The organism is Ruegeria sp. CDSA077, from assembly GCF_059612265.1.
This window is the reverse complement of sequence record NZ_JBXWQG010000010.1, coordinates 1-54,305: the sequence shown is the minus strand read 5'-3', so window position 1 is coordinate 54,305 and position 54,305 is coordinate 1. Positions and strand designations below refer to the sequence as shown.

63 protein-coding genes (1 of these 63 running past the window's edge) are annotated in these 54,305 nt (G+C 57.5%); 37 read left to right on the top strand and 26 right to left on the bottom strand.

The features are described 5' to 3' along the window. Positions 1 to 436 carry the 5' portion of a metal-dependent hydrolase gene (locus AC2FLE_RS16815; protein WP_496698464.1) on the bottom strand. Its footprint begins 59 nt before the window's first position, so the window shows 436 of its 495 coding nt (coding positions 1–436); it begins with the start codon at positions 434 to 436; its stop codon lies beyond the left edge, outside the window. Next, positions 436 to 1,206 (bottom strand): FCD domain-containing protein, encoded by a 771-nt coding sequence (locus tag AC2FLE_RS16810; protein WP_496698462.1) that lies wholly within the window; start codon positions 1,204 to 1,206, stop codon positions 436 to 438. The genes AC2FLE_RS16815 and AC2FLE_RS16810 overlap by 1 nt, the downstream gene beginning before the upstream one ends. A gap of 150 nt (positions 1,207 to 1,356) precedes the next feature. Here AC2FLE_RS16810 and AC2FLE_RS16805 point away from each other — a divergent pair, with 150 nt between their 5' ends. The 5 genes from AC2FLE_RS16805 to AC2FLE_RS16785 all read left to right on the top strand — a co-directional run bounded on the left by AC2FLE_RS16805 (position 1,357) and on the right by AC2FLE_RS16785 (position 7,960). After that, entirely contained in the window at positions 1,357 to 2,547 is a 1,191-nt protein-coding gene (locus AC2FLE_RS16805) for an aminotransferase-like domain-containing protein (protein WP_496698461.1), read from the top strand. A 44-nt stretch (positions 2,548 to 2,591) separates the two neighbouring features. Continuing rightward, positions 2,592 to 2,999: a hypothetical protein gene (locus AC2FLE_RS16800; protein WP_496698459.1), complete on the top strand. Its 408-nt coding sequence runs from the start codon at positions 2,592 to 2,594 to the stop codon at positions 2,997 to 2,999. 140 nt (positions 3,000 to 3,139) lie between these two features. After that, positions 3,140 to 6,595 carry a chromosome segregation SMC family protein gene (locus tag AC2FLE_RS16795; protein ID WP_496698457.1) on the top strand — a complete coding sequence of 1,152 codons (3,456 nt, stop codon included), beginning with the start codon at positions 3,140 to 3,142 and terminating at the stop codon, positions 6,593 to 6,595. 54 nt (positions 6,596 to 6,649) lie between these two features. Continuing rightward, a complete protein-coding gene (locus AC2FLE_RS16790) occupies positions 6,650 to 7,000 on the top strand; it encodes a hypothetical protein (protein ID WP_496698455.1) in 351 nt (116 codons plus the stop codon). A gap of 162 nt (positions 7,001 to 7,162) precedes the next feature. Beyond that, positions 7,163 to 7,960 carry a class II glutamine amidotransferase gene (locus tag AC2FLE_RS16785; protein ID WP_271951405.1) on the top strand — a complete coding sequence of 266 codons (798 nt, stop codon included), beginning with the start codon at positions 7,163 to 7,165 and terminating at the stop codon, positions 7,958 to 7,960. A gap of 20 nt (positions 7,961 to 7,980) precedes the next feature. Here AC2FLE_RS16785 and AC2FLE_RS16780 read toward each other — a convergent pair whose 3' ends face one another. From AC2FLE_RS16780 to AC2FLE_RS16770, 3 genes are read right to left on the bottom strand one after another with little or no spacing between them, the layout of a single operon-like run. Then, positions 7,981 to 9,144 (bottom strand): lytic murein transglycosylase, encoded by a 1,164-nt coding sequence (locus AC2FLE_RS16780; RefSeq protein WP_496698454.1) that lies wholly within the window; start codon positions 9,142 to 9,144, stop codon positions 7,981 to 7,983. Positions 9,145 to 9,155: 11 nt separating this feature from the next. Then, positions 9,156 to 10,076: an adenosylcobinamide-phosphate synthase CbiB gene (gene cbiB, locus AC2FLE_RS16775; RefSeq protein ID WP_496698452.1), complete on the bottom strand. Its 921-nt coding sequence runs from the start codon at positions 10,074 to 10,076 to the stop codon at positions 9,156 to 9,158. Then, positions 10,073 to 11,038, bottom strand: a complete 966-nt coding sequence (locus tag AC2FLE_RS16770; RefSeq protein WP_496698451.1) for a threonine-phosphate decarboxylase — start codon at positions 11,036 to 11,038, stop codon at positions 10,073 to 10,075. The genes cbiB and AC2FLE_RS16770 overlap by 4 nt, the downstream gene beginning before the upstream one ends. A gap of 183 nt (positions 11,039 to 11,221) precedes the next feature. Here AC2FLE_RS16770 and AC2FLE_RS16765 point away from each other — a divergent pair, with 183 nt between their 5' ends. Beyond that, positions 11,222 to 11,584, top strand: coding sequence for a response regulator transcription factor (locus tag AC2FLE_RS16765; protein ID WP_142639202.1), 363 nt, complete (start codon positions 11,222 to 11,224; stop codon positions 11,582 to 11,584). Here the strand turns inward: AC2FLE_RS16765 and AC2FLE_RS16760 are convergent. Further along, positions 11,566 to 12,555, bottom strand: a complete 990-nt coding sequence (locus AC2FLE_RS16760) for a glutathione S-transferase family protein (protein ID WP_496698449.1) — start codon at positions 12,553 to 12,555, stop codon at positions 11,566 to 11,568. The two genes, AC2FLE_RS16765 and AC2FLE_RS16760, sit on opposite strands and share 19 nt — an antisense overlap. A 212-nt stretch (positions 12,556 to 12,767) precedes the next feature. Between AC2FLE_RS16760 and AC2FLE_RS16755 the strand changes: the two genes are divergently transcribed. Beyond that, positions 12,768 to 13,121 carry a hypothetical protein gene (locus AC2FLE_RS16755; protein WP_142639206.1) on the top strand — a complete coding sequence of 118 codons (354 nt, stop codon included), beginning with the start codon at positions 12,768 to 12,770 and terminating at the stop codon, positions 13,119 to 13,121. A gap of 35 nt (positions 13,122 to 13,156) precedes the next feature. On the opposite strand, the gene AC2FLE_RS16750 is transcribed toward AC2FLE_RS16755, so the two are convergent. Then, a complete protein-coding gene (locus tag AC2FLE_RS16750; protein ID WP_496692190.1) occupies positions 13,157 to 14,329 on the bottom strand; it encodes a MalY/PatB family protein in 1,173 nt (390 codons plus the stop codon). 94 nt (positions 14,330 to 14,423) lie between these two features. Here AC2FLE_RS16750 and def (AC2FLE_RS16745) point away from each other — a divergent pair, with 94 nt between their 5' ends. From def (AC2FLE_RS16745) to AC2FLE_RS16725, 5 genes are read left to right on the top strand one after another with little or no spacing between them, the layout of a single operon-like run. Continuing rightward, positions 14,424 to 14,942 carry a peptide deformylase gene (def, locus tag AC2FLE_RS16745; protein ID WP_496698446.1) on the top strand — a complete coding sequence of 173 codons (519 nt, stop codon included), beginning with the start codon at positions 14,424 to 14,426 and terminating at the stop codon, positions 14,940 to 14,942. Beyond that, positions 14,939 to 15,433: a peptide deformylase gene (def, locus tag AC2FLE_RS16740; RefSeq protein ID WP_496698445.1), complete on the top strand. Its 495-nt coding sequence runs from the start codon at positions 14,939 to 14,941 to the stop codon at positions 15,431 to 15,433. The genes def (AC2FLE_RS16745) and def (AC2FLE_RS16740) overlap by 4 nt, the downstream gene beginning before the upstream one ends. 2 nt (positions 15,434 to 15,435) lie before the next feature. Then, on the top strand, positions 15,436 to 16,350 hold the full coding sequence (fmt, locus tag AC2FLE_RS16735; RefSeq protein ID WP_496698444.1) for a methionyl-tRNA formyltransferase: 915 nt from the start codon (positions 15,436 to 15,438) through the stop codon (positions 16,348 to 16,350). Positions 16,351 to 16,356: 6 nt separating this feature from the next. Further along, positions 16,357 to 16,593, top strand: a complete 237-nt coding sequence (locus AC2FLE_RS16730; protein ID WP_142639214.1) for a hypothetical protein — start codon at positions 16,357 to 16,359, stop codon at positions 16,591 to 16,593. 1 nt (position 16,594) lies between these two features. Continuing rightward, complete coding sequence (locus AC2FLE_RS16725) at positions 16,595 to 16,831, top strand: GlsB/YeaQ/YmgE family stress response membrane protein (RefSeq protein ID WP_496698443.1); 237 nt, start codon at positions 16,595 to 16,597, stop codon at positions 16,829 to 16,831. A 7-nt stretch (positions 16,832 to 16,838) separates the two neighbouring features. Here the strand turns inward: AC2FLE_RS16725 and AC2FLE_RS16720 are convergent, their stop codons facing one another. The 6 genes from AC2FLE_RS16720 to AC2FLE_RS16695 form a co-directional block, all read right to left on the bottom strand. After that, positions 16,839 to 17,468, bottom strand: coding sequence for a trimeric intracellular cation channel family protein (locus AC2FLE_RS16720; RefSeq protein ID WP_496692194.1), 630 nt, complete (start codon positions 17,466 to 17,468; stop codon positions 16,839 to 16,841). Further along, entirely contained in the window at positions 17,465 to 17,932 is a 468-nt protein-coding gene (gene rnhA, locus AC2FLE_RS16715; protein WP_496698441.1) for a ribonuclease HI, read from the bottom strand. Before rnhA ends, AC2FLE_RS16720 begins: the two co-directional genes overlap by 4 nt. After that, complete coding sequence (locus AC2FLE_RS16710; protein WP_496698439.1) at positions 17,925 to 18,509, bottom strand: class I SAM-dependent DNA methyltransferase; 585 nt, start codon at positions 18,507 to 18,509, stop codon at positions 17,925 to 17,927. The genes rnhA and AC2FLE_RS16710 overlap by 8 nt, the downstream gene beginning before the upstream one ends. Continuing rightward, positions 18,506 to 18,958 carry a DUF3429 domain-containing protein gene (locus tag AC2FLE_RS16705; RefSeq protein ID WP_282022242.1) on the bottom strand — a complete coding sequence of 151 codons (453 nt, stop codon included), beginning with the start codon at positions 18,956 to 18,958 and terminating at the stop codon, positions 18,506 to 18,508. Before AC2FLE_RS16705 ends, AC2FLE_RS16710 begins: the two co-directional genes overlap by 4 nt. Next, positions 18,955 to 19,905, bottom strand: a complete 951-nt coding sequence (gene ispH, locus AC2FLE_RS16700; RefSeq protein ID WP_496698438.1) for a 4-hydroxy-3-methylbut-2-enyl diphosphate reductase — start codon at positions 19,903 to 19,905, stop codon at positions 18,955 to 18,957. Before ispH ends, AC2FLE_RS16705 begins: the two co-directional genes overlap by 4 nt. A 190-nt stretch (positions 19,906 to 20,095) precedes the next feature. Further along, complete coding sequence (locus tag AC2FLE_RS16695) at positions 20,096 to 20,665, bottom strand: LabA-like NYN domain-containing protein (protein ID WP_142639223.1); 570 nt, start codon at positions 20,663 to 20,665, stop codon at positions 20,096 to 20,098. Between the two features lie 140 nt (positions 20,666 to 20,805). Here AC2FLE_RS16695 and folK point away from each other — a divergent pair, with 140 nt between their 5' ends. From folK to recO, 13 genes are all read left to right on the top strand, one after another. Beyond that, on the top strand, positions 20,806 to 21,375 hold the full coding sequence (gene folK, locus AC2FLE_RS16690; RefSeq protein WP_496698436.1) for a 2-amino-4-hydroxy-6-hydroxymethyldihydropteridine diphosphokinase: 570 nt from the start codon (positions 20,806 to 20,808) through the stop codon (positions 21,373 to 21,375). 94 nt (positions 21,376 to 21,469) lie between these two features. Beyond that, positions 21,470 to 21,823, top strand: a complete 354-nt coding sequence (gene rpoZ / locus AC2FLE_RS16685) for a DNA-directed RNA polymerase subunit omega (protein WP_142639234.1) — start codon at positions 21,470 to 21,472, stop codon at positions 21,821 to 21,823. Between the two features lie 26 nt (positions 21,824 to 21,849). Further along, on the top strand, positions 21,850 to 23,982 hold the full coding sequence (locus tag AC2FLE_RS16680; RefSeq protein WP_142639236.1) for a RelA/SpoT family protein: 2,133 nt from the start codon (positions 21,850 to 21,852) through the stop codon (positions 23,980 to 23,982). Positions 23,983 to 23,998: 16 nt separating this feature from the next. Then, positions 23,999 to 24,697 carry a DUF2062 domain-containing protein gene (locus AC2FLE_RS16675; RefSeq protein ID WP_142639238.1) on the top strand — a complete coding sequence of 233 codons (699 nt, stop codon included), beginning with the start codon at positions 23,999 to 24,001 and terminating at the stop codon, positions 24,695 to 24,697. Then, on the top strand, positions 24,690 to 25,436 hold the full coding sequence (locus tag AC2FLE_RS16670; protein WP_142639241.1) for a pyridoxine 5'-phosphate synthase: 747 nt from the start codon (positions 24,690 to 24,692) through the stop codon (positions 25,434 to 25,436). The genes AC2FLE_RS16675 and AC2FLE_RS16670 overlap by 8 nt, the downstream gene beginning before the upstream one ends. Beyond that, a complete protein-coding gene (locus AC2FLE_RS16665; RefSeq protein ID WP_271951355.1) occupies positions 25,433 to 26,056 on the top strand; it encodes a LysE family translocator in 624 nt (207 codons plus the stop codon). The genes AC2FLE_RS16670 and AC2FLE_RS16665 overlap by 4 nt, the downstream gene beginning before the upstream one ends. Then, on the top strand, positions 26,053 to 26,472 hold the full coding sequence (gene acpS, locus AC2FLE_RS16660) for a holo-ACP synthase (protein WP_142639245.1): 420 nt from the start codon (positions 26,053 to 26,055) through the stop codon (positions 26,470 to 26,472). Before AC2FLE_RS16665 ends, acpS begins: the two co-directional genes overlap by 4 nt. 57 nt (positions 26,473 to 26,529) lie before the next feature. Continuing rightward, positions 26,530 to 27,369: a signal peptidase I gene (gene lepB, locus AC2FLE_RS16655; protein WP_496698432.1), complete on the top strand. Its 840-nt coding sequence runs from the start codon at positions 26,530 to 26,532 to the stop codon at positions 27,367 to 27,369. Further along, on the top strand, positions 27,366 to 28,046 hold the full coding sequence (gene rnc, locus AC2FLE_RS16650) for a ribonuclease III (RefSeq protein WP_142639249.1): 681 nt from the start codon (positions 27,366 to 27,368) through the stop codon (positions 28,044 to 28,046). The genes lepB and rnc overlap by 4 nt, the downstream gene beginning before the upstream one ends. 202 nt (positions 28,047 to 28,248) lie before the next feature. Beyond that, positions 28,249 to 29,157: a GTPase Era gene (gene era, locus AC2FLE_RS16645; RefSeq protein WP_496690318.1), complete on the top strand. Its 909-nt coding sequence runs from the start codon at positions 28,249 to 28,251 to the stop codon at positions 29,155 to 29,157. After that, the gene (locus AC2FLE_RS16640) at positions 29,154 to 29,483 is read left to right on the top strand and encodes a DUF1491 family protein (protein ID WP_142639253.1); all 330 of its coding nucleotides are present in this window, start codon (positions 29,154 to 29,156) and stop codon (positions 29,481 to 29,483) included. Before era ends, AC2FLE_RS16640 begins: the two co-directional genes overlap by 4 nt. Before the next feature lie 97 nt (positions 29,484 to 29,580). Next, positions 29,581 to 29,955: a SemiSWEET transporter gene (locus tag AC2FLE_RS16635; RefSeq protein ID WP_496698429.1), complete on the top strand. Its 375-nt coding sequence runs from the start codon at positions 29,581 to 29,583 to the stop codon at positions 29,953 to 29,955. 96 nt (positions 29,956 to 30,051) lie between these two features. Beyond that, the gene (gene recO / locus AC2FLE_RS16630; RefSeq protein ID WP_496698427.1) at positions 30,052 to 30,777 is read left to right on the top strand and encodes a DNA repair protein RecO; all 726 of its coding nucleotides are present in this window, start codon (positions 30,052 to 30,054) and stop codon (positions 30,775 to 30,777) included. Here recO and AC2FLE_RS16625 read toward each other — a convergent pair. Then, positions 30,761 to 31,153, bottom strand: coding sequence for an META domain-containing protein (locus tag AC2FLE_RS16625; protein WP_496698425.1), 393 nt, complete (start codon positions 31,151 to 31,153; stop codon positions 30,761 to 30,763). The two genes, recO and AC2FLE_RS16625, sit on opposite strands and share 17 nt — an antisense overlap. Before the next feature lie 232 nt (positions 31,154 to 31,385). Here AC2FLE_RS16625 and AC2FLE_RS16620 point away from each other — a divergent pair, with 232 nt between their 5' ends. Continuing rightward, positions 31,386 to 32,615 (top strand): SGNH/GDSL hydrolase family protein, encoded by a 1,230-nt coding sequence (locus tag AC2FLE_RS16620; RefSeq protein WP_496698423.1) that lies wholly within the window; start codon positions 31,386 to 31,388, stop codon positions 32,613 to 32,615. 2 nt (positions 32,616 to 32,617) lie between these two features. Here AC2FLE_RS16620 and AC2FLE_RS16615 read toward each other — a convergent pair whose 3' ends face one another. Together AC2FLE_RS16615 and AC2FLE_RS16610 are read right to left on the bottom strand one after the other, a co-directional pair. Further along, on the bottom strand, positions 32,618 to 33,172 hold the full coding sequence (locus tag AC2FLE_RS16615; RefSeq protein WP_496692201.1) for a hypothetical protein: 555 nt from the start codon (positions 33,170 to 33,172) through the stop codon (positions 32,618 to 32,620). Positions 33,173 to 33,385: 213 nt separating this feature from the next. Then, positions 33,386 to 35,077 carry an acyl-CoA dehydrogenase family protein gene (locus AC2FLE_RS16610; RefSeq protein WP_496698421.1) on the bottom strand — a complete coding sequence of 564 codons (1,692 nt, stop codon included), beginning with the start codon at positions 35,075 to 35,077 and terminating at the stop codon, positions 33,386 to 33,388. Positions 35,078 to 35,221: 144 nt separating this feature from the next. Between AC2FLE_RS16610 and AC2FLE_RS16605 the strand changes: the two genes are divergently transcribed. Beyond that, positions 35,222 to 35,986, top strand: a complete 765-nt coding sequence (locus AC2FLE_RS16605; protein ID WP_496692203.1) for a sulfite exporter TauE/SafE family protein — start codon at positions 35,222 to 35,224, stop codon at positions 35,984 to 35,986. Here the strand turns inward: AC2FLE_RS16605 and AC2FLE_RS16600 are convergent. The 3 genes from AC2FLE_RS16600 to AC2FLE_RS16590 all read right to left on the bottom strand — a co-directional run bounded on the left by AC2FLE_RS16600 (position 35,983) and on the right by AC2FLE_RS16590 (position 38,812). Further along, complete coding sequence (locus AC2FLE_RS16600) at positions 35,983 to 36,525, bottom strand: hypothetical protein (protein WP_496698419.1); 543 nt, start codon at positions 36,523 to 36,525, stop codon at positions 35,983 to 35,985. The two genes, AC2FLE_RS16605 and AC2FLE_RS16600, sit on opposite strands and share 4 nt — an antisense overlap. A gap of 36 nt (positions 36,526 to 36,561) precedes the next feature. Next, a complete protein-coding gene (locus AC2FLE_RS16595; protein WP_246097302.1) occupies positions 36,562 to 36,939 on the bottom strand; it encodes a hypothetical protein in 378 nt (125 codons plus the stop codon). A 274-nt stretch (positions 36,940 to 37,213) separates the two neighbouring features. Then, positions 37,214 to 38,812, bottom strand: a complete 1,599-nt coding sequence (locus AC2FLE_RS16590; RefSeq protein ID WP_496698418.1) for a phosphoenolpyruvate carboxykinase — start codon at positions 38,810 to 38,812, stop codon at positions 37,214 to 37,216. Positions 38,813 to 39,159: 347 nt separating this feature from the next. On the opposite strand from AC2FLE_RS16590, the gene AC2FLE_RS16585 reads away from it, so the two are divergent. From AC2FLE_RS16585 to AC2FLE_RS16555, 7 genes are read left to right on the top strand one after another with little or no spacing between them, the layout of a single operon-like run. Next, entirely contained in the window at positions 39,160 to 39,864 is a 705-nt protein-coding gene (locus AC2FLE_RS16585) for a response regulator transcription factor (RefSeq protein ID WP_142639269.1), read from the top strand. Positions 39,865 to 39,896: 32 nt separating this feature from the next. After that, a complete protein-coding gene (locus tag AC2FLE_RS16580; RefSeq protein WP_496698416.1) occupies positions 39,897 to 41,615 on the top strand; it encodes a sensor histidine kinase in 1,719 nt (572 codons plus the stop codon). 4 nt (positions 41,616 to 41,619) lie between these two features. Further along, on the top strand, positions 41,620 to 42,090 hold the full coding sequence (locus tag AC2FLE_RS16575; protein ID WP_496698413.1) for an HPr kinase/phosphorylase: 471 nt from the start codon (positions 41,620 to 41,622) through the stop codon (positions 42,088 to 42,090). Then, positions 42,087 to 42,968 (top strand): RNase adapter RapZ, encoded by an 882-nt coding sequence (gene rapZ / locus AC2FLE_RS16570; RefSeq protein ID WP_496698411.1) that lies wholly within the window; start codon positions 42,087 to 42,089, stop codon positions 42,966 to 42,968. Before AC2FLE_RS16575 ends, rapZ begins: the two co-directional genes overlap by 4 nt. After that, a complete protein-coding gene (locus tag AC2FLE_RS16565) occupies positions 42,965 to 43,378 on the top strand; it encodes a PTS sugar transporter subunit IIA (protein ID WP_142639275.1) in 414 nt (137 codons plus the stop codon). The genes rapZ and AC2FLE_RS16565 overlap by 4 nt, the downstream gene beginning before the upstream one ends. After that, positions 43,375 to 43,644 (top strand): HPr family phosphocarrier protein, encoded by a 270-nt coding sequence (locus tag AC2FLE_RS16560; protein ID WP_142639277.1) that lies wholly within the window; start codon positions 43,375 to 43,377, stop codon positions 43,642 to 43,644. The genes AC2FLE_RS16565 and AC2FLE_RS16560 overlap by 4 nt, the downstream gene beginning before the upstream one ends. Positions 43,645 to 43,683: 39 nt before the next feature. Further along, positions 43,684 to 44,583 (top strand): lysophospholipid acyltransferase family protein, encoded by a 900-nt coding sequence (locus AC2FLE_RS16555; RefSeq protein WP_271951305.1) that lies wholly within the window; start codon positions 43,684 to 43,686, stop codon positions 44,581 to 44,583. A gap of 65 nt (positions 44,584 to 44,648) precedes the next feature. Here the strand turns inward: AC2FLE_RS16555 and AC2FLE_RS16550 are convergent, their stop codons facing one another. Continuing rightward, entirely contained in the window at positions 44,649 to 45,524 is an 876-nt protein-coding gene (locus AC2FLE_RS16550; protein WP_496698409.1) for a 3-hydroxybutyryl-CoA dehydrogenase, read from the bottom strand. A gap of 162 nt (positions 45,525 to 45,686) precedes the next feature. Here AC2FLE_RS16550 and AC2FLE_RS16545 point away from each other — a divergent pair, with 162 nt between their 5' ends. Next, the gene (locus AC2FLE_RS16545; RefSeq protein WP_496698407.1) at positions 45,687 to 46,508 is read left to right on the top strand and encodes a DUF6473 family protein; all 822 of its coding nucleotides are present in this window, start codon (positions 45,687 to 45,689) and stop codon (positions 46,506 to 46,508) included. Between the two features lie 61 nt (positions 46,509 to 46,569). On the opposite strand, the gene AC2FLE_RS16540 is transcribed toward AC2FLE_RS16545, so the two are convergent. The 6 genes from AC2FLE_RS16540 to AC2FLE_RS16515 all read right to left on the bottom strand — a co-directional run bounded on the left by AC2FLE_RS16540 (position 46,570) and on the right by AC2FLE_RS16515 (position 50,876). Beyond that, on the bottom strand, positions 46,570 to 47,499 hold the full coding sequence (locus AC2FLE_RS16540; protein ID WP_142639283.1) for an electron transfer flavoprotein subunit alpha/FixB family protein: 930 nt from the start codon (positions 47,497 to 47,499) through the stop codon (positions 46,570 to 46,572). Further along, positions 47,499 to 48,257, bottom strand: coding sequence for an electron transfer flavoprotein subunit beta/FixA family protein (locus AC2FLE_RS16535; protein ID WP_271951297.1), 759 nt, complete (start codon positions 48,255 to 48,257; stop codon positions 47,499 to 47,501). The genes AC2FLE_RS16540 and AC2FLE_RS16535 overlap by 1 nt, the downstream gene beginning before the upstream one ends. A gap of 264 nt (positions 48,258 to 48,521) precedes the next feature. Next, positions 48,522 to 49,094 (bottom strand): cob(I)yrinic acid a,c-diamide adenosyltransferase, encoded by a 573-nt coding sequence (locus tag AC2FLE_RS16530; RefSeq protein WP_281973486.1) that lies wholly within the window; start codon positions 49,092 to 49,094, stop codon positions 48,522 to 48,524. Then, positions 49,095 to 49,298, bottom strand: coding sequence for a twin transmembrane helix small protein (locus tag AC2FLE_RS16525; RefSeq protein ID WP_142639289.1), 204 nt, complete (start codon positions 49,296 to 49,298; stop codon positions 49,095 to 49,097). It abuts the gene before it with no gap. 80 nt (positions 49,299 to 49,378) lie between these two features. After that, the gene (locus tag AC2FLE_RS16520; RefSeq protein ID WP_271951289.1) at positions 49,379 to 50,206 is read right to left on the bottom strand and encodes an SDR family NAD(P)-dependent oxidoreductase; all 828 of its coding nucleotides are present in this window, start codon (positions 50,204 to 50,206) and stop codon (positions 49,379 to 49,381) included. A 67-nt stretch (positions 50,207 to 50,273) separates the two neighbouring features. Beyond that, complete coding sequence (locus tag AC2FLE_RS16515; RefSeq protein WP_246097307.1) at positions 50,274 to 50,876, bottom strand: SH3 domain-containing protein; 603 nt, start codon at positions 50,874 to 50,876, stop codon at positions 50,274 to 50,276. A 201-nt stretch (positions 50,877 to 51,077) separates the two neighbouring features. On the opposite strand from AC2FLE_RS16515, the gene AC2FLE_RS16510 reads away from it, so the two are divergent. Together AC2FLE_RS16510 and AC2FLE_RS16505 are read left to right on the top strand one after the other, a co-directional pair. Then, positions 51,078 to 53,426, top strand: a complete 2,349-nt coding sequence (locus AC2FLE_RS16510) for a DNA topoisomerase IV subunit A (RefSeq protein WP_496698403.1) — start codon at positions 51,078 to 51,080, stop codon at positions 53,424 to 53,426. Between the two features lie 95 nt (positions 53,427 to 53,521). Further along, positions 53,522 to 54,112, top strand: a complete 591-nt coding sequence (locus tag AC2FLE_RS16505; RefSeq protein ID WP_281973483.1) for a hypothetical protein — start codon at positions 53,522 to 53,524, stop codon at positions 54,110 to 54,112. Positions 54,113 to 54,305: the final 193 nt, after the last annotated feature.

The window sequence follows — 54,305 nt, the reverse complement described above, 5'->3', positions numbered from 1 at the left end:
GGAGAGTGATTGCGATTTCGATCTTGAAGGTCCAATGGCTTAGAAAAGATAAAATCCAATGAGAATGCGTGGCCTGAACAACCACCAGCGGGTGGGTGAATTCGAAAATTGGCCAAGCCCATGCCACTTCGCCAACAATCGAATCCAAGGTCATATGCACCAGACCCCCGGCGCCGAAGGCTGCAGTAATGAGTCCTGCGCGCGGGAATCTTAGCCGCAGCAGCAGGCCGAGCGTCAGGATGCCGAGCCAAAGCAGAGGGCGGTGTGTGAGGTATTCGTGATGGTGGTGGCTGCGATTGTCTACGAAATAGAACCACAGCAAATCGATATCTGGGGCGATGGAACCAATCATCGCAGCGGCAAACGCAGCTTTATCCAATCCGGGCGTCGCAGTGCGAAAGACCAGATACGCACCAGGTAGGTGCCCAATGAACATCAGTGCTGTCCTGTCTCATGGTCCAGGCGCTGCTGCGCAATGGCTTCGTTCCGCAGGGCTTTCTGGTGGTCTTCCATGCAGATGCGAACAAAGCCCAGATGCTCCTGGACTGCAACGCGCGCCGCCTCAGGGTCGCGAGCCTGCAGCGCTGAATTGATTTCCCGGTGCTGATCCAGAATGGCGTCTCGCGTCGTACGCTGCCGGAACATCATCTGCCGATTGTAGAAGACACCCTGTCGTAGCAGGTCAAACATCGACCGCATCATATGCAGCATGACCACGTTGTGACTGGCCTCAATGATGGCCATGTGGAACTGCGCATCCAGATGGGCCTCTTCCTCGGCCGCATTGCGGGCATGGGCGGCTTCCATCTTGTCAAAGATCGCCTGTATGACCTTCAGATCGCTTTCGGACCCCAGTCTTGCCGCGCGTTCTGCTGCAAGCCCTTCCATGTCCCGGCGGAAGGACAGATAGTCGAAAACCGCCTCGTCATGGCTGCTGAACAACCGGATCAGAGCCGGTGAAAAAGCCGAGCCTAAGACTTCGGCAACATAGATTCCTGACCCTGCCTTGGCTGTCAGCAAACCCTGATGCTGAAGATCAGAGATCGCTTCGCGCAGTGAGGGGCGTGAAACGCCCAGACGGTCGGCCAATTCCCGTTCTGCAGGCAAACGTTCTCCGGGGCGCAGAATCCCGCGCAGAATCAGCAACTCGATTTGTTTGACCACCGCAATGGACAGCTTTTCAGTTTGGATCTTTTGGAAGGGCATGGCGGCGCGTTTTCGAAATTGGTCAATTCATATGACCACGTATCCGGGCCTGGTTCAAGCAGGGGGGTGGAGTTGAATTTAGGTCAGCAATATTGACATTATAAGATTTGCACCTAGGGTGGGTCGCAACAGGGCAGGAGGAGGCCAAGGATGACCCAGAATCTGTTTGCAACGCGGGCGTCCCGGATGAAAGCATCGGAAATTCGCGAGTTGTTGAAACTTCTTGATCAGCCGGGAATCATCTCGTTCGCCGGCGGCATCCCAGACCCAAACCTGTTTCCCACCGAGGCCTTTGCCCAAGCTTGTCAGGCCGCTTTGAATGCTGGGCCGCAGGCGCTGCAATATTCAGTCAGCGAGGGCTATGGTCCATTGCGCGAATGGCTTGTGCAGCATATGCGCGAGATCGGCGTCGATTGTAGTGTCGATAACATCCTGATCACCTCGGGATCGCAACAGGCTTTGGATTATCTGGGCAAGCTCTATTTGTCGCCAGGGGATACTGCGTTGATCGGCTGGCCGACCTATCTGGGGGCGATCAACGCCTTTGATGCCTACGAGCCCCGGTTCGACCGTCTTATGCTTAATGGCAATAGAGGTGCCGCCGAATATTCCGAAGCCGCAGGCGAGGGCGCGGTCAAATTCGCTTATCTGTCGCCTGATTTCGCAAATCCAACGGGTGAGACCGTTGACCTGCGCGATCGGGAATCCCTGCTGGATCTTGCCGATGATCTGAATATCGCAGTGATTGAGGACGGCGCCTATCAGGCTCTGCGCTATGAAGGAGATGCCATCCCTCCGGTTTTGGCGTTAGAACAGGCGCGAAAAGGGTCGATCGAGTCCTGCCGAACGATCTATTGCGGTAGCTTCTCGAAAACGCTGTCACCCGGTTTGCGCGTTGGCTGGGTGGTGGCCGCCAAGCCCATTATCTCGCAACTGGTATTGGTCAAGCAGGCGGCGGATTTGCATTCGCCCACGTTGAACCAGATGGCGGTTGAGCAGGTTGCCCGCGCGCATTTTGACACGCACATCCCGCTTTTGCGCCAGACTTATGGTGCCAGGCGCGATGCTATGCTGGATGCGTTACAACAGAACATGCCCGATGGCGTTCAGTGGACGCATCCCCTGGGTGGCATGTTCATCTGGGTGACTCTGCCTACTGGTATGAACGGGGCAGACCTGCTGGCCCGTGCGCTCGACACAGTGAAACTGGCCTTTGTGCCGGGTCGGGCCTTTTTCGCAGATGGTTCGGGCGCCAATACGATCCGGTTGAGTTTCTCGAACTCGGATGGGGATACGATCCGCGAAGGTATTCGCCGCTTGGGGATAGTACTTAGGGCCTGAGCGAAGGAAAGGTTCTGTTAACCAGTTTTGGCAATGATGCGGATATGATCCGGATTTTGTCTTTTCTGATGCTGGCTGCATGTTCGGCCGGGACCCCCCACTTTCGCGATGTTCAGGCGACGCGTATCGCTGTGAATGGCAGCGTATTTGATGTTCGCTTGCGCGGAGATCTTGCTGAAGCCGTTCGGGTCAATTCGCAATACGCTCCGCGTCTTGGCCCGATCCGCGAACGAGCGGCCATGGCGATGGCTCAGGTTTCGGGGTGCCCGATACTGGATGTCCTGGGCGACGCGGCCGTGACCGTTGGCGTTTTGGGTTGTGACCGCGCAATGGGCAAGCGGTTGCTGCTGACGGCGGTTTCAGTCCCGAATTACGAATGCATTGATACCGGGCTGTTTCAAGACCTTGGTAACGGCGACGGCTATCAGGTCTTTGAGTGTACAGCCTACTGAATCGCGCTTTTTCTTGCGGATTTAGGCAAGATGTTGTGGATAAGTGGGCCATATATCCCATATCCTGCGCGACTCCGTTGACTCACCCCCAATCCGTTGCGCAGACTTCGAAGGTATAGGAATCACGGGACCCATTGCCTTTGCGCTTTAGCAAACTCAAACTCACCGGCTTCAAAAGCTTTGTTGATCCGACCGATCTGATTATCGCGGATGGGTTGACCGGTGTTGTGGGCCCTAATGGTTGTGGCAAATCCAATCTGCTGGAAGCTCTGCGTTGGGTGATGGGGGAAAACCGACCCAAATCCATGCGCGGTGGCGCGATGGAAGATGTGATTTTCGCCGGGGCCGCCACGCGGCCGGCCCGCAATTTTGCCGAAGTTGTGCTGACCATGGACAACTCCGAGCGGCTCGCGCCCTCGGGTTTCAATGACAGCGACCAGCTTGAGATTGTCCGCCGCATCACCCGAGATGTCGGCAGCGCCTATAAGACCAATGGCAAGGATGTGCGGGCGCGTGATGTACAGATGTTGTTCGCCGACGCCTCAACGGGTGCGCATTCTCCGGCGCTGGTCGGACAGAACCGCATTGCCGAGCTGATCAACGCCAAACCGCGCTCTCGTCGCCGCATTCTTGAAGAGGCGGCCGGAATTTCGGGCCTCTATCAGCGTCGGCACGAGGCCGAGTTGAAGCTGAAGGGTACCGAGGCCAACCTTACCCGTGTGGATGACGTGCTGGAACAACTGGGCGGACAGCTGGCGCAGCTGGCCCGTCAGGCGCGTCAGGCCGCCCGCTATCGCGAAATCGGAGAGCAGCTGCGCCAAGCCGAAGGCATGTTGCTCTATCGTCGCTGGAAAGAGGCCGACATGGCCCGCCAGCAGGCCGAGGAAAAGCTGCGCGAACGCCTGACCGAGGCGTCGCGCGCCGAAGCTGATGCACGCTCTGCCGTCGCAAGTCGGGCGGAAATCGAAGAAACCCTGCCACCCCTGCGCGAAGAAGAGGCAATTGCCGCCGCCGTCCTGCAGCGCCAACAGGTGCAGCGGGATCAGTTGTCGGATCAGGAAACCCGCGCCCGTCAGACGATTGAGACATTGACCAATCGCATTCAGCAGCTTGGCAACGATATCGAGCGCGAGGCCGGGCTGAACCGCGATGCGGGGCAGATGATCGAACGGCTGGAATGGGAAGCTCGTGAATTGGCCAAGGCTGCCGATGGCCACGACGAAAAAGTCGCCGAGGCCGCCGAGGTCGCGCGCGAAGCGGCCTCTGTCCTGCAAGACCGCGAAGACCACTTGTCACAAGAGACTGAGGATATGGCGCGTCTGGTTGCGCGCCACCAGTCCGGCCAGCGATTGGTCGACGACAGCCGCAAAACGCTGGCCAGGTCGGAAGGTGAAGAGGAAAAGGCCCGCGCAGCGGTGGATGAGGCGAAAACAGCCCTGACCCGCGCCGCCGAGGCATTTGAGGCCGCGCAAGAGGGTGAAGAAGAGGCTCGCGAGGCCTCTGAAGCCGCCGAAGAGGCACTGGCCGCCGCTGACGAGTTACGCAATGAAACCCAGGGCCGCGAGGCCGAGGCGCGTGCGAAAAGATCCGAAGCTGAAGGTGAGCTGGGTGCGATCCGCGCCGAGACCACAGCTCTGGCCAAGCTGGTTGAACGGGATACCGCAGAAGGCGGGCAGGTGCTCGACATGCTGCGTGTGGCTCCGGGTTATGAAAAGGCATTGGGCGCTGCGCTTGCGGATGATCTGAGGGCACCCTTGGTCGAGGGCGACGGGCCATCAGGCTGGGTTCCGGTTGCTGGCTATGATGCCGATCAATCGCTGCCCAATGGGGCCGAGCCGCTGGCCTTGCATGTATCCGGACCGGATCGCCTCAGCCGCCGGATCGCGCAGATCGGTTTGGTTGACGCGGATCAGGGCGCACGCTTGCAAGCCTCGCTGAAACCTGGTCAACGGTTGGTTTCGCGTTCGGGCGACCTATGGCGGTGGGACGGATTCCGTGCCTGGGCCGAGGATGCGCCAAGTGCGGCCGCCCTGCGGCTTGAACAGCTCAACAAACTTGAGGCACTGAAACAGGAACTGGCCCGGACCGAGGCGCAGGCCGACGGGGCCCGCGCCGCGCACGAGACGCTGTCGCAACAACTGGCCGACGTGACCGAGGCTGATCGCCGCGCCCGCGAGGCACGCCGCGCCGCCGATCAGCGCATGGCTGAAACCGCGCGTCTGCTCAGCAGGGCCGAGGCCGATCGCAATCTGGCGCAGGGCAGGCTGGAAACGCTGGCGCTTGCCGTTGATCGCCACAAAGAGGATGCGATGTCCGCCCGTGCCCAGCTGCGCGAGGCCGAGGGCGCCTTGATCGGTCTGGGCAATCTCGACAATGCCCGCGCGCAGGTCGAAGACATCAAACAGACGGTCGAGGCGGCGCGGATCACGATGCTGACTCACCGCTCGTCCCATGACGAGCTGCGCCGCGAGGGCGAGGCCCGTACCCGCCGTACACAAGAGGTCACCAAAGACCTCAGCGGTTGGCGGCACCGCCTGGACAGCGCCGAAAAGCGGATCTCGGAACTGGCCGAGCGCAAGGAAAGTTCCGAGGAAGAGCTATCCGAAGCGATGGCTGCTCCGGGCGAAATCGCCGAGGCGCGTGAAGAGTTGAACGAATTGATTGAAACTGCCGAAGCCCGCCGGGCCGAGGCCGCCGACAAGCTGGCTGCCGCCGAGTCCCGCCAGCGAGAGATTGTGCTGGCTGAGCGCGAAGCGGAACGTTTGGCTTCGGAAGCGCGCGAAAGCCGCGCCGCCGCTGAGGCGCGCTGTGATGCCGCCAAAGAGGCCGTATCGGCAGCGGCCGAGCGTATCGCTGAGGATCAACAGCTAACCCCGAACCAGTTGCTGAACCAGCTGGATGTGAATCCCGACCAGATGCCGGCTGCCGATGCTCTTGAGGCCGAGGTCAACCGCCACAAACGCCAGCGAGATGCGATGGGCGCGGTAAACCTGCGTGCCGAAGAGGACAGCAAAGAGGTTCAGGAAGAATTCGACACGCTGAACGGCGAAAAGGCCGATCTCGAAGAGGCGATCAAAGCGCTGCGCAGCGGCATCTCCAGCCTCAACCGCGAAGGACGCGAACGGCTACTGACCGCGTTTGAACAGGTGAATTCGAACTTCGCCATGTTGTTCAAGCATCTCTTTGGCGGTGGCGAGGCCAATCTGGTCATGGTCGAAAGCGACGACCCGCTGGATGCAGGCCTTGAAATCATGTGCCAACCGCCGGGCAAGAAACTGTCGACGCTCAGCCTGCTTTCGGGCGGTGAACAGACCCTGACCGCGACGGCCCTGATCTTTGGCGTCTTTCTGGCGAACCCGGCTCCGATCTGTGTTCTGGACGAGGTCGATGCGCCGCTGGATGATGCCAACGTCACCCGGTTCTGTGACCTGCTGGACGAGATGTGCCGCCAGACCGATACGCGTTTCCTGATCATCACCCACCACGCGGTGACCATGGCGCGGATGGATCGTCTGTTCGGCGTCACCATGCAAGAACAGGGTGTCAGCCAGCTGGTTTCGGTTGATCTGAAGAAAGCCGAACAGATGGTCGCCTGACCTCTCACTGCAACGTTATGAGCGGTTTCGTATGAATTGGGTTAGGCTGCTGCCATGACCCGTTTCCTGATCATCGCCCTACTGACTGCTACCCCTTTAGGGGCCGCGGAATGGACGACCAAGCCCGATGACGTCCCTCTGACCCAACAAGAGTTGATGGCGCTGGCGGGTCGGACGCTGACCTTTTATGATGACGGGCAGTCGCGATACTCGGCTGGCGGGGCCTATTCCTATACCTATGCCAGCGGAGAATCCGCGTTCGGAACCTATTCCATCGCGGAGGATGGCAGTATCTGCGTGCAATACAGAAACGGGTTCGGTCGATGTGATCTTTATGTCCTGAGTGCTGGACGCCTGATCCTGATCACGGAAAAGGGAGAGCGTTTCCCGGTACGGCCCGAGTGACATTGAAGAAACCGCGGCAACTATTGAAATTGATCTGAATATGTGGGTTTTTGGTGGTCATTTAATCGTAATATTTCAAAATTAGATGGGGATCAGGGGCGAATTCTCACCCCGCGTTGTTGTAAGTTCCCGTATCAACAACGGATCAAAAGAGGCGGGTCGATGTGCAGATTTCTGGCTTGGGCGGGTGCGAAACGGTTTCTGGACGAACTTGTTATGGACCAGGAACAGTCGCTGGTGCATCAAAGCAGAAACGCCCTGATTGGCAAAACGCCAATCAACGCGGATGGTTTTGGGTTGGCCTGGTATTCCGGGCGCGAAACGCCGTGTTTTTACAAAGACACCAACCCGGCTTGGTCGGATGCCAACCTGAAACAGTTGACCCATCACACGAAATCGCACCTGTTCCTGGCGCATGTACGTGCCTCAACGGGGACTGCCACGTCGCGGAACAACTGCCATCCCTTTGGCTGTGGTAAGTGGAGCTTTATGCATAACGGGCAGGCCGGCGGCCATGACCGTATCCGCCAACAGCTTGACGGGATGATACCTAGCCACCTGTACGATCATCGCCTTGGCGCAACTGAAAGCGAGGCGATTTTTCTGATTGCCCATGGCGAAGGGTTGGACGCCGAACCCATCGCCGCGATGGAGCGTGCGGTGCACCGTGTCGAGGTGCTTGCCCGCGCCAAAGGAAGCCTACCCCATATGCGCTTTGCCGCCTGCTGGTCCGATGGAGATCGCCTGTTTGCTGCGCGCTATGCCTCGGACCGTTTCGCACCTAGCCTGCATTACAGGCCCTGCGATGATGGGATCATTATCGCGTCTGAGCCGCTGGATGCGAAGAATGGCGATTGGGCCGAGATCCCGGCAAATACCGCCATCGAAACACGCGGCGATAGGCTGCAGATGCATGTGTTTGAGCCGAACGGGCGATCTTTGGACGCCGAAGTCGCCTAGATCGCCGTATCGAAGAGCGACTAGAGCCGGTTCAACAACTCAGCCGTTGGCCAGGCATCCGCAGGCAGGCCTAGTCGTGCTTGCTCTGACTGGACAGCCGCGCGTGTCCCTGCGCCCAGAATCCCGTCGATCTTGCCCACATTATGGCCGCGCGCCTGCAGCTTGCTTTGCAGCTGCTTCATCTGTGCACCCGATAAGCCTTGGGCCGCGTTGCCCGCGTCATAGACCTGCGCCCCTTCAAGCCGGGTGCCGAAATAGGCTGCGGTCAGCACATAGACAAAGCTCTGATTCCATTCGAAATACACATCAAAATTTGGATAGGCCAGAAAGGCAGGCCCGTTATGCCCTTGCGGTAGGATCAGCGAGGCGGGCAGGTTGGACAGCGACCCGTTGCGCGCCTGAACGCCCATCGCCTGCCAGTCAGAAACCGAACGCGGTTTGCCCGGGCCCGATAGCGACCAATCCATCCGTGCGGGTACGGTGACCTCTTGCAGCCAAGGCTGATCCGGTTGCCAGCCCAGATGCGACAGCATCTTGGCGCCCGACATAAGCGCATCGGGCGCAGAGGTTTTTAGAGAAACCTTGCCGTCACCATCGCCATCGACTCCGTTTTCCAGAATGTCTCGGGGCAGCATCTGTACCATTCCAATCTCGCCAGCCCAGGCACCTGACGTGCGGGCCGGGTCGAAATTTCCCCGGCTGTACAGCTCAATCGCGGCGAACACCTGAGGCCGGAACAATTCTGGACGACGGCAATCATGCGCCAGCGTCACCAGCGCGTTGCGGGTGTTGAAATCCCCCTGAAACGCCCCGTAATCCGTTTCGAACGCCCAAAATGCCAACAGCACCCCGCGCGAGACACCATATTGTTGCTCGATCCGGTCAAACACCGCGTCGTATTTGCGCGACATGGCCTGACCCCGGTCGATCCGGTTTTGTGAAATCAGGTGTCGCGAAAAATCAATGAACGGTTTCTGGAACACGCCCTGTGCCCGGTCGGCTTTCAATACCGCGTTGTCTTGTTGCACACCTTTGAAGAAGGCATTGACGGTGGATTTGTCAAAGCCTTGCTGAACGGCCTCGGCCTTCAACCCCTTCACGAAGGAATTGAAACCCCCGCCACATTGGGCAAACGCAGGTGAAGCAAACAAGGCGGCGGCAACAAGGCCGGAAAGAAAACGCATGGACAGGTCCGTCAGATTATGAAGCTGACCCCAACCCACACTGACACGAGGCCAAGCGCAAGCCCCCATATCCTCCAAAGCATGTCACATGCGCGGAAAACCTCTGGCGCGCCGATGTCGCGCGGGGCCTCGCCGTTGACCCAGGCCAGATCCCTGAGCTGCCCGTCATAGCTGCGCGGCCCGGCAAGGGCCACGCTCAGCGCGCGTGCCATTGCCGCCTCGGGCCAGCCAGCGTTGGGAGAGATATGGCGGCGTGCATCGCTGACCATCTGATCCCATCTAGCCCATTGGTTTGACAAGATGACGATCAACAGAAAGGTCAGTCGCGCGGGGATCAGGTTGAGGACATCGTCCAACCGCGCAGCTGCCCATCCGAAATCACGGTATTTATCCGTGCGATAGCCGACCATGCTGTCGGCGGTATTGATCGCCTTGTAGACCAGAAGCCCTGGCAGGCCACCCACTAGAAACCAGAAGGCCGGCGCGATGACTCCGTCGCTGAGGTTTTCAGCCGCGCTCTCGATCGCGGATCGGGCGACCTGTGCTTCGGTCATGTCCTTGGTGTCGCGTGACACGATCATGGTGACCTTCGCGCGCCCATCGACCAGCGAGATCTGCAAACCCTCGCCAACAGCGCGAACATGTTCCACCAGCGATTTTTGTGCCAACAGCACAGCGCAGATGATGGTGCCGATGATCGGGCCAAGCAAAGACAGAAGCCCCCCAAGCCCAGCGGCACCTGCGACCAGCAGCGCGGCAACAGCTATGCCCTTGAGGCGACGGTACGAGCCATGGTTCAGGCGGTCGTCAAGCCACTCGATGAGTTTACCGATCATAACGGCGGGGTGCCGGACGCGCGACCACAGCCAATCCGGCTCGCCCAGTGCAGCATCCAGACACATGGCGCAGACCAAGATAAAGGCGGTGCTCACAGGGCCGCCTCAAGCCGCGCCCAGCCATCTGCCGGTGGCAGGCCAAGGCGCAGATAGGTTTGCGAATAGGGGAATACACGAGTCCAGATATGTGCGCGGGCCAGCCGGTCTTGCCAGGCGCTGGCGTCGTCGACCTGATAGAGCCGGAACAGGCTGGTGCCGCCGATCAGCTGCGCGCCTTTCTGCGTTACCATCCGATCCATCCGGGCGGCATCGGCCGCCAAAAGCAGGCGGGTTTCGTCAGCCCAGGCCGTGTCGCGCAACGCTTGCTCTCCGATCCGCAAGGCGGGACCTGAGACCGCCCAAGGCCCGGTCAGATCGTTCAAACGTGCGATCAGATGGGGGCGCGCGATGGCAAATCCCAGCCGTACCCCCGCCAGCCCCCAGAACTTGCCAAAGCTTTTTAGCACGATAACACCGGGCCGGTGGGCAAGATGCATCAGCGAGGCATCGGGCGTGACGTCGCAAAAGCTCTCGTCGATAATCGTCAGGGGGGCATCCACATCGCCCACGCTCCAGATGCGCCCATCTGGGTTGTTGGGGTGCACGATCACGCGCGCCTCAACTGGGCCCGAGTTCTGTAGCGTCCAGCCCTGCGCTGCAAAGGCGGCGGCATGTTCGTTATAGGTTGGAGTGGTAATCTGAACTCGGCCGGTTGCAGCCAGCGCAGGAATGCGGGCGATCAGAGCAGATGCGCCGGGCGCAGGCAGGATCTCTGCACCCTCGGGAACTGACCAGAAACTGCGGGCCGCATCGGCCAGCCGTTCAAATGCACCATGGTCGGGCAATTCCATCCAATCCGATGGGGTGAGCCCGGCAACCTCGTATGGAACCGGATTGATTCCGGTGGACAGGTCGATCCAATCGGTTCGCTTACCGCCATAAACTGACATGGCCCCATCCAGCCCACCGCCATGGTCCCGAGCGGCCCGCGGATTCAAATATCTATTTTCGCGCGCCATCGGGCCCCTCGCCGGAATCACCAAAATTTGCTTGTTTCAAGCGGATTTCTGCCGGTTTTACAAGCAAATCCGCGTGATCAGAGGTGTGCTCAGGCCTGGTTAACACTTTGTTAATGAATTCGCGTGAACACAAACCTTAGGGGTCGGCACCACTCACCAATATAAGTGCCGAGGTTGTTGATGATGAATGTACTGATTGTTGAGAGTAACCCTGATTTAGGTCGGGTCTGGAAAAGGCATCTTGAGCGACAGGGTGCCGAGGTCACGCTTGTGACCGGGCAAGAGGATGCGATCCTTGCCCTTTATGGTGCCGAATTTGAGATCATCGTGATGGATCTGGTGCTGGAAACCGGTAGCGCCTTGGCCGTGGCTGACTTTGCCAGCTATCGCAGGCCCGAGGCCCGGGTGATCTTCGTGACCAACACCACTTTCTTTTCGGATGGCTCGATCTTTGCCCATAGCCCGAATGCCTGCGCTTATGTGCAAAGCGGCACGCCGCCAGAGGATCTGGCGGCGATGGTTGAGCACTACGCGGCGGGACGCTGATCGCGCCCGTGGGGCTCCAGATAGTTCAGGATCGGGTTCGTCGGGATGATCCGGTGCGGGTTAATGCTCTCATGGCTGTAGTGATAGTGGCGCACGATATGGTTTAAGTTCACGGTCCGCGCGACACCCGGCCACTGGTACAGCTCGCGGGTATAGGCCCACAGGTTGGGATAGTCGATCAGACGCCGCCGGTTGCATTTGAAATGCAGATGATAGACCGGATCAAACCGGATCAGCGTGGTGAACAACCGCCAGTCGGCCTCGGTGATGCGGTCGCCCATCAGATAGCGGCTGGTGGACAGCCGGTCTTCGAGCCAGTCCAGAGTGTCAAAGAGCGGGCCAACGGCTGCGTCATATGCCGCCTGGCTGGTGGCAAAGCCGGATTTGTAGACCCCGTTATTGATGTCGGAATAGATGCGGGCATTGACCTGTTCGATTTCGTCGCGCATCGCCTCGGGCCAGTAATCATCGGTGTTCCCGGTGATCCCGTCAAAGGCCGAGTTGAACATCCGGATGATTTCCGAACTTTCGTTTGAGACGATGGTTTCCTGTTCCTTGTCCCACAGGATCGGAACGGTTACGCGCCCCGAATAGGTCGGGTCAGCCTTGGTATAGATTTGGTGGGCATAGTCCATTCCGTACAGTACGTCGCCCGCCGCCCCGTGTTCGTCGGTTGCAAATGTCCATCCCTTGGTCAGCATGTCTGGGTGTACGACCGAAACCGGGATCAGATCGGACAGCTCTTTCAGTTCGCGGAAAATCAGTGTCCTGTGGGCCCAGGGGCAGGCATGGCTGACATAAAGGTGATACCGGTCGGGCTCGGCATTGAAACCATCTTTGCCAGAGGGGCCGGCACTGCCATCGGCGGTCAACCAGTTGCGAAACTGCGCCGCGCTGCGCTTGAAGGCGCCGCCTGTGGATTTGGTATCATACCACGTGTCATGCCATTTGCCGTCGACCAATAGGCCCATGGTTGGATCCTCCGTAATGCGGTTTCCCGGAACATACGCTTTGAAGGGGACCGATCCTATGCGAGCCGCCGCGCATTGTGCCTGCGTTTTCGCACAGGTTGGAATGGGATTTCCGTGCAACAGGTTTGGATTCGACCGCGTTGAGTGATCGGCTTCACTGGATTTTTACAGTCTACGTTCCAAAATAGAGTCCGCTGCGGGGGAGTTTTGATATGAGTACCTATGTTTCCAAAGAAATCAGCGCCGAATTGGATGCTGCGCGAATCGCGAGTCTGAAGAAAACCAGCCGACTTCGTGTCGAATTGGGTGACAATACCTACAAAATTCTCCGATTGTGGAAGGATGGCTTCACCGTAGAGGCTGCAACCACGCCTCGATTGCGCGGATTGGTCGATATCTACGATGGCGCGCGTCACTTATATCAATGCCTGATCATTGCCGATGAATGTGAGGCAGGCGAAATGCGCTATGAATTCAAGCGCAGCACGGCCGCCTCCGACAAGGCCCCATTGGATTTCTATCGATCTCCGGACGCGCCCATCGCGCTGCTTGGAAACAAGGACTAGGCTTTTGCCCATCGGGTCTGCCGATGGGCATTCCGCTATTGCAGATCGGAAAACGCGTGTTTCAGCCGTTTGCTGGCCTCTTCAACACGCCCGCGTTGCGTCGCTAGATTGAACCGCTCGAATGTCTCTCCGCCCGCACCAAAGCCGGGGCCGGGCGAGGTGGCGATTTTTGCATCCTCGCGCAGACGCCGGGTAAATTCTGCGTGGTCCATTCCGGTGCCCGAGAAATCAATCCAAGCCAGATAGGTTGCCTGTAAGGGCATTGACCACAGGCCAGGGATTTCTGCGATTGCAGCGTCAAAGATTTTTCGGTTGCTATCAAGATGGGCGATCTGTTCATCCACCCAAGCGGCCCCTTCAGGCGAATAGGCAGCGGTGATCATTGCGACTCCCAATGCGCTGGGATCATAATCCAGTGTCTGGATTCGGTGACGCATCGCAGCGCGCAGGTCCGGGTCGGGGATGATCATATTCCCCGTCCGTTGACCGGCGATGTTGAAAGTCTTGGACGCTGCCGTCAGTGTCACGGTCCAGGGCCGCGCATCCGGCGCGGCGACATCCATCGGAACAAAGGTCGTGCCGGGATAGACCAGATCGTGGTGAATCTCGTCCGAAACCAGAATAAGGTCGTTCCGTTCCGCAAATGCCGCGACTGCGCGCAATTCCTCTGGCGTCCAGACCCGGCCCGAGGGGTTCTGAGGCGAGCACCACAAAAGCATCTTCTCGGTTCCATCCAGCCGCGACTGCGCGTCTTCCAGATCAAGGCCATAGCCGTCGCCGTCGCGCATCAAGGGGCATTCCACCACGCGCCGACCCGACTTGTTCACCTTATGTGCAAACTCATGGTAGACGGGTGTAAAGATGACCACTCCGTCGCCCGGACTGGTCCAGACATCGAGGCAGAGCGCAATCGCATTTCCCAGACCCTGCGACGTCAGAATCCAATCAGAATCGATCTCCCACCCGTGGCGGTTCTTCATCCACCATTGGATGGAATTCAGGTAGTCCGGGTGCATCCAGGAATATCCGAAAACACCGTGATCCGCCGCGTTACGCACAGCGTCGATCACACAAGGCGCCGTAGAATAGTCGGAATCGGCCGTCCACATTGCCAGACCGTCATCCGGCGAAAGGCCATACAGCTTTTCAAGCTTGTCCCATTTCGAACTGTTAGTGCCGCGGCGGTCGATCAGGTCGTTGAATGTCATATCTGCTCCATCTGTCCGGATGAAAGCTAGCCGCAAATTCGGCAGGTGCAAGGGGGGCGTTGCGGCTTAGGGCGTGATGGCCTAAATCAACCTCATGAAACGCAATATACTGATCCATCCCGACCCCCGCCTGAAAAAGATCTGCTCTCCCGTAGTGGATCTGACGGACGAATTGCGCCAGCTGGCTGATGACATGCTTGAGACGATGTATGATGCGCCTGGTATCGGGCTGGCAGCGCCTCAGATTGGGATGCTGGACCGGCTGATCGTTATGGACTGTGTCAAGGAAGAGGGCGAGGCTCAACGCCCGCTGATTATGTTCAACCCCGAAGTGGTCGCGTCGTCGGACGAGACGAATGTCTATGAAGAAGGTTGTCTTTCGATCCCTGAACAATTCGCCGACGTCACGCGCCCAAAGGTCGTGGACGTGGCTTGGATCGATCGTGATGGTAACGCGCAGCGGGAAACATTCGATGGCCTTTGGGCAACCTGTGTCCAGCATGAGATTGACCACCTGAACGGGAAGCTGTTCATCGACTATCTCAAGCCTATGAAACGCCAGATGATCACCCGAAAAATGCAAAAGCTGAAACGCGAGCAGGCGCGCGAATGACCGTTCGTACCTGCCTGCCATGGCCTGATAAGCGTCTGCGGACCAAAGCCGAAGATATCACCGAAATTACTGACGGGGTTCGTGCCATCTGGGATGACATGATCGACACGATGGAGGCGATGCCCGGCGTCGGCCTTGCCGCACCGCAGATCGGCGTGATGCTCCGGCTGGCGGTGGTCGATGGCTCGACCGAGCGGGGGCGGGCTGTGCGGCTGGCAAACCCTGAGATCCTGCACAGATCGGTCGAATTGCGCGAGCATGAAGAAGCCAGCCCAAACTTGCCTGGCGTGTCGGCCAAGGTGAAACGTCCCCGGGCTGTGACGGTAAAGTTCCTCAACGAAAAAGGCATCATCGACCGCCGTGACTTTGTCGGGATCGAAGCCACCAGCGTGCAGCACCAGATCGACCATCTAAACGGGCGGATGTATTTCGACAGGCTCAGCAAGGTCAAACGAGACATTCTGCTGCGCAAAGCTAAAAAGCTGGGGTAGGCATGCGGCTGATCTTTATGGGGACACCCGATTTCTCGGTTCCGGTGCTGGACGCGCTGATTGATGCGGGGCATGAGGTTGCCGCCGTCTACTGCCAGCCTCCGCGCCCAGCGGGCAGGGGCAAAAAGGATCGTCCAACCCCCGTTCATGCTCGGGCCGAGGCATTGGGACTGACCGTTCGGCATCCGGTCTCATTGAAATCAGCGGAAGAACAGGACGCCTTTGCCGCGTTGAATGCGGATGTGGCTGTCGTCGTGGCCTATGGCCTGTTGTTGCCACAACCGATTCTGGATGCGCCTACGCAAGGATGTCTGAACATTCATGCAAGCCTGTTGCCGCGCTGGCGGGGGGCTGCGCCGATCCATCGGGCGATCATGGCGGGTGATGCGCAGACCGGTATTTGCATCATGCAGATGGAGGCTGGTCTGGATACCGGGCCAGTCCTGTTGCAGCGGGCCACCGACATTGGTGCGCAGGAGACCACAGGGCAGTTGCATGACCGGCTGTCCGAAATGGGCGCTTCTCTGATCGTCGAGGCACTGTCCAAACTGCCGAACCTGACGCCCGAGCCTCAACCCGACGACGGCGTGACCTATGCCGCCAAGATCGACAAGGCTGAGGCGCGTGTTGACTGGGCCAGACCCGCGGTCGAAATTGACCGTCAGATCCGTGGCCTGTCCCCCTTTCCCGGCGCCTGGACCGAGATGAATGGGGAGCGGATCAAGCTGCTTGGTTCCAAATTGGCCGAGGGGCAGGGTGTTGCAGGAGAGGTTCTTGACGACCAACTGAAGGTTGCTTGTGACGATGACGCGGTTGAGCTACTGCGCTTGCAACGGGCGGGTAAAGGGGCACAGGATAGGGAAACTTTTCTGCGGGGGTGGCCGATTGCCGTTGGTACCCGCCTGTCATCGGAGTAGGCCACCATGTTCATGATCCTGATGGGGACTGTCGTTATTGCTGGGATTGTCGGCTATCTGTCCGAGAAATCCGGCTTTACCCATAATGGCATTCTGCAGTCGATCATCATCTGCGTCGGTGGTGCATTCCTGTTCTATTTCGTGCGCATTATGTTCGGGGTCAGCTTTGGCCCGCCTGGTCTGGATGCAGTGCTGTCCTCGATCGGGGCGCTGATCATCGTTCCGACCCATTGGAGGAAGTGACATGCCCGTCATCGCCCTGATCGTCATCGGCGCCGCTGCGGGTTTTCTGGCCACCCGCCTGATGCGGATTGAGGCAGATATCCCAACCACCATGCCGATCGGTATCATTGGTGCCTTGGTTGGTGGATTTCTTCTGCGGGCATTGGTCACGATGATGGGCTGGCTGTCCGGGTTCATCGGCGCTGTGCTGGGCGCGCTTCTGGTGATCTGGATCTGGCAGACCTATAAGCGCCGCTAAGCCTTGATCAAGGGCGACTGCGTGGCGGGCGGCTTTTGTAGACGGGCAGTTTCCAGCCGAACAGCAGCGATCCTGCGCGCAATGCCCAGCAGATCAGGGCGCAGGCGGCAAGCACGGTCAGCTCCTCGAACCCCATCCGGTTGGCAATAACGGCCGCTACCGAGCCTGCAAGGGCGCAAGACACATAAAGTTCACCCTGTTTCAGCACCAGCGGAACCTCGTTGCAGACCACGTCCCGCATCAGGCCGCCAAAGCATCCGGTGGTGACACCCATCAACACCACGATCGTACCGGATTGGTCCAAGGATAATGCGACGCCCGTGCCGGCAGCGACCGCGATGGACAGGGCGAAACTGTCCAGCCAGACCAGCCAGTTATACCGGCTTTCGACCAGATGGGCTGTAAAGAACACAAGGACTGCCGCACTGCAGGCCATCAGGACATAGCTGGGCTGGCCAACCCAGAACACCGGATTCCGATCCAACAGCAGGTCACGCACCGTGCCGCCGCCAACGGCGGTCAGGCAGGCGATAAAGGCAAACCCTACAAGATCAAGCTGCGCGCGACTGGCGACCAATGCGCCGGTCAGCGCAAAAACCAGAACCGAGGCATAATCGAGCAGGTCCAGGCCGTTCATGGCTGCGTCTTCTTGGGCTTGAACGGGGCCATGCCTGCACGGGCCAGTTCGTCGGCTTTTTCGTTTTCCGGGTGACCCGCGTGGCCCTTGACCCATTCCCAGGTCACATTATGACGCACCTGCGCCTCATCCAGCCGTTGCCACAGGTCGACATTCTTGACCGGTTTTTTGTTCGAGGTTTTCCAGCCGTTCTTTTTCCAACCGAATATCCAGCCGGTGACGCCGTTTTTCACATAGGCGCTGTCAGTGATTACGGTGATTTTAGAGGCACGTTCAAGCGTTTCAAGCGCGCTGATTGCGGCCAGAAGTTCCATTCGGTTGTTGGTCGTTTCAGCTTCGCCGCCGCTCAGTTCACGCTGTTTCAGGACGGTGTCGCCGTCCATTGCGCGCAGCAAAACGCCCCAGCCACCCGGGCCTGGATTACCGGAACAAGCACCGTCAGTATAGGCAAACAGTTCAGGCATGGGCCAGCACCAGAATGAAGCCATCGTAAGAACCCGCCAGACCTTTGCCGATCCCGGTCCTAATCCCGTCGATGGTAAAGCCGGCATCTGCCAGGGCCTCCTCGATCTCGGTCTGCGAGAAGTAGCTATAATAGCGATCCAGATGATCGCGATGTTCGCCCGTGCCCAGTTTGAGGCCCAGGAAAAAAACGCCCTGCGTTTTCAGCGCCCGGTGGATGGCCACCAAATGGCGTGGGAAATCCTTGCGGGGAGCGTGCAGCAGCGAGAAGCTGGCGTAGATGCCGTCATATGCGGCCACTTCGGTCACGTCGTCGAAAGTACCTAGATGCGCGTCCACGCCATTGGCGCGCGCATAGTCAACAAAAGCGGGCGTCGCATCCAGCGCATGCACGCTCAGGCCCTGGCGTAGAAAGAACGCGCTGTCTGACCCGGGGCCCGAGCCCAGATCCAGAACATGCCCCTTACCGACGGCATCGACAAATTCCTGACGCGATGTCAGCTGCTCCGGTGGTAGAGGAACCTTGAGGTATTCGGCCACGTTGTTGGTATAGGCGTTGATAGTTTTGGGATCGCTCACAGATAGACTCCGACGGCAAGGCAGGCCAATACGACTGCGGTCAGCAAAATGCGCAACCGCATCCACCAGACCGGTGTTAGCCGCCAATACGAAAAGATGGCATCCAACACCAGTAGCCCGCCAAACCCCCACATTAGATTTGTGCCAGTGCTGACAGGCCCGCTGCCGGTTTTCAGAAAGGCCCACAGGGCGGGTAATGTGGACAGCGCATAACAGGTCGCGGCCTTGCTGCCAGAGGTTTTACTGGAAAACCCCCACAGCACGCCGGACATGAAGCTGAGGATGATCGCCCCATAATACAACTGGATATACGGACCGACAAAACGTGCGCCCAGTGCCTGTCGGCCCCAGTCGTTCAGATCGTCGTTCAGATAGGTCAGAGCGCCCCAGATGAAGGGGATCAGCCCGGCCAACCCCAGAAACAGCGGCGCCCTTGGTATGCCGCTCATGCGGGTTGGCGCAGGACGCGCGGGACTTTGAATTCGACATTCTCGGTCGCTGTTTCGACCATCTCGACCGTCACATCATAATGCTGGCGGAACGCATCGATAACTTCGTTGATCAGAACCTCGGGGGCAGAAGCGCCTGCTGTCAGAGCGACCGAAGAGATACCTTCGAGGGCGCGCCAATCGATATCGGTCGCGCGCTGCACCAGTTGGGCATAGCTGCATCCCGCGCGTGCCGCGACCTCGACCAAACGGCGCGAGTTAGATGAATTCGGCGCCCCCACAACCAGCAGGGCATCGGACTTCCGGGCCACAACCTTGACTGCTTCTTGCCGGTTGGTTGTGGCGTAACAGATATCTTCTTTGTGAGGGCCGACGATAGATGGAAACCGGGTCCGAAGCGCTGCAATGATATCCTTTGTATCGTCAACCGACAGGGTCGTCTGAGTGACAAAGGCCAGTTTGTCAGGGTCGCGGACCTGGACGTCTGCAACGTCTGCAACCGTTTCGACCAGCAAAACCTCTCCTTCCGGTAGCTGTCCCATCGTTCCGATAGTTTCGGGATGGCCCTTATGTCCGATCATGATCATCTGCAGCCCGGCTTCGGCGTGGCGCTGTGCTTCGACATGGACTTTGGAGACCAGCGGGCAGGTGGCGTCGACATAGACCATCTGGCGCTGCGCCGCCGTCGCGGGTACCGATTTGGGAACCCCGTGCGCCGAGAATATCACTGGCCGATCGTCGGGGCAGTCTTCCAGTTCATCGACAAAGATCGCACCTTTGGCACGCAGTCCATCGACCACGAATTTGTTATGGACAATCTCGTGCCGAACATAGACCGGGGCACCCCATTTCTGCAGCGCCATCTCGACAATCTTTATGGCCCTGTCGACACCAGCACAGAACCCGCGCGGGGCGGCGAGATAGAGGGTCAGGGGGGGCTTGGTCATGTCGCGTTCTCCTTACCGACACAGGTAAGTCTTTTCACGGCCATGGTCCAGTCAGGACAATGTCATTGATCCGACATGGTTCAATGCTAGCCAATAGGTGTTTTCAGCACCTGATCTTTGTTTAAAAAGCGCGGCCAGGGTTTCCCCTGACCGCGCTAATTTTCAACCGAGTTTGCTTTGGGGCCAGTTACTACCCGCCTGCGGCAACGGTGCGCGGTTCCATCGGCATTTCGCGCGGCGGACGACCGATCACGTCGCGGAGATCTTCCAGCTCGATGAAGTTGTCGGCCTGGCGGCGCAATTCGTCCGAGATCATGGGTGGCTGGCTGCGGATGGTCGACACCACAGAAACGCGTACCCCCTGACGTTGCAGGCTTGCGATCAGCGGGCGGAAATCTCCGTCGCCGGAAAACAGCACGATATGGTCTACACGTGGTGCAAGCTCCATGGCATCGACGGTCAGTTCGATATCCATGTTACCTTTGACTTTCCGACGCCCCATGCTGTCGGTGTATTCTTTTGCCGGTTTCGTAACCATGGTGAAGCCATTGTAATGCAGCCAATCAACCAGTGGACGGATGGGCGAATACTCGTCATTTTCAAGTAGCGCTGTGTAATAGAAAGCTCTGAGCATCTTACCGCGGCGCATGAATTCCTGGCGCAGCAGTTTATAGTCAATGTCAAACCCCAGTGCTTTTGCGGCTGCATAAAGATTCGAGCCGTCGATGAACAGCGCTAGCCGTTCGTCTTTATAAAACATAAATAGGTCCTTCCGGTACAAATCAGCGCGCTGCGTGTTACGTGAGTGAGTCTTGGGAAAATACAGCGCATTGATATCTCCATAATTAGGGGTTTTATGGTGTATCGCAAGTATGCAATTCGCCGAATATAGGGAGTAGGATGCGCAAAACCACCTCAAAAGCAGTGCTTGCCCTCGGTGCAAATCTCAAAGTGAGAGGTTTTGAGCCCCATCTGACGCTACGGCATGCCATTGACGCGATTTTGCGCCAGGGGCTGTTGATTCGGGCTGAAAGCCGCTTTTATGCGACCCCATGTTTTCCTGCGGGCGCGGGCCCGGACTATGTGAATGCGGCCGTGTTGATCGAGACTGAAAGGTCACCCATTGAGTTGCTGCAGATATTGCATGGAATTGAACATGATTACGGGCGCGAGAGGATTCAGCGCTGGGGAATGCGGACGTTGGATCTGGACCTGGTCTGTTACGATGATCTGGTTCTGCCCGACCGCGAGGTTTTTCAAAGCTGGTTATCGCTGCCGCCCGAAGATCAGAAACAGCAGGCGCCGGATCAGTTGATCCTGCCGCACCCAAGGGTACAGGATCGTGCGTTTGTGCTTGTTCCCATGGCGGATGTTGCCCCGAACTGGCGGCATCCGATACTGGACCAGACCGTCAGGGAAATGCTTGCGGGGCTTCCTTCGGACGATATTGCGGCAGTTACCCCGTTATGATTGGTGCATTTGCAGCATTTCCTGCTTGTCAAGGCAGGGATTCGCCCTTAGATAAACCTCTTCCTGACATGGATTCAGTAACGGAGAGCGCCCCATGGCCCGCGTGACGGTTGAAGATTGCGTAGACAAGGTTCCGAACCGGTTTGAACTGGTGATGCTTGCCGCCCATCGTGCGCGCGAGATTTCCGCCGGTGGTCCGATCACCGTTGACCGTGACAACGACAAAAACCCGGTTGTTTCTCTGCGTGAGATCGCTGACGAGACCCAGAGCGCTGATGAGCTGCGCGAGCGGCTGATTGAGGCCAACCAGACCCAAATCGAGGTCGACGAGCCTGAAGAAGACCAGATGGCGCTGCTGATGGGTGCGGAAACAGACAAGCCTGCGGATGACGACATGTCCGAAGAAAAGCTGCTGCGCGCTCTGATGGAGGCTCAAGGCCAGGGGTAATCCCCACAAATGAAGGTGCGGACCGGATGATTTCTGCTGAAGACCTGATTGCGCTGGTCCGCAACTACAATCCCAAGACGAATGCAGACCGCATTGCCAAAGCTTATGAGTTCGGCAAGCAGATGCATGATGGGCAATTCCGCCATTCTGGCGAGCCCTATTTCACCCACCCCGTTGCCGTTGCCGCCATCCTGACCGAACAGCGTCTGGATGATGCGACTATTATCACGGCGCTACTGCACGATACGATCGAAGACACCAAGGCCAATTACGGCAAAGTGTCTGAGCTGTTTGGCGAAGAAGTCGCCAAGCTGGTTGATGGGGTCACCAAACTGACAAACCTTCAGCTGTCCAGCCGCGAAACCAAACAGGCCGAGAACTTCCGCAAGCTGTTCATGGCGATGTCCAAGGATTTGCGGGTCATTCTGGTCAAGCTGGCAGACCGTCTGCACAATATGCGCACAATCAAGGCGATGCGGCCCGAAAAGCAGATCGTCAAAGCGCGCGAGACGATGGATATTTATGCGCCGCTCGCCGGTCGCATGGGTATGCAGTGGATGCGTGAAGAGCTTGAGGATCTTGCTTTCCGCGTTTTGAATTCCGAGGGTCGCCAGTCGATCATTCGCCGCTTTATCACCTTGCAACGTGAAACCGGCGACGTGATTCACCGGATCACCGGCGACATGCGGCACGAGCTGGAAAAGGCGGGCATCGAAGCCGAAGTGTTTGGTCGTGCCAAAAAGCCGTATTCGATCTGGCGTAAGATGCAGGAAAAGGATCAGGGCTTTTCGCGCCTGTCCGACATCTACGGTTTTCGCATCATTACGCAAAGCGAAGAAGACTGCTATCGAACCCTTGGCGCGATCCACCAGCGTTGGCGCGCCGTGCCGGGGCGGTTTAAGGATTATATCAGTCAGCCGAAATCGAACGGTTACCGGTCGATCCACACCACCGTTTCAGGCCGTGACGGCAAGCGGGTCGAGGTTCAGATCCGCACCCGTCAGATGCATGATGTCGCCGAAACTGGCGTGGCCGCGCACTGGTCCTATCGGGATGGCGTGCGTTCGGAAAACCCCTTTGCAGTCGACCCGGCTAAGTGGATCGCCAACCTGACCGAACAATTCGACAGCGAAGAGGATCACGAGGATTTCCTCGAGGCAGTCAAGCTCGAGATGTATTCGGATCAGGTCTTTTGTTTCACGCCTAAGGGGGACGTGGTGAAACTGCCGCGTGGTGCGACGCCGATCGACTTTGCCTATGCCATCCACACGCGCATCGGGCACGCCTGTGTAGGGGCCAAGGTTGATGGTATTCGCGTGCCACTTTGGACCCGGATCAAAAACGGGCAGTCGGTGGATATCATAACAGCTGACGGTCAGACTCCCCAAGTCACGTGGTTGGAAATTGCCGTCACCGGTAAAGCCCGTACAGCCATTCGTCGCGCCCTGCGCGAGGTTGACCGAGAGCGGTTCATCAAGCTGGGCAAAGAACTGGCGCGATCGGGATTTGAACATGTCGGGCGCAAAGCGACCGACAAGGCGCTGGACACTGCTGCCAAGCATCTGCGCCTGAAAGACCGGCATGAACTGTTGGCGCGCCTGGGCAGTGCAGAACTAACTGCCCATGATGTGGTCAGCGCCGTCTACCCGGAACTGACGCAGGATGATGGTGATGCCATTCCGATGCGCCGGGCCGTGATCGGTCTTGAGCCGGGGCAGAAGTTTGACCGCGCCCCTTGCTGCCAGCCATTGCCGGGTGAACGGATCGTCGGGATCACTTATCGCGGCAAAGGTGTTGTCGTGCATGCAATCGACTGCGATCGCCTGAGCGAATACGAGAGTGAGCCCAAACGCTGGGTCGATCTGCACTGGCACTCGGGAACTCACCCGGCTGTTTACGGGGCAACGATTGATGTTACGATTGGCAATGACGCAGGTGTGCTGGGTCGCATTTGTACATTGATCGGCGAGAAAAAGGCCAATATCTCGAACCTAGAATTTGTGGATCGCAAACCGGATTTTTACCGCCTGCTGGTCAACGTAGAACTGCGCGACCTAGAGCAGTTGCATTCGTTGATGTTGATGCTTGAGGCCGAAAGCGATGTTGCAGCGGTTGAACGTTTCAGAGACAGAGCTAAATCCGCAGTTGCGGCTGGCTGAGAAGGGGTGATCAGGAGTGGTATTCAAGCGCCGAGATCGACGCTCGCCTGTCCAGATCGCATCGGAATTCGTCTATCCTCGTGGTGGCTGGACCCGGGCCTTTCACTATGTGAAACACCGCGTCCGGCGATTGCCGGATTCACCTGAACGCATCGCCCGTGGGGTAGGGTTTGGAGTGTTTGCGGCCTTTACACCTTTTTACGGGCTGCATTTTGGCATTGCCGCCCTGGCTGCGCGATTGTTCAACGGCAATATGCTGGCTGCACTCAGCGGTACGTTTTTCGGAAACCCATTGACCTATGTGCCCATCGGGGTGGTTTGCCTTCAGACCGGGCATTTCCTGTTGGGCACCGAGTTTGAAGAGGGCGACACCCATGGGCTTATGGGGAAGTTCGCCAATGCGATCGGTGATCTCAAAGACAACCTGATTGCAGTATTCACCGACCGGGTGGCTGACTGGCACGGGCTGGGAATTTTCTACGACGAGGTTTTCTTTCCGTACCTGATTGGCGGCATTCTTCCCGGATTGCTGGCTGGGGTGGTTTGCTACTATCTCAGCCTGCCGCTGGTCCACACCTATCAGCAACGGCGTCGCGACAGGATCAAAAAGAAGTTTGAAGAAATCAAACGTCTGGCTGAATCCGAGGCTGCCGTTCCAGAGTCAAACCAACTAGGCTCGAGCCAGGATTTGGGAAAGGAATCAAAGGATGTCTGAGAACCGTTTGCGTCTCGGTGTGAATATCGACCATGTGGCCACAGTGCGGAATGCACGTGGTGGGGTCTATCCCGACCCTTTGCGCGCGGCCACGCTGGCCGAGCAGGCCGGTGCAGATGGCATTACTGCCCATCTGCGCGAAGACCGCAGGCATATTTCGGACGCAGATATTGACGGGTTGATGGAGGTTCTTTCGGTGCCTCTGAATTTTGAAATGGCAGCCACGCCCGAGATGCAACAAATCGCTTTGCGCCATAAGCCGCACGCGGTCTGCATCGTCCCCGAAAAGCGCGAGGAACGGACCACCGAAGGCGGGCTGGAAGTCGCGCGCGAAGAAAACAAACTGGCCCATTTCATTGCACCTTTGCGTGATGCGGGCTGTCGCGTGTCGATCTTTATCGCCGCCGACCGTCGCCAGATCGAGGCCGCGCATCGCATCGGGGCCGAAGTGATCGAACTGCACACAGGCGCCTATTGTGACGCCCATGCCGAAGGCAAACTGGATGAGGCAGCGCAAGAGCTGGAAGGCCTACGCGATATGTCCGCCTTTGCCCATTCGCTTGGCCTCGAAGTGCATGCCGGACATGGTCTGACATACGACACGGTCAAACCTGTCGCCGCTTTCCCCGAGGTGCGCGAGTTGAACATTGGTCACTTTCTGATTGGCGAATCGATCTTTTTGGGCATGACCCCCGCCATTCAGGAAATGCGCCGCCTGATGGATGAGGCGCGGGGATGATAACCTCGGGTTTCATAGCAATCTGGATCGCCTGGTTGATGGCCGGAGGCTCACCCGGTCCGGCAACCATGGGCATCGCCGGAACTGCAATGAACGAAGGCCGCCGCGCCGGTCTGGTCTTTGCACTGGGTATCTGTGCGGGGTCCGCTGCCTGGGGCATCGCCGCCGCGCTGGGCCTGTCGGCGATCATGCTAGCCAATGTCTGGGTGTTCGAAGTAATCCGCTATGTCGGTGTAGCCTATCTGGGCTGGCTAGCGCTCAAGGCCCTGAAACGGGCGCTGTCGTCGGATGAGATGGCGTTGGGCAACCCGGTCACCGGCTCGCTACGCACCATCTTTGCCAAAGGCGCGGCGATCCACCTGACCAACCCCAAGGCGATCCTCAGCTGGGGCTCGATTTACGCTATCGTTGCCCCGAATGACGCCAGCTTGTCGATGCTGCTTGGCTATTTCGGCCTACTCTACGCGGGCTCGCTGCTCATTTTCATCAGCTATGCATTCCTGTTCTCGTCTGAGCGCACAGTCCGCGCCTACCGCCGCGCCCGCCGCTGGTTCGATTTTGCCTTTGCCGGGTTCTTTGGGGTGGCAAGTTACAAGATTTTGACGGTTCGGTTGTCATGATCCTAGGCATCGGCACAGACCTCGCAAACATAGACCGCATTCAGGGCACGCTCGACAGGTTTGGTGACCGGTTCCGTAATCGCGTTTTTACCGACACTGAACAACGCAAGGCTGAACGCCGCGCCGACACAGCAGGCACATACGCCAAGCGCTGGGCCGCGAAAGAGGCGTGCTCCAAGGCGCTGGGCACCGGGCTTCGTATGGGGATTTCCTGGAAGGACATGGCTGTAACAAACCTTAAAACCGGCCAACCAGTGATGCATGTGACCGGTTGGGCGGCGGAACGGCTCAACGATATGACCCCCGAGGGTCATGCGGCGATCATCCACGTCACCCTAACCGATGACCACCCCTGGGCGCAGGCCTTCGTGGTGATCGAGGCGCGCCCAATTCGCGAACGCAGCGCTCTGTCTTGACTAACCCCGCCGCGCCGCGCATGTAGCACCCCAACAAACCAAGGACCGGAGAGCAGTATGGCCGAGGACGTCAAAACCGGAAATCCCGTGTGGGAGACGATCAAAACCATCGTCTATGCGCTGTTGATCGCGGGCGTTTTCCGTACCCTGTTCTTTCAGCCGTTCTGGATTCCGTCAGGGTCGATGAAACAGACCTTGTTGATCGGGGATTTCCTGTTCGTCAACAAAATGGCCTATGGATATTCCTATGCCTCTTGCCCCAGTCTGATTATTCCTAGCGCCGGCCTCAATATCGACGCCGAGGATGTCTGTGGCTGGATGCAAAGTGATGACAACACCCGTATCTGGGCCGGCGATCCCGAGCGCGGTGATGTGATCGTATTCCGTCATCCGGTAACGGGCCGCGATTATATCAAACGCCTGATCGGCCTGCCCGGCGATCGTATCCAGATCATCGAGGGCCAGATCATCTTGAACGGTACTCCGGTTCCGCAGCAACCCGATGGCGTCTTCACCGAGGTCGCGGCGCCGCAAGGTCCGCAAGGGTTGCGCCCGCGCTGTGAAAACGGCCCGGTTGGCCGTGGTGGCGTGTGTGAGAAATCCCGCATGATCGAAACCCTGCCCAACGGGGTGTCCTATGATGTGCTCAATATCGGTAATCAGGGGTCGGACAATACCGGCGTCTATACAGTGCCCGAAGGCGAATACTTCTTTATGGGCGATAACCGCGACAATTCCAGCGACAGCCGCCTGCCGCAATCGGCCGGGGGTGTCGGATATGTACCCTATGAAAACCTGATTGGTCGTGCAGATCGTATCATGTTCTCATCCGCTGGCCGGTCGATGCTGTTCTTCTGGACCTGGCGCGGAGACCGCTTCTTTAAGGCTGTGAATTGAAGCTTTCCGCCGAAATAAAGGCGTTTCAAAAACGTCTGGGGCATGAATTTGCCAACCCCGAGTTGCTGGTGCGCGCGTTGACCCATGGATCGGTATCCTCGGCCACGCGCCCGGACAACCAGCGGCTCGAGTTTCTGGGCGACCGGGTGCTGGGTCTGGTGATGGCGACGGCCTTGTTGGAAGCCGACAAAAAAGCGAGCGAAGGTCAGCTTGCACCCCGGTTCAATGCGCTTGTGCGCAAAGAGGCCTGTGCAGATGTGGCGCTGCAGATTGATTTGGGTGCTGTACTGAAACTGGGCCGATCTGAAATGCTGTCCGGAGGGCGGCGCAAACAAGCTTTGCTTGGCGACGCGATGGAGGCAGTCATTGCTGCGGTTTATCGCGACGCCGGTTTCGAGGTCGCCAGCGCCGTAATCTTAAAGCTCTGGGGTGATCGCATCCACGATGTCGAGGCCGACGCCCGTGACGCCAAAACGGCGCTTCAGGAATGGGCGCAGGCACGGGGCCAGAAACCGCCCAGCTATGTCGAAGTCAGACGTTCTGGCCCGGACCATGCGCCGGTCTTCACCATTGCTGCGCGTCTTCAGGACGGGGCGGAAGAGCAGGCAACAGCAGGGTCAAAGCGTCAGGCCGAACAGGCGGCTGCCAAGTCGTTGCTGGACCGTTTGCAGAATTAGTCTACCGGGTAAAAACAGTCTGTCTCCTGAGGGCTGGCCGGAAATGCCTATCGGTCGAACCCGGGTCATTTCCGGTGACGGGTCGCCCACCATACCCCACCCAATGCCATCCTGAACGCATGTGCCAAAGCTGCAAATCGCTCTGGTCCGCTGCCTCTTTCTGCGATAGGGAGGCCCATCTGCAAACAGGATCAAACCCCAGATGACGACACGCGCCGGATTTATCGCCCTGATCGGAGAGCCCAACGCAGGCAAATCCACCCTTCTGAATCGCATGGTCGGGGCCAAGGTCTCGATCGTGACACATAAGGTTCAGACGACCCGCGCCCGCATCCGGGGCGTGGCGATGGAAGGTGATGCACAGCTGGTCTTTGTGGACACGCCGGGCCTTTTCAAACCGCGTCGCCGTCTGGATCGGGCAATGGTGGCCGCCGCATGGGGCGGGGCCGCGGATGCCGATGTGGTTGTTCTGATGGTCGAAGCGCATCGTGGCATCACCGAGGGTGTAGAGCGCATCCTTGAAGGTTTGAATGAGATCGGGCAGGGCCGCACCGTCGCGCTGGCCATCAACAAGATCGACAGGGTGCAGTCCGAAGTTCTGCTGGCCCTGACCAGCGATCTCAACTCCCGCTATTCTTTCGCCGAGACATTCATGATCTCGGCCGAGAAGGGCCATGGCGTTGACGATCTGCGAAAATGGTTGGCGGGCGAATTGCCCGAGAGCCCGTGGCTATATCCGGAAGACCAGATCGCTGATCTGCCGTTGCGTATGATCGCGGCTGAAATGACACGCGAAAAGCTGACCCTGCGGCTGCATCAGGAACTGCCCTATCAGCTGACCGTCGAGACCGAGAATTGGGAAGAGCGCAAGGACGGGTCGGCAAAGATCGACCAAATAATCTATGTCATGCGCGACGGCCATAAAGGTATCGTTCTGGGCAAAAAGGGCGAGACCATCAAGGCCGTCAGCCAGGCGGCACGGGCCGAGCTGGAAGAGTTCCTTGATCGCAAGATCCACCTGTTCCTGCAGGTCAAAGTCCGGCCAAACTGGCTGGAGGAATCCGAGCGCTATTCGGAAATGGGTCTGGAATTCAAAGACGGAAACGCATGACGCGACTGACGGCAGACTTCTGGGTTCACGCCTATCTGGCACGGTTGCGATTTCAGGAAATACCGGCCTTTGTTGTGGCCCATGGTGACGACACAGCCGGCGCGGTTTTGATCAAGCTCAACACGTTGGACGGTCAGGCCACAGCCTTCCAGCGCAGCTTTGATCTGATGAGCGGTGAGCGCAAGTGGGTTGAACTCTCCTCTGGTCCCGAAGTCGATGTGGACGAGGCTATCCAACGCCAGCGCAGCTTTGACCCTGACCTCTGGGTGATTGAGGTCGAAGACCGGCAGGGGCGCCATTTGCTGGGTGAGGACGGTCTGGATTAGCGGTAGTAGCACAGACGCGGTGCAGGTCTCTGCCAAAGTTATGTCATAGGTCTTGGTAAGACGGTCCATTTTCGCTATTTGTATGCGTATTTAACGGATGGTGCTGAAACGGGTTGTTGCGGCATATGACAAGGATAGAGGTCTTACGTTGGCTGAAACATTTAGTCAGAAGTTCATAAAGTCAAACCTTGGTCTCGTGATGAAGCACTTCGAGGGCTTCATGGTATTTGTCGGCATTTTAGGCCCATTTGCCACGCTTCCACAGCTTGTGAAGCTCTTCTTTACCCACTCTCAACATGCGTCGGGCCAATCGCTGTTAACATGGTCGCTCTATGCGGCGTTGTCTTTGCTTTGGTTCATCTACGGTCTGATCGTCAAGAAGTTGCCCATCTATATTGGCAACGGCATTTCTATGGTGCTGAACCTTCTTATGGTACTGGGTATCCTGATCCACGCGGGGGTCACGTTCTGACCCAATAGGTCGACGATTTCCCGGTCTCTCTTGCAGTGGTCCCGGCTTTGCGTTCTTTTGCTCGGGCAGGACTGACCCCACAAGATTGGACACGCTTTGGACTGGCGCGACCACGGCATACTTCTGACCTCACGCCGCCATGGCGAAACGGCGGCAATTATCGAGGTCTTTACCGAAGGCCACGGTCGTCATGCCGGCGTCGTACGTGGTGGAACCAGCCGCAAGATTGCGCCGATCCTGCAGCCCGGGGCGCAATTAGATGTGCTTTGGCGCGCACGGCTCGAGGAGCATATCGGCACTTTTCAGGTCGAGCCCCTGCGGTCGCGGGCGGCGGCGGCGTTTTCGGGTAGGCTTGCGCTGGCCGGATTGAATGCGGTGGTGGCCCTGCTCTCGTTCTGTTTGCCTGAGCGCGAAGCGCATCCGCGCATCTATAAACAAACCGAACAGTTGATGGACCTGCTGGGTCAGGACGAAATTTGGGTGCTTGCCTATCTGCGGTGGGAATTGTCGCTGCTGGAAGAGCTGGGGTTTGGCCTTGACCTGACACGCTGTGCCGTGACCGGGGCGAACGATGGGTTGGTCTATGTTTCTCCGAAAACAGGCCGTGCGGTCAGTGCTGATGGGGCAGGGGACTGGGTGGATAGGTTGCTTCCCTTGCCACCTTGCCTACGTGGCGTGGGCGACGCGCCGGATACCGAATTGGTGCAAGGATTGTTGACCACCGGACATTTTCTAGAGAACCATGTCGCTCCGTCGTTGGGGAACAACCCTCTGCCCGGCGCACGGGCGCGGTTTATTGATCAGATCAATCGGCAGCTTTGAACACCATTTCCTGCCCGTCCTCATCGCGCAAAATCAGCAGGTTCCCTGATACTTCGGATTGGGTCATGACAAGCAAGGCGGCGAAATAGATCCCTTCTGCCTCAAGCCCGGCACAGGCGGCACGGGTCGCTGTCAGGCTGGTCAGCTCAAACCATGGATAGGGCGCGTTAAGCCTGCCCGTGTAGCTGTTGCAGGGGGCGTTGCCCGCTACTTTGCCTTCTTCCGGAAATCGCAATAAGGCACTGGCATTGTAGGGCTGACCGTTGATCTCTTGCAGGGCCCATTCCCGTTCGGCAGCACCATAGGCCGCAACGGTTTCATCCTTCTGACATTGGAGTAATCCGGAAAGGGAAAGCAGCATTATGTAACGCAACATGGCAGAATTCCTGAAATCAGCGAAGAACAGTTTCCTGGGCTTGGACGCATTGTTTTGAACCGACTAGGTAAAGGATCGGATACAATGCTGACCGTTGACTTGCAAAACATCTTGGACATATTGAAAGCGAATAACGGGCCTTTCCTAAGATTTGGGCAGTTAGGTGGAATTTTTACACCGGTATCTACGCCAGGTTTATTTGATTTTGACCTGATAGAATTGGAGCTTCGTAGTGAGCGGAAATGATGATGTTGGCATAGGGCGGATGCGACCTGTAACCAAGTTTTTTATGATTTTGATCTATGCCCTCTTTCTCTTCCTGCTGGTTGAACTGCTTTCGTATTTCACCGTGGTTTATGTGTATGACAACACGCTGGGCAATACGGCAGAGCGACATCTATACTCTTCGATCCGTGGTCACAAACTGAACCCAGACTATCAGCGAGGATTTGATACTGGCGGGCAGCGTATCCATTCCGATCAAGGGTTCCGCCACGATACGCTGATTGAACAGCCAAAACCCGACGACACGTTCCGCATTTTTCTGATGGGTGGCTCAACTGCTTATGCCATCGGATCGCAGGGCAGTATTTATCCTGACCACCCAACGCTCACCAATCAGGAAACGGTTGCGTATTTCCTGCAGCAGGACCTGCGCGAGCGGTTGGGCGATCAGATGCCCGGTGTGACGATTGAAGTGATCAACGCCGGAGTTGTTGCGTATCACAGTTTTCAACATGTGTTGTACCTGTACGAGACGCTATATGAGTACAGCCCTGACATGATTGTGTTTCTGGATGGCCACAATGATTTTTACAATGTTGGGGTCGACAATCCGGTCCAAAGTTATGCTTACTCGTCCGCACGCATGATTGACGCCTTGAATGATCGCAAACCCTTCTTTTCAGCCTATGCGTTCCTGCGGTACCCGGCGCAGTATTCCTATACCTTCAAACTGGCTTCGAAATTTACGCAAGGCTTGTTCGACCGCTATGAAATCCCCAAAAATATCACGTATGGGGATGTTACCGCCTTGCAAAGAGACTTTTCAGCAGAGCTTGCGCAGACTGCAAAGGTCGGTTTTTTGCGCAATTACAAGCTGATCGAGACATTCGGTGATTATCATGGGTTTTGCTATCACGTCTTTTTGCAGCCTGAGGTCGTCTATGAGGACACCAATGTCCTAAGCGAGACCGACCGCGAAATCGCCCAGCTCACGCGGGATTGGTACAAGCCGGGACGCGAAGATCTGATGCATCGCGCGCGGGTCGATTTCCCTGCTTTGTTTGAAGAGGCCAATGTGCCTTTCACCGATATTGCCGAGATCGGCGGCTCCCTCCACAAAGACAAGGTGCTGTATGTCGATTACACGCATCTGACGCCCGAAGGGTCAAAGCTGGTGGCTGCGCGGATGTTGCCCGTGGTGGCAGAACGGATCAGCCAGTGTAAGACCCCGTCCTAAACTCAGTAGGGTTGCTCTCCGTTTAGCAAAGCGGTGCGCACCTCCATGCGGGTACGCCAGTTGTATCGCGTATCTTCGCGCGTTGGCGCCCATGTCAGCGCGCCACTGTTGCGCCATGGGTCAAGGACGATGCCCTCGAACATCGTGTCGCCCTTTGCGCTGATCACTGCGGAATGGTGGATGATCCTCAGCGGCGTTGGCGGTGATGTAGCCCAGTGCATTTCCAGGGTGCGGAAGTTTTCGGCCCTTAAACGGCTGGTCATCGCTTCGGCCCAGTCGTTGCACAGGCCGCGCTCACGAAATCCGTTGATGACCTTGGCGTTGTGGATGATGGCCGGGTCGGTGACCTGCCATTCTCGGGCCAGACGCTGCGAATAGGTATAGGCAATGGTGGCCGCCTTCTGTGCCTCGGCTGGATCAACCTTAGGGCCCATAGAACGGATGGCGAGCGCCAGCTCGTCTATGTCGTTCTGCGTTGCGGTCGGTTGAGGGGTGGCACAGCCGGCAAGGGCCAGTGCCGCAAGCGTGGCCAGAAGGACAAGAATGGATCGGGTCATGTGTTCGCCGCTGGTTCGTGATCAATCGCTGATCTACCGGGATAATCGACGCAGTGATAGGGGGAAGTTTGTGCTGCGGCTGGTCATGGTCGAGCGTGGACATCAGGGCAGGTATCAATAATAATACTGGGAACAGAAGATTGTAGTATTGCGGGCAAAAAAACCCGGCGCGTGCGCCGGGTCGAGTTGGGGAAACAGGATTGCCGTAACAGGTCAGCCCAGCAGACGCCGCGCGATCACCTGTGCCTGAATTTCGGCAGCCCCTTCAAAAATATTGAGAATACGTGCGTCACACAGCACGCGACTGATCTTGTATTCCAGTGCAAAGCCGTTGCCGCCGTGGATCTGCAGGCCGTTATCGGCAGCAGCCCAGGCCACGCGGGCGCCCAGCAGCTTGGCCATCCCGGCCTCAAGATCGCAGCGATGACCGTTGTCTTTTTCCCAAGCCGAGAAATAGGTCAGCTGTCGTGCGATCATGATCTCGACCGCCATCATCGCCAGCTTGCCGGACACGCGGGGGAAGTTGATCAGCGACTTGCCGAACTGTTTGCGGTCCTGCGCGTATTGCATGGCGATGTCCAGCGCGCTTTGGGCCACACCGATGGCGCGGGCCGCGGTCTGGATGCGGGCGGATTCGAAGGTTTCCATGAGCTGTTTAAAACCCTTGCCTTCTTCGCCACCCAAAAGGTTCTCACCCTTGACTTTGAAGCCATCAAAGCCGAGCTCGTATTCCTTCATGCCGCGGTAACCCAGCACTTCAATCTCACCGCCAGTCATGCCGGGGGTGGGGAAGGGGTTCTCGTCCGTTCCAGGTGTTTTTTCCGCCAGGAACATCGACAGGCCGCGGTGATCGGTACTGTCGGGGTTGGTGCGGGCTAGCAGGGTCATCACATGGGTCCGCGCCGCGTGGGTGATCCAGGTTTTATTGCCGGTGATCTGGTAATCGCCGTTCTCATCCTTGACGGCGCGGGCGCGCAGACTGCCAAGGTCCGAACCTGTGTTGGGTTCAGTGAATACGGCGGTCGGCAAAATCTCGGCGCTGGCGATTTTAGGCAGCCAATTGGCTTTTTGCTCGTCTGTGCCGCCTGCGATGATCAGCTCGGCCGCAATTTCGGACCGGGTACCCAATGAGCCAACGCCGATATAGCCGCGCGACAGCTCTTCCGAGACCACACACATAGAGGCTTTGGACAGGCCAAATCCGCCGAACTCTTCGGGGATGGTCAGACCAAATACACCCATCTCGGCAAGCTCCTCGATGATCTCCATCGGGATCAGCTCATCCTTAAGGTGCCAATCATGGGCGTTTGGTTCGACTTTTTCCTGGGCATAGCGGCGGAACTGGTCGCGGATCATTTCCAGTTCTTCGTCCAAACCGGAAGCGCCAAACATTGTAGCACCGGCCTGATCTTCCATCAGCTGAACAAGACGCGTACGGGCGGCCTGAGAGTTGGCCTGCGCCATTAGTGTCTGCACTTCTGCGCATTGAAAACCGGACAGGGCGTCCCAGCCCAATCCCATATCCTGAAGGCGCAGAACCTCACCCTGGTTCATCGGGATGCCGCCCGCGACCTGGTGCAGGTATTCACCAAAGGCGATCTGGAGCAGCAACTGTTCGATCTCACCGAACTTTCCGTCTGCCTCCAAGGCTTCGGCCCAGCGTTGCATTTGTTGCAGTGACTGATTGTACGTCGCCAGCCAGGCCAGGCCATGAGCGGCGGTCTGATTGGCCTCGATCAGAGCGCCGGACACGCGACCATCTTCTGTCACCATCGCGCGGACCGACTCGCGGGCGCGTTCGAATACGGTGTCCACGGCGGGCAGAGCCGCACGTGTCAGCGTTAGAAGCTCGGGCAAAATCGCGGATGTAATCATCTGGGTCATATCCTGTCCGTCATGGGCCATGAATCAGCTTTCTCCTAAAGTCGTCTGGTCATATCATGCTGCACGTGCAGCGCAACAAAAATACGAATTATGCGACTAAAAAGTTCTAAAGTTGCTTGATCATTTTTGCAGTGCAGCACCTGTCAGGAGTGATATCAGGGAGCCATGACGTTGTTTTCTATGCTCTCTGCCCAAGAACTGCTGCTGGCCTGTGGGGTTGCCTTCATTGCCGGTTGGGTCAAAGGCATGGTCGGGTTTGCCATGCCAATGGTTCTGATCTCGGGGCTGAGCATGTTCCTTTCGCCGGATATGGCGATCGCGGGGCTTATTCTGCCAACCCTGGTGACAAATGGGGTGCAGGCATTGCGCGGGGGTGTTCCGGCCGCCGTGTCCTCGATCCGTCAGTTCCGTGTATTTCTGGTTGTCGGGTTGGTGTTTCTGCTGATTGGTGCTCAGTTGGTCAGCGCTGTGCCAGCATCAACTTTTTTGTTGATGATTGGCATCCCGGTGACAGTCTTTGCATTGATCCAAGTATTGGGTCTGCGTCTGAAATTGGCCAGCCCATCTGCCCGAATAGAGGCCATGATCGCCGCGGTTGCAGGCTTTGTCGGGGGGATGTCTGGAATTTGGGGACCACCAACCGTTGCCTATCTGACCGCCTTAAACACCCCGAAAGCGGTGCAGATGCGTGTGCAGGGGGTCATCTATGGTTTGGGGGCGTTGGCGTTGCTGTTCGCGCATATGGGCTCCGGGATTTTCCGCGCCGAAACCGCTCCGTTCTCGGCTGCTCTGGTGCTGCCGGGGCTGGCGGGCATGTGGGTGGGGTTGCAACTGCAGTCGCGCATAGATCAGGCGCTGTTTCGCAAGATCACCCTGTTCGTGCTGCTTATCGCAGGGCTGAACCTGTTGCGGCGCGGGCTGATGGGCTAGGCACGCCGATCTATCGCGCGCAGCGTGAAATAGAGCCCCAGCATCAGAAAGAACAGGCCCGAGATATCGCCGATCAGGAAGGCGATATATTCCAACCCACCGCTGCCAAAAGCCAGATTGGTCAGCACGGACACCAATATTGACGTGACGATCCCGACCCCCATGACGCAGGACCAGCATGGTTTGCGGTCCGGGTGGGGAAACAGATCGAAGCCGACCCATTTGCATAGGTAAAATACAGCAGGAACGGTTGTGACGGCGATTGCAATGGCGGCCAGACGGTTGGGCAGGAAGACGTCGCTTCCGCCGAGAAAGGCAAACACTAGAAAGACACCGGGCAAGAGCGCAAAAATCGCCCGCCACCCCAACAACCAAGCAGAGAGCACACGCACACCATGCGGGAGAAACAGCAGGCTGGCCTTGCTGGGATATTCGGGGAAGAAAACGTTCTGCAGTGGCATCAGAACCTCGAACGTAAGGAACGAGGCAATCACGTAGGCCAGTGAGGCAAAGAACGTTTCAGAGGCCCATCTGCGCACGGCGGTCAGCCAGCAATGCGCAGATCAAACGCTTTACTACTTAGGCGCATGCACAACATACCGTCCACGGTTCGCGCTACCGCTTTGTGACAAATACCCCTTCTGCACCAGCGACTTCAGCGCACGAAAAAAGGTCGGGCGCGAGACGCTTTGCACAAGCGTGTGTTCAATCAACCCAAATGTCCGAACTTCCTGGTCAGCTTTGGACAGTTCTTCGGCGGCGTAATAGATATCGCGCTCTACCGGTGAGAGTTGTTCCAGCCCCAACGTGCGCTCCATGCTTTGCATCAGTTTGCGCAGTTCGGTCAGTTTTAAGATTTCAGTCATTTCGTTACCTGTCGTTTCCCATGTCACGCGCTGCGACAAAGCAGCGGTATGAGACGAACTGAAATCTGAATGTTCAGAAAGTCTCATATTGACACTCATCCCCATTGGCATACACTTGCTATCTGATTAGGATTCTCAATTCGCGAATGTGAGTGCGCGGCTGAGTTACCCAAGGTATTTTTGAACAACGCCCGGCGCGATTGCGTCGGGCGAATTTGTCTTAATGACATCATTGGATAGCTTAAACCGGCAAATCGGGCAACGAATTTGTAAGGACACCTTACGTTAGACGTATAAGGACGATTGCCAACAGATGTGCTGTCCGAAAAAAGGGGAGAGGTTTGCCCCCCCTTTTGCAACATTAGCCGATTGCTACGGCTTTGATGTCTTCGTCGATGAAAGGCAGATACTGCTCAAAGTTTTCAGCAAACATCTGAACCAGCTTCTCAGCCTGTTTATCGAAAGCGGCCTGGTCGTCCCAGGTGCGACGCGGATCCAGCAGAACTTCGGCGACACCGGGGACGGAAACCGGCACATCAAAGCCAAAATTCGCATCCTTGCGGAATTCCGCATCCCGAAGCGATCCATCCAGAGCGGCAGTCAGCAAACCGCGGGTCGCACGGATCGGCATCCGGCTGCCAACGCCATAGGCGCCGCCAGTCCAGCCGGTATTCACCAGCCAGCAGGTCGCGCCGTGCTGGGCGATCTTGTCGCGCAGCAGGTTGCCATAGACTTCTGGGCGACGCGGCATGAACGGCGCGCCAAAGCATGTCGAGAATGTGGGTTGGGGCTCGGTCACGCCGCGCTCTGTGCCAGCAACCTTCGAGGTGAAGCCCGACAGGAAGTGGTACATCGCCTGAGCGGGGGTCAGCCGCGCAATCGGGGGCAGAACACCAAACGCGTCACAAGTCAGCATGATGATGTTCTTCGGATGCCCGCCCAACGCGCTTTTCGAGGCATTGGAGATATACTCGAGCGGATAGGCGCAACGCATGTTTGCGGTCAGCGAGTCATCTTCGAAATCCAGCTCCTTGGTCTCGGGATCGAAAACCATATTCTCGATCACGGTGCCGAATTTGCTGGTGGTTGCATAGATCTCGGGTTCGGCCTCGGCGTTCAGGTTGATCGTCTTGGCATAGCACCCGCCCTCGAAGTTGAAAGTGCCACGGTCTGACCATCCATGTTCGTCATCGCCAATCAAGGTGCGGGCCGGATCAGCGGACAGGGTGGTCTTGCCAGTTCCCGAGAGGCCAAAGAAGACTGCGGTATCAACGGGATTGCCGACCGCGTGGTTCGCCGAGCAATGCATCGGCATCACGCCTTTTTCGGGCAGCATGTAATTCAGCAGGGTGAAGACGGACTTCTTGTTTTCACCGGCATATTCTGTGCCGCCGATCAGAATCAATTTGCGGTCGAAGTTCAGTGCGATCACTGTCTCGCTACGGCAGTTGTGCTTGGCCGGATCAGCCTGGAAGCTGGGACAGTTGATGATTGTGAAATCCGCGATGAACTCATCCAGGTCTTCACGATCCGGGCGGCGCAGCAAGTGACGGATGAACAGATTATGCCATGCCAGTTCGGTGACCATGCGCACGTTGATCGAATAAGCGGGGTCGGCGCCACCGACCAGATCCTGCACAAAATAGTCACGACCCTTCATGTGCTCGATCATATCGACATAAAGCGTTTCGAAACCCTCGGGACTCATCTCGGCGTTGTTTTCCCACCAGATCGAATCGGCGACACTGTCGGTGCGGACAACATGTTTGTCCTTGGGAGAACGGCCAGTGAACTTGCCGGTACTGACAAGAAAAGCTCCGCCATTGCCAAGTGTACCTTCACCCCGCTTGAGGGCTTCTTCAATCAGTGCCGGTTCCATGAAGTTGTAATAGACATTGCCCAGACCCTCGATGCCCTGATCTTCGAGGCGGAATTGCGGGTTCACCCGTCCAGATGTCATGTGTGTCTTCTCCTGTGGCGGCGCGGCGGCAGATTGGCCAAGGTGCGCTCTTGGGGCAGTGTACCGGGAAAACCGGCGATTGGGCGGGTCTTATCATGGTCGTTTAGGGCGTGAACAGGACGGTTTGGCGCAGTTAGCGCAACCAAGTTCAGGTTTAGCGCCACCATGTTTTTTCTGCCGGAAATACAGACACTTTTCGAAGACCATTAACGGCTTTTTTGCCGCATGTGTGTGACAACAATCGCACGATTCGTAGATGGCGATTGATTCGCGGCCATAAAAACGACAAAAATGCCCTACAAATAAGCGAATTGTTTCGTATGAGAGCAGGAATAGGGGTTAACCCGATGTCAAAGATTGCACTGGTGGATGACGACAGGAACATTCTGACGTCCGTATCCATGACGCTCGAAGCCGAGGGTTTCGAGGTAGAAACGTATAACGACGGGCAGGCTGCTCTGGATGCGTTTAACAAGAAGCTGCCCGATATGGCAGTGCTGGATATCAAGATGCCGCGTATGGATGGCATGGATTTGCTGCAGCGACTGCGGCAGAAGACTCAGATGCCGGTGATCTTTCTGACTTCGAAAGATGACGAGATCGACGAAGTTCTGGGTTTGCGCATGGGTGCTGATGATTATGTCAAAAAGCCCTTTTCGCAACGGTTGCTGGTAGAACGGATACGGGCCTTGCTGCGCCGTCAGGAAGCGACCTCGGGTGATCCCGTGGCTGCCAACACAGGCGACGCCAAGGTGATGGAACGGGGCGAATTGCGGATGGACCCCTTGCGCCACGCGGTGAGCTGGAAGGGATCGGATGTCTCTTTGACAGTGACCGAGTTCTTGCTACTGCAGGCCTTGGCGCAGCGTCCGGGATTTGTCAAAAGCCGCGATCAGCTGATGGATGTTGCCTATGACGATCAGGTCTATGTAGATGACCGCACGATCGACAGCCACATCAAGCGTCTGCGCAAAAAGATGCGCGCTGCTGATCCGGAGTTTTCGGCCATCGAAACGTTGTATGGTATTGGGTATCGGTACAACGAAGAATAAGCGTGGCCTAAGTTAAGGGGTTACTGGGTCTCGTGCGCGATACTGAGCAAGAAAACGAGTTACGCGACGGTGACGTCGTTCTTGGGGATGACTGGGTCATCCCCCAGAGCGACGATTCCGCCGAACTCAGGGCCACACGCGGCCGCCGCAATCTGTTTTCTCTGCGGGGCTCGCCTCTGGCGCGCAAGATCATCACATTCAACATGATTGCATTGGTGATTCTGGTCACCGGATTGCTATATCTGGATAATTCGCGAGAAGAACAGGTGCAGCAAACCGCCCGGAACCTGGTTGGTGATGCGCAGTTGGTCAGCAACGTATTTGAAACCCAGCTGCGACAGAATGTGACTGGCATTACCCGCGACGCGGCCATCCTGGATGTCAAAGATACGTTGGCTGGTCTCAGCCTGCCGGTCGGCGGTGAAGTCTTTGTTTACGATGCTCGTGGGACGCTGATTGGTTGGACGCGCGGCGCGCCTGCGGTCTCAGAGATGCCGGTCATGCTGCGCTCAGAAGCTGATGCGCAGACTGGAAGCACACTGATCAGTGATGCCTTGAACGCGGTCTGGACCGGGCTGTCCAAAGTGTTCAAGCAAGATGAAACCAGCGAAGCGCCAACCTTGGCCCAACGCGTTCAGGCCATAATTCCACAGGCGCTGACCGGGCATATTCAGGTTCAGGCGGTTCAGGATGACGCAGGCGAAACGGTTATCGTTGCTGCGGCCCCGATCCAACTGGATGGAAAGCCCGTTGGCGCGGTTGCCATGGCCGGTCCCGCCGGAGAAATCGACGCATTGGCCCGCCGTGATCAAGAGCGGATCCTGCGCATGTTCGTCGTGGCACTATTGGTGTCCGTCGGATTGAGCCTTGTCCTTGCATCGACCATCGCCAACCCGTTAGCCGACCTGGCATCCGCCGCCGAGATGGGCAAAGACCGCGGTGCGGGGGTCAACCCGGGCCGCATCCGCATCCCCGATCTGAGCGCGCGACCGGACGAAATCGGACGACTCAGCCGAGCTTTGCGCGGCATGGTTACCGCGCTGTACAACCGGATTGATGCAAACGAACAATTCGCGGCAGATGTGGCGCATGAGATCAAAAACCCCCTAGCCAGCCTTCAATCCGCTGTGGGCACGTTGCGCATGGTTAAAAGAGACGACCAGCGCGACAAGCTGATGGGGGTGATCGAACATGATGTCCGTCGGCTGGATCGTCTGGTCAGCGACATTTCGAACGCCTCGCGCCTGGATGCCGAACTGGTCAAGGAGGAAGAGCAGCCATTTGATTTGTTGAACCTGATCGGAAACCTCGGTCAGTATCTGGGCGAGGATGCGCGCGCCAAGGGAATCGATTACATCACTGATCTGCCGCCCGAACCAATCACCGTGACCGGGCTTGAGGCGCGATTGGCGCAGGTGTTCGTAAACCTGATCACCAATGCGATTTCCTTCTGCGAAGAAAGCGATGCCATACGTGTGTGGGTACGCCGGCGCGAGGATCGGGTTCTGGTCGTTGTAGAAGACACCGGCCCAGGCATCCCCGAGCAAGCCCTGACCAAAGTGTTCAAACGGTTCTATTCCCAGCGACCAGCCGAGCATTTCGGCAATAATTCGGGGTTGGGTCTGGCAATTTCCAAGCAGATCGTCGAGGCGCATGGCGGGGTGATTTGGGCCGAAAATATCCGCCCGACCGAAGCGGACATAACATCAGACCCTCAAGGCGCGCGATTTGTCGTGGGCCTGCCGGTTTGATGCGGTGAGCACGTCCGCACTCTCCTCTGTTGAACACCATGATACTGCTATCGTTCACGCCTCTTGCGTCGCGGTAGCAGACCGTGCTGTTTTGATTGTGGGGCCTTCGGGCACCGGGAAATCAGCGCTGTCTTTGCAGATGATGGCGTTGGGGGCCGATCTGGTCGCGGACGATCGGGTTCGGTTGTATATGGATGGCAATCTCGCCCTGGCAGAGGCGGCTCCAAATATCGGTGGACTGATCGAGGCAAGAGGTCTTGGCCTGTTGCGGGCAGTCTCTGTTGGGCCGGTGCCAGTTGGCTTTGTGGTGGACATGGCGCAAGAAGAACCCGCGCGCCTGCCAGAACCCCGTTCAATTCTTATCCTGAGGCAAACTGTTCCCTTGCTTCGGGGCGCTGGCGTCTCCAGTTTACCAGCAGCGCTCTTGCTACTGATGAAAAACGGGTGCGCAGACCCGGAATGGCCCAATCAATGACGACCCAAAGACGCATCGTACTTGTCACCGGCCCATCCGGCGCAGGCCGGTCCACCGCAATCCGTGTGTTAGAGGATCTGGGATTCGAGGCCATCGACAACCTTCCCATGGGTCTTTTACTGCGTCTATTAGACGGGCCAAAAACCGACCGTCCCATGGCGCTGGGTATTGATGCACGCAACCGCGATTTTTCCACGATTGGCGTCATCGAATTGCTGGCTAAGCTTCGGTGGATGGAACAGGTTGACCTGACCACGCTTTATCTCGATTGCAGCGATGAAGTCCTTCTGCGCCGGTATTCGGAAACCCGCAGACGTCACCCGGTGTCTGCGGATGCGAGTCCTGAAACCGGAGTGCGCCAGGAAAAAGAGTCGCTGGCCCCAATTCGTGAACTCGCAGATACGTTGATCGACACCACGCCACTGAATGTTCACCAACTGCGCGAAGAGGTTGAGCGCTGGTTTGCACCTCAGGGTGGGCGGCATCTGGCGGTAACCATCGAATCATTTTCCTATAAGCGTGGTTTGCCTCGCGGATTGGATATGGTCTTTGACTGCCGTTTTCTCACCAACCCGTACTGGCGTCCCGAGCTTCGGGCCGAAGATGGTCGCAATTCGGATGTGGCGAGCTATATTCAAACCGACGCGAACTATGCGCCTTTCTTCGAAAGGGTGGTTGACCTGCTGACTTTGTTGTTGCCCGCCTACCGGGCCGAGGGCAAAGCCTACCTGTCCGTGGCCTTTGGCTGTACCGGAGGGCAACACAGATCGGTTGCAATGGCCGAAGCGGTTGCAAAGGCCCTTGCAGAGGGGGGGCAGCAAGTGGCAATTAGGCATCGCGAAATGGAAAGACGATCGTTGAATGTGAGGCCGGATTGATCGGGATCGTACTCGTAGCACATGGTGGGCTGGCCAAAGAATATTTGGCCGCGATGCAGCATGTGGTCGGCAATCAGCCCGGCCTGGCCGCGATCTCGATCGAGGCCGATCATGATCGCGAAGCGAAGCAATCGGAAATCTGTGCGGCCGCCGACAGTGTTGATGTTGGTGACGGTGTTGTCGTCGTGACCGATCTGTTTGGCGGAAGCCCGTCGAATCTCAGCCTGCGTGCCTGCGCGCCGCAGGATCGCCGTATCCTTTACGGCGCAAATCTTCCCATGTTGATAAAACTGGCCAAATCCCGCCACCTGCCGATTGGCGAAGCCGTACGGCAGGCAATGGAAGCTGGACGTAAGTATATCAATGCGCAAAATGTGACGTTTGACGAGAACCGGACAGATAAAGAATGACCACCCGAAGCTTGAAAATTATCAATGAAAAGGGCCTGCATGCCCGCGCCTCGGCCAAGCTGGTCGAGTTGGTAGAAGGGTTCGACGCTCAGGCCGAGGTGTCGAAAGACGGGCTTTCCGCATCCGGTGACAGCATTATGGGTCTTTTGATGTTGGCAGCGTCTCGTGGAACGACTATTGACGTCGAGACGTCCGGACCGGATGCTGAGGCGTTGGCTGATGCGTTGGAGACTCTGGTGAACGACAAGTTCGGAGAAGGTTTCTGACCGCACCCGCCGTGATACGAAGAACGGGATAACCAGGAATTGGCGGAAACAACGCACGAGACCAAGACAGGCCCGGTGGTGGATGGGACCAAGGACCAGGGCGAGATCTATGATCGTAAGACCCTGACCTACGCAAACTCGTTCGACGACCCTTGGACTGCAACAGCGATCCGCACCATTGAATGGTGTACGGGTAAGTTGACCATTTTGGGTATGGTTAACAAGTTCGAGAAGCAGAATGAACAATTCCGCGGCCAACGGTTCTGGGCAGGTGCGCTTAACATAATGGGCATCGACCTGACCACGCCAGAGGAACAGATCGCGCGTATTCCGAAAACGGGGCCCGTGGTCGTCGTAGCCAACCATCCCCATGGCATGGTCGACGGCATGATTCTGGCAGAGCTGATCGGCAGGGTCCGCAGCGACTATCGGATCTTGACCCGTTCGGTTCTGACAGGTTTGGACGAGGCGGCGACGTCGTTCATGATTCCGGTGCCCTTCCCGCACGATCCCGAGGCACAGGCCAAGATGCTTGAGATGCGCGGCAATGCGATGGAGCATCTGAAAAACGGGGGCGTTGTGGCCTTGTTCCCTTCAGGCGTCGTGATGTCTTCGGATGACTGGTTCGGGCCGGTGATCGAGCGTGAGTGGAACGTGTTCACGGCCAAAATGATCCGTCGATCCGGCGCGCAGGTCCTGCCGATCTTTTTCCCTGGCAGGAATTCGCGTGCCTACCAGATCGCCAACAAGCTTTCTGCGATTCTGCGCCAGGGTTTGTTGCTGCACGAGATCGTTCGATCCTGCAACAAACCGCAATCCCCGGTGATCGGAGAACCGATCTCGGATGAGGATATGCAGCTGCTGGAACGAGATCCGCGCGGCTTTATGGCTTGGCTCAGAAAACACACGCTGGGTCTGGGGCAGGCAACCAAGCTCTGAACTGCAATTTCACCTGATCAGGACAATCTCGTGGCTGCGCCCGGATGAATTCCGGGCGGTGGCCTTTACCGGGTCGGCACTGGGGCATCGCCCCGATAGTCATAAAAACCACGCTGCGTTTTACGTCCCAGCCAGCCCGCTTCGACATATTTCGTTAACAGCGGGCAAGGGCGATATTTGGTATCGGCCAATCCATCATGCAGCACGTTCATAATGGCCAAACAAGTGTCTAGGCCGATAAAGTCAGCCAGTTCTAGCGGTCCCATCGGGTGGTTTGCGCCCAATTTCATCGATTGGTCAATCGACTGAACATTCCCCACGCCTTCATACAGGGTGTATACGGCCTCGTTGATCATCGGCATCAGGATGCGGTTGACAATGAAAGCCGGGAAATCTTCGGCGCTGGCGGCGGTTTTGCCCAGGCGGTCTACAACGGCCTTACAGGCAGCAAATGTTGGTTGATCCGTAGCAATGCCCCGGATCAGTTCAACCAGTTGCATCACCGGAACTGGGTTCATGAAGTGAAAACCCATAAAGCGTTCGGGCCGGTCTGTTCGGCTCGCCAGACGTGTGATCGAAATAGATGACGTATTTGACGTCAGGATTGTATGCGGTTGCAGATGTGGCAGCAAACTTTCGAAAATGGCTTGTTTGACGGTCTCACGCTCGGTTGCGGCCTCGATCACCAGGTCAGTCTGGCCCAGCTGTGGCAGCTCCATTGTAGTCGTGATGCGTTTCAGCGCGGATTGCATCTCCTCATCCGAAATTTTTCCGCGCGATGCCTGGCGCGCCATATTTCCTTCAATCGTCGCCATGGCGCTGTTCAGCGCGTCCTGGCTAACGTCGTTCAGCAGAACGTCATATTCCGCCAAAGCCAGTACGTGGGCGATACCATTGCCCATTTGGCCTGCGCCAATCACTCCGACTGATTTTACATCCATTTTTTGATGCCTCTGTGCCACGGGGTAGGATGACACTATCGGCAGATCGGGGCGGGCGGCAAGGGGATCAGACCGTTCGACTTTGCTTCAAATGCGCACATTAGGAGATTCTCAAGACTTGCGGCTGCAAGATGGCATCCGGGTGAAAATTGGGTGAGTGATATGAGCTATCATCAAGCTGGCTCGGGGCGACTCGAGCATGACGTGTGCCAATACGGTGAATCACGATTGTGGTTTCGTGGGCCAATGCGTTCGCTGGAGACGTCATTTGTGGCCTGCGCAGGTGGGACCGAAACATTCGGGCGATTCGTCGAGCAGCCATTCGCGGCAGTTCTCGAAGAGAGGTTGGACAGACGATGCCTGAATTTCGGAAGTCTTTTTTGCGGCGTAGATGCGCTGTGCGATGACACGGAGTTGAGGGGTTTACTGAACCAAGCAGAGCTCTGCTTGGTGCAGCTTAGCGACATATTGGGGCAGTCCAATCGATTCTACCGGGTTCATCCCCGACGCAACGACCGTTTTCTGGCTCCGACAGAGGATCTGAAATCTCTCTATCCCGAGATCGACTTTGCTGATGTCCATTTCGTACATCACCTGATGATTTTGTTGCAGGGCCGCAATGATGCGCGGTTCGAGGTAATCGCAGAAGAGCTGCGACGGAATTGGATCGACCGCATTGGGGGGCTTGTTGAGGCGCTTGAAGCGCCTGTTGTCTTGTTGAATTTGCAGGTCCTGCGTGAGGCAGAAAGTGATCAGCCCAAGCACGGTGCTGATATTCGGATCACGCCACAGATGATCGAGGCCCTGCGCCCTCTCAGCGCCGAGATCGTTGAGGTGACGGTCAGCGTGTCGGGGCAGTCCGATGAGCTTGAAGATATGCTGTTTGGAACACTGCAACAGCCCATGGCGGAACATATGATAGGTCCTGCGGCACACAGGTCGATTGCTGACGCCTTGGTCGGTCCGATCAGAAACCTGCAATGAAAAGGGCCCGCCGATGGCGGGCCCAATGCAAGATTCTTCGTGGAAAAGTCTAGCCCGTTGATCAGCCGAGTTTCTCGGTCAGTTCCGGAACGGCCTGGAACAGGTCGGCGACCAGACCGTAATCGGCAACCTGGAAGATCGGCGCTTCTTCGTCTTTGTTGATCGCCACGATGATTTTCGAGTCTTTCATACCTGCCAGATGCTGAATCGCACCCGAGATGCCGACAGCGACATACAGATCCGGGGCAACAACCTTGCCGGTCTGACCCACCTGCCAATCGTTCGGAGCATAGCCCGAGTCGACTGCGGCGCGCGATGCGCCAACTGCGGCCCCCAGCTTGTCAGCGAGACCTTCGATCAGCTTGAAGTCCTCTTCAGAACCGACACCACGGCCACCCGACACAACAACGCCAGCCGAAGTCAGCTCGGGGCGGTCGCTTGTAGCTACCTTGTCTTCGACCCAGGACGATAGGCCGGGGTTCTCGCCGACCGAGATGGTCTCAACGGCTGCCGAGCCATCTTCGCCCGCAGCATCAAAACTTGCGGTTCGGAAAGTGACGACTTTTTTGGCGTCCACAGATTTGACGGTCTGGATCGCGTTGCCCGCATAGATTGGGCGTTCGAAGGTCGAGCCGTCGACGACACCGGACGCGTCCGAGATGACCATGACGTCCAGCAGCGCGGCAACGCGCGGCATAACGTTCTTGGCATCGGTGGTGGCGGGGGCAACGATGTGCTCATAACCATCAGCAAGACCTACGATCAGCGCAGCAGTGGATTCTGCCAGGCGATGGCCCAGCGATTCGTCCTCGGCGACCAGAACCTTTGAGACGCCGGTGATCTTGGCGGCAGCTTCACCGGCAGCAGCAGCGGAACCGCCTGCGGCCAGAACGGTTACATCACCCAGTGCCTTTGCTGCGTTTACAGCTTTGGCGGTTGCGTCCAGCGCCAGTTCACCATTGTTGACTTCGGCGAGAAGAAGAACAGCCATTACACAGCCCCCGCTTCTTTGAGTTTCGCGACAAGCTCGTCTACCGAGCCGACGATGATGCCAGCGGCACGTGCCTGTGGTTCTTCGGTTTTGACGACTTCCAGGCGCGGCGAGACGTCGACGCCGTAATCAGCGGCGGTTTTCTCGTCCAGCGGCTTTTTCTTCGCCTTCATGATATTGGGCAGCGACGCGTAACGGGGCTCGTTCAGGCGCAGGTCCACGGTCACGATTGTCGGCATTTTGACGCTGATGGTTTGCATGCCACCATCGACTTCGCGAGTGATCTTTGCGCTGTCGCCGTCGATGTCGATGTCGGACGCAAAGGTGCCTTGTGACCAGCCCAAAAGTGCTGACAACATCTGACCAGTTGCATTCATGTCGTTGTCGATAGACTGCTTGCCGCAAAGAACGATACCGGGCTGCTCTTCCTCGACCACTTTGGCCAGGATCTTGGCAACGGCCAGGGGTTCGATGTCCTGGTGGACATCATCTGCAGCAATGACCAGGATGGCACGGTCCGCGCCCATGGCCAGCGCAGTGCGCAGTGTTTCCTGGGCTTGTTTTACGCCGATAGAAACAACGACGACTTCGTCTGCCTTGCCGGCTTCTTTCAGACGGATTGCCTCTTCGACAGAAATTTCGTCGAACGGGTTCATCGACATTTTGACATTGGCGAGATCGACACCGCTGCCATCCGCTTTGACGCGAACTTTAACGTTATAGTCAATCACGCGTTTGACAGGCACGAGTACCTTCATTTTGCGCTAGCTCCTCACAAAAAACGGCAAGCCGCGTCGCGACTCCACCAATGTTCATGAGGGCTTGAATAGCGATTCAATTCAGGCGGCAACAGGGCAAAATCGTCACGTCATCTGCAACGGACGTCGCGTTTTGCTATTTTTGACGTGACCAAGCACCACACACCCACCCAAAAGGCAGGAAGCTATCGGTTTGCGCCCGCCCGTCGGACCGGGGCTTCGCCCTTCCGGTCGCCGCCGCGTCCACTGGACGCAACGCCGCTTTCAGCGGTTCGCGCCCGGAACCCACAGAACATCTTCGGTTCCGTTTTCATTGGCACAACGGGCTGCGACGAAGAACCAGTCGCTCAGACGGTTCAGGTACTTGACTGCGGTTTCGTTGACCGGCTCCATGTTGGTCAGCTCAACCGCAAGCCGTTCGGCCCGGCGAGATACGGTTCGACATACATGCAGATGTGCCGCAAGACGCGAGCCACCGGGCAGGATGAAACTGCGCAGCGGTTCCAAGGCTTCGTTCATCGCGTCGATTTCAACCTCGAGCCGGTCAATCTGCGAGGGCACGATGCGCAGAGGCGGATAGTCTGCTTCGGCATCCTTTTCCATATCGGGACGACAGAAATCTGCGCCCAGATCAAACAGGTCATTCTGAATGCGCGCGAGTGCAGCTTCGACATCCCCATCTGCCTCGGTCCGGGCGACGCCGACAAAGGCGTTCAACTCGTCCACGGTGCCATAAGCGGTCACGCGGCCCGAGTATTTGGCGACGCGTTCGCCATTGCCGAGTGCGGTTTTGCCATCATCACCGGTGCGGGTGTAAATCTTGTTCAATACGACCATTTACTGACCTCCCTGACCGCGCAGCCAGACGTAAAGCACGATCAGAATCACGGCGATGAACTGAAACAGGATACGCAGGCGCATATACTTGTTGCTTTTCAGTGCCGCGTCCCTGCCGCTTTTGCCGAAATTCGAGATGCCAAGCGCCAATACGACGACAACCGCCGCCATGGCCAAAAGCAAAATGACCATCATTAGGTCCATGAGTACACCGTCCGCGTTTCTGTTTGCCTAGGGCTATCATCTAGCCCCGTGCGTGCCAAAAGCGAACGGGTTATTTCGCCTCAGACCCCTGCAAGGATGCGGTCAATCGCACGTGTCGACAGGATGCGGCGCAAACAACCGGCGATAAATGTAGGTGTTGTCACATAGTATCGGGGGCGCGGGCGCTTGGATTCTACGGCGTGGGCCAGCTTGGTCGTAACCGCTGATGCGGGCAGTTCAAACCGATCCGGCCCCGACGATTCATACAGTCTTTTCAACAAAGAGGACTCATAACGCTCGCGCAGGGCCGAGTTTTGCCAGTTGATGAACCGCTCGAAGAACGGGATTGAGTTTTCGCGGATTTTAGATGTGATCGGGCCGGGTTCGATCAAAATGACCTTGATCCCCGTATCAGCCAGTTCCAGGCGCAGTGTATCCGTCAGCCCTTCGATTGCATATTTCGTGGCCACATAGGCGCCGCGCCACGGATAGGCCACCAGACCCAGCACCGAAGAGTTCTGAACGATTCGCCCGTGTCCTTGACTGCGCATAATCGGGATGACCTGCCTGGTCAGTTCGTGCCAGCCAAAGAAGTTCGCCTCGAAAATCTGACGCAGGCCTTCGGTCGGCAGGTCCTCGACCGCGCCGGGCAGGCCATGTGCGCCATTGTTGAACAGCGCGTCCAGGGTGCCTCCGGTGGCCTCCAACACTTCGTTCAAACCCGAGGATATGCTGGCCGTGTCGGTATAATCAATGCGCGGGCTTTCAAACCCCTGCGCCCGCAACCGGTCGCAATCGCGCTGTTGTTTGCACGAGGCAAACACGCGCCAACCCCGCGCGCGCATCCCATGCGCCGCATCCAGTCCGATGCCCGATGAGCAGCCAGTAATTAAAATGGTCTTCTGCATGATTTTCCCGATTCTGAACCAGCCCAAGCTAGGGTGCACAGAGTATGGGAACAATCATTGCTCCACGTCAGTCTGGTGTTTTTCTGACCAAAGAGGTCGAAATCCACCCCACCTGTTGCTGCGGCAACACGCGCAGTCGCAACCATCCGGTGCCCGAGTCACTTAGCACCTCGACCTTCTGGCCGATGCGCGCTTTGCCAACAATCGGGTAGATCGTTCCAGGGCCGTCACGCATGTTCACGCGGGTCCCGGAGATTTCCCGGATATCTTTCCTGGGTTCAGGCTGGGCGGCGGGTTCAGGCTGCACGTCCTTGGTGATTTGCTTCAGGCCAGTCACACCGTCTTCCAGAGACGCAAGCGTGATGCTGGCAGTCTGATCGTCAAACACCGAAAGCGCGTTGAAAGTGTCCAGACTGGCGGGTTCTGCGACAATCGCTGCGACTGCTGGCTGGGGATCAATCGGGCGCTCGCGCACGACCGGCGAGCGCATAGCGACATTTGTCACAAGCTCTTTTGCCGGAGACGGTGCTACGGTTTTGGGGGCCGCTTTCGAGGCGACTCGCACAGGCTGTTCCGATCGCACACCGCGCGGCTCGAAATTAGGCCCGCCACTCATGACGTAAAAGCACCAGCCAAGTGCAGCGAAACTCATTACAATCAGGCGCGTCATGGCGCATCCCCCGGTCGATCAATCAAAACAAAAAAAGGCAGCAGACTAATGTCAGACATCCTAGCATAATTCGCGACCCAAGTCGAAAAACGGGGGAAATCGGGGGGTTGCCTCCCCCTGTTGCAAAAAGCGCCACTTGTCCCCAGTAAAATATGTCTTGCTTGCTTTACCCGCGCGCCCTTGCGTCGTATCACATCATCTATGAATGATACGATCGACGACCCCAATATGGTGGCCCCCGAAAACGGGGGCGAAGTAGCCGAACCGCTGCGCCGCGCGATTGGTGAACGTTATCTGACCTATGCGCTGTCCACCATCATGCACCGGGCCTTGCCCGATGCACGGGATGGTTTGAAGCCGGTGCATCGGCGAATCCTCTATGCGATGCGCGAACTGCGACTGAGCGCGACGGGTGGCTTCCGTAAATCGGCGAAGATCTCTGGTGACGTGATGGGCAACTATCACCCGCACGGCGATGCCGCGATTTATGACGCGATGGCGCGTTTGGCGCAGGATTTTAATGTGCGCTATCCGCTGGTCGACGGGCAGGGGAATTTCGGCAATATCGACGGCGATAACCCGGCGGCCTCTCGTTATACCGAGGCTCGGATGACCATCGTGGCCGAGGCTCTGCTTGAGGGTCTGAACGAGGATGCTGTCGATTTCCGTGACAACTATGACGGCACGCTGACCGAACCGGTGGTTCTGCCCGCGCAATTTCCGAATCTGCTGGCCAATGGTTCCAGCGGTATTGCGGTGGGCATGGCGACGAATATCCCGCCACATAACATCTCGGAACTGTGTGACGCCTGTTTGCATCTGATCAAGACGCCGGATGCGCGCGACGATACGCTTCTGAACTACGTGCCCGGACCGGATTTCCCAACCGGTGGCGTAATCGTTGAACCGCCTGCGAATATCGCGCAGGCCTATCGCACCGGGCGCGGGTCATTCCGCCTGCGCTGTAAGTTCGAGGTCGAGGATCTGGGCCGCGGTCAGTGGCAGATCGTCGTCACCGAAATTCCCTATCAGGTTCAGAAATCGAAGCTGATCGAAAAGATCGCCGAGCTGATTCAGACCAAGAAAATCCCGATCCTTGGCGACGTTCGTGACGAATCCGCAGATGACATTCGCCTGATCCTTGAGCCGCGTTCCAAGAACGTGGACCCCGAGGTGCTGATGGGCATGCTTTATCGTAACTCAGACCTTGAGGTGCGGTTCAGCCTGAACATGAACGTGCTGATCGACGGGGTGACGCCCAAAGTCTGCTCGATGAAAGAAGTGCTTCGTGCCTTCCTTGATCATCGGCAAGAGGTTCTGCTGCGCCGGTCGCGCCACCGTCTGGGCAAGATCGACCATCGGCTGGAGGTGTTGGAGGGCTTTATCATTGCCTTCCTGAATCTTGACCGCGTGATCGACATTATCCGCTATGACGATGACCCCAAGGCTGCGCTGATGCGCGAAGACTGGGGCATCGACCATGTCCGCGCCACCAATGAGGCCGACTATGTCTCGCCCAAACCGGGCGAGGGCGAGCTGTCCGAGGTCCAGGTCGACGCAATTCTCAACATGCGTCTGCGCAGCTTGCGCCGTCTGGAAGAGATGGAGCTGGTTCGCGAACGCGATGAGCTGATGTTGGAACGTGCCAATCTCGAAGATCTGCTAGCCGACGAAAGCCTGCAATGGGCCAGCATCGCCGAGCAACTGAAAGAGACCAAGAAAACCTTCGGCAAGGACTATGAGGGCGGAGCGCGGCGCACCCAGTTTGCCGAAGCCGGTCAGGTCGAAGAGGTCCCGCTTGAGGCGATGATCGACCGCGAACCGATCACGGTTGTCTGCTCTCAGATGGGCTGGATTCGCGCCATGACCGGCCATATCGACCTGAACCGCGAGTTGAAATTCAAGGATGGCGATGGGCCACGGTTTATCTTCCATGCGGAAACCACCGATCGGCTGCTGATCTTTGCCTCGAACGGTCGATTCTATACCATCAGTGCCGCGAATCTGCCCGGCGGTCGGGGTATGGGCGAGCCGCTGCGCCTGATGGTCGACCTGCCGAATGAGGCGCAGATAATCGACATCCTGATCCACAAACCGGGGCGCAAGCTGCTGGTGGCCTCGGATGCGGGTAACGGCTTCACCGTGCCCGAGGATGACGTGCTGGCACAGACCCGAAACGGCAAACAGGTGCTGAACGTCAAAGGCGACGAAACAGCGATTATCTGTAAGGCGATCGAAGGTGACCACGTTGCAGTGGTTTCTCAGAACGGCAAGTTTCTGGTCTTCCCGACCGAGGAACTGCCTGAAATGACCCGCGGCAAGGGCGTTCGCCTGCAGAAATACAATATGGCGCGCGGGCGGCAGGGGACGCTGGAATTGGACGGCGGGCTGTCAGATATCACCACCTTCAACTGGGAAGAGGGCCTGAAATGGTCCATGGGTGGCGACAAGACCCGGCACGAGGCAGATCTTTCGCAATGGCTGGCCAAGCGTGCCAGCGTCGGGAAAAAGCCGCCATACGGCTTCCCGCGTGATTTTAAATTCTCCTGATCAGGCCCGGTCACAGAGGATTTATGCCGATACGGCTTGGCACAAGCCGTATCGGTGCGTTAGATCAAAGAAAAACAGGCCTATCGAGACGAGATATGTTGCGCATTTTGACACTGATCACCGGATTGGCCCTGATGGGCGCCTGCACCCAAACGCAGGTTTACGAAGAGCCTGAGTCGCTGGGCGAATTCAAGTTGCGGGTAAACTATGCCTTTGCCGATAAGGCGGTGCAGGGGCCGGTAAGCCGGGATGCGACGCCCGACGAATGGACTGCTGCCATTCAAAACGCGTTGGACATCCGCCTTGGGCGCTATACGGGCGCTCAGGAATACGACATCGGCATCAGCCTCGAGGGCTACATGCTGGCCCCTCCCGGAATTCCGGTGATCTACAACCCCAAGAGCACTGCGATTGTTCTGGTCAACGTTTATGACGTGAACAAGAAAGAGTTTCTTGCCAAAGGTAAGCAATTCCAGGTGCTGGAAGACACAACCGGCGGCAGTGCCCTGAAAGGGTCGGGTCATGAACGGACGAAACAAGAGCAAATGAGCGGGCTGGCTCTGAAAGTTGCGGACCGAGTCGAAGAATGGTTGGCCGAGGAACATTTGGAAAACGGTTGGTTCGACCGGCGTCCCGAACTGATCCAGCCACTCGATTCAGGTGAAGCAACGCAAAATCCGGCTTAAAGAACGGCATTTCCCGCAGGATGTGCTTGATTTTCTCCTTTGAACCCAATATCTCGCGCGCGCAGATGTAACCACGGGACCAAGGGTCCCCCAAAGCACAAAAGGGCGCCTGAGGAATGGCAAAGGAAAAGTTTGAGCGTAATAAGCCGCACGTCAACATTGGCACGATTGGGCACGTTGACCACGGCAAGAC

Excerpts from the sequence above, each read along its gene's own strand:
- AC2FLE_RS16515 (WP_246097307.1), bottom strand. The coding sequence starts at position 50,876 with ATGACGCGCCTGATTGTAATGAGTTTCGCTGCACTTGGCTGGTGCTTT.
- AC2FLE_RS16615 (WP_496692201.1), bottom strand. The coding sequence starts at position 33,172 with ATGACCCGATCCATTCTTGTCCTTCTGGCCACGCTTGCGGCACTGGCC.
- AC2FLE_RS16540 (WP_142639283.1), bottom strand. The coding sequence starts at position 47,499 with ATGGCTGTTCTTCTTCTCGCCGAAGTCAACAATGGTGAACTGGCGCTG.
- AC2FLE_RS16640 (WP_142639253.1), top strand. The coding sequence starts at position 29,154 with ATGACGCGACTGACGGCAGACTTCTGGGTTCACGCCTATCTGGCACGG.
- rpoZ (WP_142639234.1), top strand. The coding sequence starts at position 21,470 with ATGGCCCGCGTGACGGTTGAAGATTGCGTAGACAAGGTTCCGAACCGG.
- AC2FLE_RS16770 (WP_496698451.1), bottom strand. The coding sequence starts at position 11,038 with ATGGCGCGCGAAAATAGATATTTGAATCCGCGGGCCGCTCGGGACCAT.
- AC2FLE_RS16530 (WP_281973486.1), bottom strand. The coding sequence starts at position 49,094 with ATGGTCGTATTGAACAAGATTTACACCCGCACCGGTGATGATGGCAAA.
- AC2FLE_RS16750 (WP_496692190.1), bottom strand. The coding sequence starts at position 14,329 with ATGACATTCAACGACCTGATCGACCGCCGCGGCACTAACAGTTCGAAA.
- AC2FLE_RS16610 (WP_496698421.1), bottom strand. The coding sequence starts at position 35,077 with ATGGCCCATGACGGACAGGATATGACCCAGATGATTACATCCGCGATT.
- AC2FLE_RS16595 (WP_246097302.1), bottom strand. The coding sequence starts at position 36,939 with ATGAGACTTTCTGAACATTCAGATTTCAGTTCGTCTCATACCGCTGCT.
- def (WP_496698445.1), top strand. The coding sequence starts at position 14,939 with ATGACCGTTCGTACCTGCCTGCCATGGCCTGATAAGCGTCTGCGGACC.
- AC2FLE_RS16800 (WP_496698459.1), top strand. The coding sequence starts at position 2,592 with ATGATCCGGATTTTGTCTTTTCTGATGCTGGCTGCATGTTCGGCCGGG.
- AC2FLE_RS16730 (WP_142639214.1), top strand. The coding sequence starts at position 16,357 with ATGTTCATGATCCTGATGGGGACTGTCGTTATTGCTGGGATTGTCGGC.
- AC2FLE_RS16505 (WP_281973483.1), top strand. The coding sequence starts at position 53,522 with ATGTTGCGCATTTTGACACTGATCACCGGATTGGCCCTGATGGGCGCC.
- AC2FLE_RS16535 (WP_271951297.1), bottom strand. The coding sequence starts at position 48,257 with ATGAAGGTACTCGTGCCTGTCAAACGCGTGATTGACTATAACGTTAAA.
- AC2FLE_RS16670 (WP_142639241.1), top strand. The coding sequence starts at position 24,690 with ATGTCTGAGAACCGTTTGCGTCTCGGTGTGAATATCGACCATGTGGCC.
- era (WP_496690318.1), top strand. The coding sequence starts at position 28,249 with ATGACGACACGCGCCGGATTTATCGCCCTGATCGGAGAGCCCAACGCA.
- AC2FLE_RS16805 (WP_496698461.1), top strand. The coding sequence starts at position 1,357 with ATGACCCAGAATCTGTTTGCAACGCGGGCGTCCCGGATGAAAGCATCG.
- AC2FLE_RS16590 (WP_496698418.1), bottom strand. The coding sequence starts at position 38,812 with ATGACATCTGGACGGGTGAACCCGCAATTCCGCCTCGAAGATCAGGGC.
- AC2FLE_RS16785 (WP_271951405.1), top strand. The coding sequence starts at position 7,163 with ATGTGCAGATTTCTGGCTTGGGCGGGTGCGAAACGGTTTCTGGACGAA.
- AC2FLE_RS16725 (WP_496698443.1), top strand. The coding sequence starts at position 16,595 with ATGCCCGTCATCGCCCTGATCGTCATCGGCGCCGCTGCGGGTTTTCTG.
- lepB (WP_496698432.1), top strand. The coding sequence starts at position 26,530 with ATGGCCGAGGACGTCAAAACCGGAAATCCCGTGTGGGAGACGATCAAA.
- fmt (WP_496698444.1), top strand. The coding sequence starts at position 15,436 with ATGCGGCTGATCTTTATGGGGACACCCGATTTCTCGGTTCCGGTGCTG.
- AC2FLE_RS16520 (WP_271951289.1), bottom strand. The coding sequence starts at position 50,206 with ATGCAGAAGACCATTTTAATTACTGGCTGCTCATCGGGCATCGGACTG.
- folK (WP_496698436.1), top strand. The coding sequence starts at position 20,806 with ATGCGCAAAACCACCTCAAAAGCAGTGCTTGCCCTCGGTGCAAATCTC.
- AC2FLE_RS16525 (WP_142639289.1), bottom strand. The coding sequence starts at position 49,298 with ATGGACCTAATGATGGTCATTTTGCTTTTGGCCATGGCGGCGGTTGTC.
- AC2FLE_RS16760 (WP_496698449.1), bottom strand. The coding sequence starts at position 12,555 with ATGGGCCTATTGGTCGACGGCAAATGGCATGACACGTGGTATGATACC.
- AC2FLE_RS16720 (WP_496692194.1), bottom strand. The coding sequence starts at position 17,468 with ATGAACGGCCTGGACCTGCTCGATTATGCCTCGGTTCTGGTTTTTGCG.
- AC2FLE_RS16790 (WP_496698455.1), top strand. The coding sequence starts at position 6,650 with ATGACCCGTTTCCTGATCATCGCCCTACTGACTGCTACCCCTTTAGGG.
- acpS (WP_142639245.1), top strand. The coding sequence starts at position 26,053 with ATGATCCTAGGCATCGGCACAGACCTCGCAAACATAGACCGCATTCAG.
- ispH (WP_496698438.1), bottom strand. The coding sequence starts at position 19,905 with ATGACCAAGCCCCCCCTGACCCTCTATCTCGCCGCCCCGCGCGGGTTC.
- def (WP_496698446.1), top strand. The coding sequence starts at position 14,424 with ATGAAACGCAATATACTGATCCATCCCGACCCCCGCCTGAAAAAGATC.
- AC2FLE_RS16665 (WP_271951355.1), top strand. The coding sequence starts at position 25,433 with ATGATAACCTCGGGTTTCATAGCAATCTGGATCGCCTGGTTGATGGCC.
- AC2FLE_RS16545 (WP_496698407.1), top strand. The coding sequence starts at position 45,687 with ATGAGCTATCATCAAGCTGGCTCGGGGCGACTCGAGCATGACGTGTGC.
- AC2FLE_RS16765 (WP_142639202.1), top strand. The coding sequence starts at position 11,222 with ATGAATGTACTGATTGTTGAGAGTAACCCTGATTTAGGTCGGGTCTGG.
- AC2FLE_RS16780 (WP_496698454.1), bottom strand. The coding sequence starts at position 9,144 with ATGCGTTTTCTTTCCGGCCTTGTTGCCGCCGCCTTGTTTGCTTCACCT.
- AC2FLE_RS16755 (WP_142639206.1), top strand. The coding sequence starts at position 12,768 with ATGAGTACCTATGTTTCCAAAGAAATCAGCGCCGAATTGGATGCTGCG.
- AC2FLE_RS16810 (WP_496698462.1), bottom strand. The coding sequence starts at position 1,206 with ATGCCCTTCCAAAAGATCCAAACTGAAAAGCTGTCCATTGCGGTGGTC.
- AC2FLE_RS16605 (WP_496692203.1), top strand. The coding sequence starts at position 35,222 with ATGACGTTGTTTTCTATGCTCTCTGCCCAAGAACTGCTGCTGGCCTGT.
- AC2FLE_RS16510 (WP_496698403.1), top strand. The coding sequence starts at position 51,078 with ATGAATGATACGATCGACGACCCCAATATGGTGGCCCCCGAAAACGGG.
- AC2FLE_RS16625 (WP_496698425.1), bottom strand. The coding sequence starts at position 31,153 with ATGTTGCGTTACATAATGCTGCTTTCCCTTTCCGGATTACTCCAATGT.
- AC2FLE_RS16635 (WP_496698429.1), top strand. The coding sequence starts at position 29,581 with ATGGTGCTGAAACGGGTTGTTGCGGCATATGACAAGGATAGAGGTCTT.
- AC2FLE_RS16680 (WP_142639236.1), top strand. The coding sequence starts at position 21,850 with ATGATTTCTGCTGAAGACCTGATTGCGCTGGTCCGCAACTACAATCCC.
- AC2FLE_RS16695 (WP_142639223.1), bottom strand. The coding sequence starts at position 20,665 with ATGTTTTATAAAGACGAACGGCTAGCGCTGTTCATCGACGGCTCGAAT.
- rnhA (WP_496698441.1), bottom strand. The coding sequence starts at position 17,932 with ATGCCTGAACTGTTTGCCTATACTGACGGTGCTTGTTCCGGTAATCCA.
- AC2FLE_RS16705 (WP_282022242.1), bottom strand. The coding sequence starts at position 18,958 with ATGAGCGGCATACCAAGGGCGCCGCTGTTTCTGGGGTTGGCCGGGCTG.
- AC2FLE_RS16585 (WP_142639269.1), top strand. The coding sequence starts at position 39,160 with ATGTCAAAGATTGCACTGGTGGATGACGACAGGAACATTCTGACGTCC.
- AC2FLE_RS16550 (WP_496698409.1), bottom strand. The coding sequence starts at position 45,524 with ATGGATGTAAAATCAGTCGGAGTGATTGGCGCAGGCCAAATGGGCAAT.
- rapZ (WP_496698411.1), top strand. The coding sequence starts at position 42,087 with ATGACGACCCAAAGACGCATCGTACTTGTCACCGGCCCATCCGGCGCA.
- AC2FLE_RS16560 (WP_142639277.1), top strand. The coding sequence starts at position 43,375 with ATGACCACCCGAAGCTTGAAAATTATCAATGAAAAGGGCCTGCATGCC.